This window comes from Grimontia indica (assembly GCF_000333895.2).
Classification (GTDB): Bacteria; Pseudomonadota; Gammaproteobacteria; order Enterobacterales; family Vibrionaceae; genus Enterovibrio; species Enterovibrio indicus.
This window is the reverse complement of record NZ_ANFM02000006.1, coordinates 171,979-229,649: the sequence shown is the minus strand read 5'-3', so window position 1 is coordinate 229,649 and position 57,671 is coordinate 171,979. Positions and strand designations below refer to the sequence as shown.

The window sequence follows — 57,671 nt, the reverse complement described above, 5'->3', positions numbered from 1 at the left end:
GGCTGAAATAGAGAAGGAGTTTTCCTCGCTCCGCACTGAAAGCAAAAGGCCCGAGCCTCACCGCATTGTCCCCGTCGACAGAGATACGCAATATCCACTGACGCTTTATGCCTCTCAGGGCGAGTCGCCCGCTTTAGTGGTCAGTTTCAAAGATGGTGAGGATCAATATCCCGAGACGCTAGCAGATCAGAGAGCTCTTTGGTTGCATTGGATGATGCTTGATGCGGTACAACTGCGTCTTGAAGAGCAGTTTGAGCGGGAAAACCTTGCACACAATGGCTTGTATTTCAACTTTGGCTTTCTACCAGGCTGGACAGTGTATGAACTGAGTGTGGAGTACAACGATGTTGATCGTCCCTATGTACTCGAATCAGTAGCCAAAAACCTCGCGTCGCTCCGTGACTATGGCGTTACAGAAGATGAATTTTCGTCCTTGGTAGAGCAATACGAAGCCAGTATTGTGTTCTATGAGAATCAGTTGCCTATCGAAGTGGCGGAGAACGTGTACAACGATCTCTATTACAACCGCTTACCTCAAAGCCGAGTCGAGCAAAACGACAACTTCAGCCAGTTTCTTAGAAACATCGAATTAAAAGATCTAAACAGAGAGCTGGCACGCTTACTGAAAGCATCAAATCAATCTCTGACGTTGGTTTACGGAAAAGGGGAGTCTATTGCTAATGCTGAGCTGCAACGAAATCAATATATAGAAACGTTGGCAAAGCCAGGCGAAGCGGTGAAGGTCTCCTACGCGGATGTGGAAATTCCTCAACCAGATTCCTTTGTCACGGTTACCGAAGATGCGGTTGAAATGGCGGAGAATGTTTTCCGGTGGAAACTCCCTAATGATTTGCCGGTTCTCTACTACAAAATGGATGACAGTTACTACGAAACACAGGTTGTGATTCAGGCCAAAGGTGGCGTCGCATCAATGACAACGAAAGAAAGAGCAGCGTTAGATTTGATGTTTGAAACGTATCGTAACGGCAGTGTCGGTGATGTTTCAGCCAACGATTTCTCGCACTACCTTGAGTCCTTGGGTGTGAACATCGAGCCACAGGTTTATGGCAATAGCCATAACTTTTCGATGTATGTGCCAACAGAAGTACTGTTGGAAGGCCTGAATGCATTGCGTTATCTGATCGAAAACGTGAAGCCAAGCGAAGTGGCATTTGAGCGCGAAAAAGCTCGGCTGATTGAACGCATGCATTTGGCGCAAACTTCACCGTATGACCTGTTTGGACGGGCGTCATTAGCGTTGATTTACCCTAGACCTTCCTATGAGTCGCCTTTAGGTGCCGAAGACTATCAGGGGTTAACGTTTGAAGATGTCACATCGCTGTATGAAAAGTTATTTGGCGATATGGGGCATTTCAGTGTCTATGTCGTGTCCGATGAACCTGTGCTGGCTGTTCAAGGTGTGGTTACGGCGTTGCTTGGAAACCTGCAAACGAAAAGGGAAAGAACAAATACCAGCCCACTCCACTACAACAAGAATGGGGGCAAGGTAGTCAGACACCTCTCTCCGGAAAACCGTACTTATGTGGAGCAGGTGTATATTCGCGCTTCAACGCCACGCACGGTTGATTCGGTGTTTGCAGAGGACCTGCTTAACCGCATTCTACAAGCGCGCTATAACCAGCTAGTGAGAGAAAAGTACTCGCTGTCCTACGATCCGTTTTTCTCTTCCTGGACGTGGGATGGAGAATCAGTCGTTACGACGACCATGACAGCGTTGGTCTCCCCAGATAAGGAGCAGGCATTAGTAGCATTATGGCCAACAATAAAACAGACGCTGACACAGCCCGTCACCAAGACCGAGCGGGAGAATGCGGCGCGTCAATTGTTGAAAGACCTTTATGATTCCCAAACCGATCCGCAATTTATCGTTGGAACCCTTGCGCGCTACGATCTCTGGGGATATGCGCTGGAAGGACTCATTTTCCCAGAACAGGTTGTCGACAGAATCGATACACAGCGACTTTCTCGTATGGCGTCTGTGCTGTTTGATGATGCCGCTTTCTTCGAAAGTATTTTGCGGCCCACTAAATAAGAAAAACGCGCCTCGAGGGGCGCGTTTTAACCTTCATTCGACAGATAATTAATGGCTCTTTTGCCCACCGAAGTATTTTTCAAGAATCTCTGGCGTCAGCTCGCCTTTTTCTTCCAGTGCTTTTAGCTCTGCTGCGATACGCTTCTGCTCATCCATCGAAGGCAATGGAATGTCCGGTTCACGTTCTGGCGCATCTTTAATCAGGTTTTCTAAATCGATCATGTGGTTATTACCCAAATTACATTTGCCGATATTTTAATGAAAAAGTGACCTAGCTATCAAGGCTACAGGCTCTCTATCGCGGCTTCCCTTAATATCAATCAATTTCTTGTGTTTTACGGCATTTTGTAACACTGTAACAAAGATACCCAAGCAAATTGATTTCCCCATGGCCTTAATTTCTTCAACAGAGAGAATGGGATAACGAAACTTGGTGTAGATGCTGAACATTTTGGCGTGTTCAGGCTGAATTGACTCGACATCATTCGATGGAAAGCCAACTGACAATAATAAGAACTAAGGAAAGGTAACTATGTCAGATATTCTTGAAGTCTATGTAACCAACGCATTTGTGGCAGAAAACCAAGGCGGTAACCCAGCAGGGGTTGTAGTGAATGCTGAAGGGTTAACTGTTGCACAAATGCAATCTATCGCGGCAGAGCTAGGTTATTCTGAAACAGCGTTTATTTCGCCTTCCAAAAAAGCGGACTACCGTGTTCGTTTCTTTACCCCCACTGAAGAAGTCAATTTCTGTGGGCACGCAACGGTAGGCACGTTTTCAACGCTCTTCAAAACCGGAAAAATAGAAGCTGGAGACTACAAGCAGGAAACCGGGGCTGGGATATTGGGTGTGACGGTGACCGAAGACGGACGCATTAACATGCAACAAGTGTTACCTGAGTTTGGTGACACCTTTAGCGAGGCAGATATCGCGCCATTGCTTGGTCTTTCAACGGAAGACATCCTCGCCACCGGGCTACCCATCAAAGCCGTATCGACAGGCCTTTGGGACATCATTGTTCCTGTCGATGATGAAGCTAAGCTCTTGGCGATCGAAGCGGATCACAAAGCAATTTCGACGTTCAACCGCAAAACGAACACAGGTGCAATTCACGCCTTCGCACTGACGCCGACAGAATCTGATATCTCAGCGAAATGCAGAAACTTCGCCCCTGCGTTGGGTATTGATGAAGAGTCGGCAACGGGTAGTGCAGCCGGTGCTTTGGCCTCTTACCTTCATATCTATCAGGGAGGCAAATACCGTTACTTGTTTGAGCAGGGTGAGGTGTTGAATAAGCGCTCTTTGCTTTGGGCGAGTGTAGAGTCTGAAGACGACAAGATTAGCGCGGTATTTGTTGGCGGCGTCAGTGATAAGCCAGTGCGGATTCCTTACAGATTAAAAGTTGAAGCGGTATAATTTTCAGAAGGGAGCAGAAATGCTCCTTTTTTCATGTGGTTGCTCATCGGTTTGCATGTTCAAGGATGTGACTTATTTAGCGGAAAAAGAAGGAAAAATTCGGCAATTGGTCTAATTTTTAAAGAGGAATCTTAACTATGGGACTTACTCTGCGTGGCCGAAGTATTTTTCTCATGTCAGCCAGTTTTCGATAAAGACCTTCAACACTGGGGGAGTGAGCTCTTGTTCCGCGAAGGACTGGAGAACAAATTCCCTTCTATCGACGAAGACACAGCGACGTCTCGCATTCTTAGTGCAAACTTTTTAGCGTGTGGCGGTAAGCCGGATAAAACGCGATATATCGTTAGCTTTGGCCAGTCATCCCTGATGGATGAAATTCCACTTTCGATGCCGCCCCAGCACCTGATTATCTCCGTCACTGACGACTGTGCACCCACACAGGAAGTAGTCAGTAAACTCCGCACCTATCGTACAGAAGGCTACCGTATCCTGATGGACGGGAAAGCCATGACCAATGAGTGGCGTAATCATTTAGAGCTGGTAGATATTTTCAGCATCAGCATGGAGCGCTCCAAGCCTTCTGATTGGGAGAATGTTATTTCCCAATATTCGCAGCAGGTTTTTCTGGCTAGAAAGGTAGAAAAACAAGATGAACTTGCCGCCGCACAAAGCTGCGGTTTCGCACTTTTTCAGGGCTACTTCTTCGAGAAACCACAGATCAAACGTTCAGAAGATATAGCGCCTTCTGTTATGTCGTTGCTGGATGTTTGCATCATCATCAACCGTAATCCAGATGACATTGACACGCTCACCAAAATCATCTCGAAAGATGTATCACTGCTGTACAAAGTGGTGGCGAGTGCCAACATTCTCGCTAAAACCAAAACCAATAAGATTTCCAACCCGCGCCAAGCAGTGGTTTATCTTGGCGTGCAGGCACTTAGACGTTTGGTGTCATTGTTGATCATGACGAACCTGAACCATCAACATGCCCATCAATTACAGAGTGCGTCTTTGATACGTGCGACTTTTCTATCTTCAATGGAAAATAACATACGCGGTTTTGACAAAGATGAGGCATTTATTGTTGGTGCATTTTCTATGCTTGACGTGATGCTAAGCAAGCCCATGGAAGACATCGTCGGTGAGTTGGATCTCTCCAATGACGTAAAACGTGCATTGATTGCTAAAGAAGGGGTTTACGGACAGTTCCTGTCGCTATGCCATGACATTGAAAGGGCAAATTGGAATGGTGTGCTACACACCTGTAACCAGCTCAAACTCAATGACAAGGCGGTGTTGAAAGAATTCGAACAGGCTCGCAGCAGTACCGCGGACATGACTTCCAGCATGCAGGTATGACCCTATGCTGATGATGCGAACAAAACTCGCGGTAATTTTGGTGGTTAGCGGCACACTGATTCTCAGTGTGTTTGGCGTGTTTAACTACTACAAAACCCACGATCGCCTTTATGGTGAGATGGACTTCGAACTCGAGTCTATTATTGCCCGGCTTTCCTACCGGCTTCCCGCCCAAATGTGGAACTATGATTTTGAGTCTGTCGTTAAAGATCTGGAAAGTGAAACTCTTTCCCGTTTCGTCTATCGCATTGAAGTTGTCTCTAAAGACGATAACTTCCGTCATATCACCAAGCCCAAAAGCGGAGAGTTCAGTAACGAGTTTCGTCTACGCAGTATTCCCTTGATTTATGACGAGCTGAATGAACAAACCAAAGTCGGGGACTTGATTATTTACGAAGACCCGAGACCGATTGAGAGTACCCTCACGTCAGAAATCGTTTCCGGTATCGCGCAGGTTTTCCTGCTGGATCTGATGATCATGTTCCTGATTTGGAAGTACGCCCGAGCGATCAAGGAAATTGAATCAAGCAAAAACTACCTCAACACTATCATCCACAGCTACAAAGACGGACTTTTGGTGTTGGGGGAAGACCACGAAATCACAACGCTCAATGAAGCTGCGAGGCGGATGTTTGAGCTGGAAGATGTGCCGATTGAGAAGGTGACCTTATCGAAAGTCATCGCCAAAGTTGTTCCTGATTCCCGCGCGTATTTCTCACAAGCCCTTTATGGCTTCAATACCAAAAGCTTGAATTATGAGCTTATCAGAACCGATGAACGTCAGATCGTGCAGGTTCGCTCCAATAAAATCGAGGTAAATGAAAAACCGCTTCAGGTAGCGATTATCCGCGACATTACGGAACAGCATCTGGACAAAATAAAAGTGTCAAAAGGTGCGGAGCTCTTCTCTGCCGTGAAAACCTTGCAGGACAAATTCCTGATAAGCGATGACTACCACAACAGCTTTCGCGAAGTGTTAAAGATCCTGTTAAAGATTGGTGAGAGTAATCACGGCATTATTGTGGAGTTGGATTACGAAGCCCAGAATAATTACCGCATTCTGGCGCAAACACGGCTGATTGCGAATGGCTATGTGTCAGAAGAATTCGTTCGTAACGTTGTCACGCGTGTCATTGACACCCAGAAAGGGGACAGAAGCCTGCAATTGGCGGGGCAATCGTCAAACAATGGGAAACTGATTATCAACTCCCTCAGCATGCCTCTGTTTCTCTCGAACCAATTAGTGGGCGTGGTTTGTCTCTTTGATGAATCTACCAATTATGATGAAGACTTGGTGTCTTGGCTTGAGCCGGTATTGTCGAGTCTCAGTGCCATGGTTAACTTCGTCCGCCAGAAGAAATTGAATGATTTAATCACCGAGCAAATGGTACATGCCAAAGAGGAAGCCGAGAAAGCCAACGAAGCCAAGACCAACTTCCTCGCGATGATGAGCCATGAAATCCGTACACCGATGAATGGTATTGTGGGTATGTCTAATCTGCTCAAAGAAACCGACCTCAATCAACAACAATCGTATTTTGTCGATACGCTGGTTCACTCTTCGAATGCATTGCTGAATATCATCAATGACGTGCTCGATTTAACCAAAATCGAGGCGGGTAAAATGCGTCTATTGGATCAGGAATGTGAGCTGCCGGACCTCGTTCATGATGCGCTGGTGGTTTTCCATGCCAAAGCTGTCGAAAAAAGCTTGAGACTGCATTGTCTTATCGAACCAGACTTGCCGCGTTGGTTAATGCTGGATCCTGTTCGCTATACGCAAATTATTCTGAACCTGGTGGGGAATGCTCTCAAGTTCACCAAGCATGGGTCTGTGATGGTCCATGTAAGCAAAGCCATGCTGGACGATGTGGAGCATATCAGGCTTGAAGTGAAGGACACGGGAATTGGTATTCCCGAAGAAAAGTTAGGAACCATCTTCGAAAACTTTACTCAAGTCGATAACTCCTATTCTCGCTCATATCAAGGCACAGGGCTTGGTCTGCCAGTTTGTCTGAAACTCACGGAACTGATGGGCGGTGCAATTGAGGTTGTCAGCAAGGAAGACGTGGGAACGACCTTCACTGTGGATGTTCCTCTCACGTTGGTACCAGAGAACACCAACTGTTTGCTGGAGAACCTGACACTGAAGCCGGAGGTTGAAGGTAAAGCGGCCATCATCGCTACTCAGGACTCCCAACTTTATGCCGTATTAAATGCATACCTTTCAAACGTTGGCTTAAACGTTGAGCAATGGTCTAAGAGCACGCCGCCAGAAGAGGAAATCTGTGAATCGGCGCTGCTATTTGTTGATGACAATATGATCAGTGAAATGCGTCCTGCAATGAACCCTGCTAATCACACCTTGTTGATCAGTCATAGTGGTGTGGTAGACGAGTTTGGTATGCCGTGTCTCATTAACCCAATCAACCCTGATGCGCTTATTAATGCGCTTTCTGCTGACTCGCCTATTGATGTAGAAGTGCCGGAAGTAAAAGCCGACGCGGTGCGTTTTGATGGATTGAATGTTCTGATCGCTGAAGACCACTTAGTGAATCAGGATCTGATGGTATTGGTACTTAACAGTTTAGGTTGCCAGTCAACGTTGGCGGATAACGGGTTAGAAGCGTTGGAGAAACACCGGGCCAATCCGTTTGATTTGATCCTGATGGATTGTCAGATGCCGGAAATGGATGGCTTTGAGGCAACGCGAAACATCCGTGATTTTGATGAAAATGTCCCGATTATCGCAGTGACAGCGAATGCGTTATCTGGTGATGCGCAGCGTTGTTTAGATTCGGGAATGAATGCTCACCTTGCTAAACCGTTTACTAAAGAACAATTAGTGAATTTGATGCTGTTGTATGTGCCAGGAGAAAAAGCATTTCCGGTTTCCAAAGGGTGGGAGCCTGAAGAGATAAAGCAAGAGGGAGATGACGTATCAGAGCAAGCTCCACCAAAAGTCACGCTGGAAGAATGCACCACGTTTGATGTCAATCAACTCAAAGATCAAGTAGGGGATAGTGAAGAGTTGATGCTTCATATTCTGACCAAATATCTCACTACTCAGGAGGCTGATATGGAAGCGCTGCAAAGCGCAATGTCATCTTCCGACCTGGTTGGAGTGAGAAAAATCGCGCACCGAATGAAAGGTGCGGCGTCGATGATCGGGGCAAGAGAACTGGCAGAACTGTGTCTTTCCATTGAAAAAGATCACGACAAAGGCCTAGAGCTCATACAAAACCGTTTTGACGAGTTGAATGCCCGCACTGCGGAAATCAAGCAAGAGCTAGAAAGCCTTTCCAGTGCCTGATATACCCAAACAACCTGAATATGCTCGCATTGAGGCCCTCCCTTCGGGCGAGTTGACTGACGCCGTGCTCTTTGTTGTCCCTTTTTGATGGAGATAACTACACCTACAAAGGGACGCCGCGATCACAACGCCAGTCAAACTCGCTGAATCCTGCATCTTCAGGTTGTTTGGGTATATAAGCAAACTGGCAGAAATCCGGTTTATAGAGTTGCTTGGACACAAAAACAGACGTGCAAGATCAGTAATAGTTCAGGTCACGCTATGAAAGTCGAGTTGTGACCTTGTTGCAGACTTCACTTCTGCTACCTATCTCAATCCTCAGAATTTAAACAAAATTTCATCACTTTCGACTTCAGACCTAGGTTCAGTTGTTATAGAAATGGCTACTATTTCAAAAGTGCATGAAATGCTAGTCATCCCATTAATACCGTCAATATATCCATTCGTTGGCGGCACAAAGCAAGGAGCGCGACCATGAAGAAAACGCTATCAATGGCGTTGGTCTCCCTTTACTTAACCGGCTGTAGTGAAGAACCCCCAATCCCTGAACCTGAAGCCCGCCCCGCGAAGCTCATGACAGTCGCCATTGGTGATAGTGATGTTGTTCGTGAGTTTCCGGGTACTGTAGAAGCCGATGATGAAGCTGTACTCGCTTTCCGCGTTGCAGGGGAAATTGTCGATATTCCTGTCGTAGCGGGACAGGATGTGGTGACAGGTAATGCGCTTGCAGAGCTGGATAGAGACGAATACAGCCTTCTACTGCAAAAAGCCAAAGCGAGTTACCAACTCGCCAAGGTGCAATATGATCGCGCAGTCAAACTAAAGAAAACTAACGTCATCTCCGCGCAGGATTTTGATAAAGCAAAATCCAGCTTAAATGAAGCTCAAGCTGGATTAGATTTGGCGCAATCAAACTTTAATTACACCACCCTTAAAGCGCCTTATACCGGCACGATTTCTCTGCGTATGAAGGAGAAGAACGAGTTTGCCAACGCCATGGAGCCTGTTATGCATATCCAAACTAAGGATGTGATTAACGTGAGCTTCCAGCTGCCAGAAAGATTGATTAGCTTCTTTGACCAAGAAAACGACTCTACGCACTCCAAGCCACGTATTCGGTTTGACGCGTATCCAAATCAAGAGTTTGAGGCTGACTTCAAAGAAGTCGATACCGAAGCAGATGCGACATCTGCTTCTTATCGCATCACCGTCTCTTTGCCTCGGCCTGAGAACGTAAATGTTCTGCCGGGTATGGCAGCACAAGTCTTTACTTCTATTACTGCATCCAGTCACAACAAATTGCCAGAAACGGCTGTGGAAGCCAGTGATGCAGGTACCTATGTCTGGCGTGTTGCCGACAGTGGTGCGGTTTCACGTGTTCAGGTTGAGCTGGGTGAAGATAACAAACTCGAAGCTGGGCTAAACAATGGTGATGTTATTGTGGTGAACGGTCTATCCAGTCTTGAAGAGGGCATGGTGGTGTTCCCGTGGGTTAAGGAGCGAGGACTGTAATATGAAAAATCCAATCGGCCTTACCGTGGCAATGACAGCATTGGCGTTGTCCCTTTCGGGGTGTGACAAAGCGCCTCAGTCCAAAGAAAAAGCACTTCTGAATGTTGATGTCGTGGAAATTGGCGACGACTCACTGGGTAGTGAGTTGCATTTCCCAGCCATTGCCGCAGCGGCAGACAGAGCTGAACTTTCGTTTCTTGTCGCTGGCGAGATCAATAAGATCAACGTAAAAGCAGGGGATATCGTTAAGAAGGATACCGTGCTGGCGACCTTGGATCCGACAGACTACAAACTGCAGGTCGACAATGCGAAAGCAAGATTCGATGTGGTGGATAGCCAATATCGACGCTCCAAACCGTTGGTAGACAAAGGCTTACTGGCAAAATCCCAATTTGATGAAATCGGTGCGCAGCGAGCAATTGCTAAAGCTGAACTTGAATTGGCAAGGCTCAAGCTTTCTTACACCGAGCTCAAAGCGCCGGTTGACGGCGTTATCAGCCGTGTTCCAGTTCAGCAATTCGAAAACGTGGGTATAGGGCAGAGTATTTTGAACATTCATGATGCTACCCAGGTTGATATCCGCATTCAGGTGCCGGATGTACTGTTCTCCAAACATGGTGGTAAAACCCGTGAAGAGAACAACGCAACCATTCGTCCCCATGTCAGAACAGAAGATGGCAAAGAGTACCGTGCATCAGTGAAAGAGTTTACGGCACAGCCGGATCCTGAAACAGGCTCTTTCATGGTGACACTGACCATGCCAATGCCGGAAGACAAGTTCATTTTGGATGGTATGACGGTTGAAGTAGTGGTTGAAGAGCTTGGGCTGTACAACGATAGAGCAAGCCAGGTTGAAATCCCGATGGAAACGGTCTTCAACGAAGATGGTGATGCGCTCGATCCTTCCAACAAATTTGTATGGGTCGTTGGCGCTGACAACACAGTTGAGAAACGCAAGGTGAAAGTGGGTGAACTCACGCCGACAGGCGTCTTGGTCACCAGTGGCTTAGAGCGGGGAGACAAAGTGGTCTCTGAAGGTGTGAACCGCCTTCGTGCCGGGCAGTCAGTCAATATCGTTGCGAATAAGGAAATCAACTGATGAAACAGACCGTAGCCAGCTACTTTATCAATAACAAGATCATCAGTTGGATGCTGACGCTGATATTTCTGATCGGCGGTACCACTTCATTCTTTGGTCTTGGACGATTGGAAGATCCCGCTTTCACACTGAAAGATGCTTTGGTCATTACTAGCTACCCGGGAGCGACGCCTCAACAAGTAGAAGAGGAAGTGACCTACCCACTTGAAAAAGCCGTTCAACAATTAGTGTATGTCGACGAAGTAAGGTCGATTTCGAGCCGTGGTTTATCACAGATCACCGTAACAATGAAAAACAACTACGGCCCAGACGACTTACCACAGATATGGGATGAACTGCGTCGTAAGGTCAATGACGTTAGAAGTAGCCTACCTCCTGGCGTTGGTGACCCTCAGGTCATTGACGATTTCGGTGATGTATTCGGCGTATTACTCGCCATTACGGGGGAGGGGTATTCCTATAAGGAACTGTCTGACTATGTCGACTTTCTTCGCCGGGATTTGGAACTGGTTGATGGCGTCGGCAAGGTTCAGGTAACAGGTACCCAGCAAGAGCAAGTGTTCATTGAAATGTCGATGAGAAGGCTTTCAAATCTGGGTATTTCACCGGATACCCTTGATAGTTTGCTGGCGACGCAGAACATCGTATCCAGTGCTGGTGCATTGCGTCACGGGGACGAATACCTTCGCATTCACCCCACGGGTGAGTTCGAAAGTGTTGAAGAACTCGGTAACCTTATCCTCAATGAGGCGGGTTCACAGGAACTTATCTACCTGAAAGACGTGGCGGACATTAAGCGCGGTTATCAGGAAGTACCCACCAATGTCTTAATGTACAACGGTCAACAGGCACTGCACCTTGGCGTGTCGTTTGCCGACGGCGTTAACGTTGTGGAAGTGGGCGAACGTTTGGAACGACGATTGGCCGAATTAAAAGAGAACCAGCCAATTGGCATAGATATAGGGGTGGTTTACGCGCAGCCAGTGGAAGTCGATACCTCAGTTAAGGGCTTTGTGGTGTCGTTGGGTCAGGCTGTGGCGATTGTTATCATCGTCCTTCTCTTCTTCATGGGTTTGCGTTCAGGTCTGCTGATTGGTTTGATTCTTCTGCTTACCGTGCTCGGTACGTTCATCTTCATGAAGTACTTCGCTATCGACCTTCAACGTATTTCCCTAGGTGCTTTGGTTATCGCTCTCGGTATGCTGGTGGACAACGCCATAGTGGTGGTGGAAGGGATACTTATAGGGTTAAAGAAAGGGCGAACGCGGATAGAAGCGGCATCCGATATCGTCACGCAAACAAAATGGCCGTTACTGGGCGCAACAGTGATTGCCGTGACTGCATTTGCGCCAATTGGTTTGTCAGATGACTCTACTGGTGAGTACTGTGGCACCTTATTCTCAGTGCTGTTGATCTCTTTGATGCTGAGCTGGTTTACCGCAATTACATTGACGCCATTTTTTGCCAGTTTGTTCTTTAAAGAAGAGAACATGGAAGACGGCAAAGCCATGGAAGACCCCTACAACGGTATGTTGTTTGTGGTTTACAAAAAGTTCTTGGATATCTGCATGAAGCGCGCTTACTTAACCATGATCATTTTGGTGGGCGCATTGGTGGCAGCGCTATATGGCTTCACTCTGTTGAAGCAGTCTTTCTTCCCATCTTCTACCACGCCAATGTTTATGGTCGATGTTTGGATGCCAGAAGGAACCGATATCCGCGCCACAGAAGAAACGCTGATTGAGTTGGAGTCCTGGATTCTTGAACAACCTAATGTCGAGTATGTAAACACCAGTTCTGGTAAGGGTGTTCAGCGCTTTATGTTGACCTATGCGCCGGAGAAAAGTTACTCGGCTTATGGTGAAGTGATTATTCGTGTCAAAGATTACGAATCAGTGGTGCCAACTATGGCGTCGATTCGTGAGCATATTGATGCCGATTTCCCGAATATCCAATACAAGCTGAAGCGCATTGAATTAGGGCCTTCTTCCGGGTCGAAAATTGAAGCGCGTATCTTAGGTGCTGACCCAACCATTCTGCGTACGATAGCCGCTCAAGTAACTGACATCCTGAATGCAGACCCGGATGCAGTAAACGTGCGACATGACTGGCGTGAACGGACCAAGATTCTCGAGCCACAATTCAACGAAAGTCAGGCGCGTCGTTACGGTATTACCAAAAGAGACGTTGATGAACTGCTTATGATGACCTTCTCGGGTCTGAATGTTGGTGTTTATCGTGATGGCACGACATTGATGCCGATCGTGACACGTTTACCAGAGCAAGAGCGCGTTGATGTGAAGACCATTGAAGGAATGAAGATCTGGAGCCCTGTGCTGAAAGATTACATTCCATTGCAGCAGGTGATTTTGGGTTATGACCTGATTTGGGAAGATCCACTCATCATGCGTGAAAACCGTAAACGCACTCTAACAGTATTGGCCGACCCTGATCCGCTTCAGGATGAAGTGACAGCGGCGACGCTACAAAAACGTATTCAACCTTTGGTGGAAGAGATTGAGCTGCCTAAAGGCTATTACATAGAGTGGGGTGGTGAGTATGAATCATCTGGTGAAGCGCAGGAAAGCCTGTTTACTACCATGCCAATGGGCTACCTGTTCATGTTCCTGGTCACTGTTGTGCTGTTCAACTCAGTGAAAGATTCGCTGATTGTCTGGTTGACAGTGCCATTGGCGGTCATTGGTGTAACGACAGGTTTGTTATTACTGGATACCCCATTCGGCTTTATGGCTTTATTGGGCTTCTTAAGCCTTTCAGGGATGTTGATCAAAAACGGTATCGTCTTGATTGACCAAATCAATATTGAAATGGAGAGCGGGAAAGACCATTACAATGCGATTGTTGACGCTGCTGTGAGCCGGGTTCGTCCAGTATGCATGGCGGCAATTACTACCGTGCTTGGTATGGTGCCTCTGCTGCCTGATGTTTTCTTCAAGCCGATGGCGGTGACCATCATGTTCGGTTTGGGATTTGCAACGGTGTTGACCTTGATTGTGGTGCCGGTACTTTACCGGATCTTCTACAAGATAAAATATCATCCTGCCTAAGCACGATTTCACCCATAAAAATGCCTGCATAATGCAGGCATTTTTCATTTGAAAATAGTGCTAAAAATCACACAGAAAAAATTTATTTCATTTGTCTGTAATTACTTGTCATATAAATAATTAAATGAAAACAATGCATTACGCTTATGTTTCGCTTGTGGATAACGGAATTTTTATCCACAAAAACAGTTGATAAGTCGGTAGATTTCTCTTCCTAAACCTTACTAAAAGCGGCCTCTGTGAAAGTCAATACCTCATCTGTTTCAATGACGAAATGGATAATTCTGGGTTGCAGAATTTTAACCTTTTACTAAACGCATCTCATGATTTTGTAGAACAGAAAAAGCCCGCCAAATGATCTTCTGACGGGCTTTAACTGATTGATATATCAGTAATGTGTCAGAGCTAAGTCTGCTCTGCTTCTGAGGAGTGACGAGGAATCCGCTCGAAGGTTTGCTTGAGCGCCAAGTAGCCCAATACAGAGGCCAGAAACGAGCCGATAAATATGGCAATACGCGACAAATCAACCAGCGCATGATTGTCTGTCCCCGGGAACGCCAGAGTAGTTATGAATATGGACATCGTAAAACCGATACCGCAAAGAATCGACGCTGCCATGATGTGGGCAAAATGAAGCCCTTTGGGCAGGCTGGCAATACCCATCCTAATCGAGATAAAGCAGGCCAATGAGATACCGATGGGTTTGCCGAGCAATAAGCCGAGGGTAATACCCAGCGGTAAGGGTTCTAGCAAAAGACCAAGGCTAAAGTTATCCAGCGGCACACCCGAATTAGCAAAAGCGAAGGCTGGTAGTATCAAATAACTACTCCAAGGGTGTATACCGTGTTCAAGATAACGGAGAGGGCTGCGGACGCGATGATGCTTAATACGAAGCGGAATAGCAAAGCCCAGTATGACACCGGCAACTGTTGCATGAACGCCTGATTTCAACACCGCTACCCATAACACTGCACCGACCAGCAAATATCCTGTTAGGCGGGCGACACCTTTTGCATTCATGTAAAAGAGCGTTGCACTGGCAAGCACAGCGATAGACAGGGCAATAACAGACAAATCGCTACTAAAGAAAAGGGCGATAATAATAACCGCCCCCAAGTCATCGATGACTGCCAGTGCCAATAGAAAAACCTTTAAGCTGACTGGCGATTGTTTTCCAAATAATGCCAACACACCGAGCGTGAAGGCGATGTCCGTTGCGGCTGGAATTGCCCAGCCTTGCATGGCTTTCGAATCATCGTAGTTAAAGACGGCAAAGAACAAAATCGGAACAACCATACCGCCAATGGCTGCAACCACGGGAAACATAGCTCGGGAGCGGGTTCTGAGGGCGCCTTGAATCAGCTCTCGTTTCACTTCCAAACCGATTAAAAGGAAAAAGATGGCCATCAGGCCATCGTTAATCCAAAGCAGAAGATTCTTTTCGATATCCAACGATCCCACTTTGAAATGTATCGGTGTATCGAGAAGTGCGAGATAGAAATGAGCGAGGGGCGAGTTTGCGATTATTAAAGCCAAAAATGCAGAGGCAATCAGGATGATACCGGGCGCTGTATCGAGCTGAAAAAAATCGACTAGCTTTTTGTTCAAAATGCTTCTCCCGATATCTTTTAATACTACTTAAGTCTAATGAGTAAAAAGAGAAAAGGGCAAAGTCTGCCCCATGGATATGAGAGAAATTTGTGATAGAAGCTAGACAGATCGACCTTTAGTGCAACTAATTGATCATCCCACAGCTTTGACAGACAAGGTTAGGTCAAACACAGCCATTGGTTCGTCGCCATGTAAGGAAGGACATGTGGCAGTGATTCGGACGGGTTGATTAACGCGTTCCCCGGTTGCCATGGTTTGATCCAGCATGTCGTCGATTAACTGGCCGTCATTGCAGGTGAAAATAACATCTGCTTCCGGGCGTTTCAGAAATTCCCCCGTGACAGCCTTAAAAGCCAGCGAAATTTTCTTTCCACGGGATTCTGCTTTACTCATTGCCATAAAGCCACCGGCAACGTCAGCGCCAACTGCTAGTGTTCCAAAATACATGCTATTGAGATGGTTCTTGGTTTTGCGCTTGAGCGGAATACGGATTTGAACTTGTTCTTCGTTCAACACCAAGATCTTGGGGCGGCAGTACCAAATCAGAGGAACTTTGAAGAAGCCAAACAGCTTAAGCATGCGGTTGGCGTGGGCGAGAGTCTGTTTCATGCTTCGTCCTTGAAGAGGAAAGATGAAATCACCCTAATTTTCAACTGGTCGGATGTCAATGTTAAGCCACTGTTAATGAGTGCTCTATGTGATCAGTCCCAGTAATTGTGCACGGCAAAACGCAACGATGGTTTTGCTGTCCTGAATTTCATTTTCTGCAATCAGTCGTTTGACTTCATCGACGGTAAAATGCACCACTTCAATGACTTCATCGTCATCCATCTCTGCCGCGCAGGGGGATAGCTGTTTAGCAACAAACAGGTACTGGGTTTCATTGCAAAAGCCCGGTGCGGGAAGAGACTCACCAATAGCGTGCCATTCATCGGCCTGTAATTGAGCTTCTTCTGCCAATTCTCGCTGTGCGCAAACATTGGGTGATTCCGATGATTCGAGGGTTCCTGCCGGAAATTCATAAATCCATCTGCGAATAGAAGGGCGGTATTGGCGGATCATCACTAATTTCCCATCGTTTGCGATCGGAAGAATAAGAACAGCGCCGGGATGCTCCAGAGTGATGTGATTGGTCACAAGACCATTTGGCAGCGTGTGTTCGCTCTCTTCAAGAGAGAATCGTTTCCAGGCAAAGAGTTGTTTAGGTTGGTTCATAGATGAAAATTCCATTGAAGTGCTGTCGACTACGCTATCTGCAATACCGTGAAAGGCAGAAGATTGGTTGATTAGGCAACGCAAAAATGTGATCCACCACAATAAAAACTGCGGCAATTTACAGAAGTATGGTAGAATCCGCGCCAATTTTGTGGGAGTTGGAACGCCAAGTGGGCTCAGTAACTCTCTGTATAGATGATAATTCTGGAGTATTACCTTGCAATTTGAAGACCTGGGTTTAGATAAACGCCTTCTTAAAACGATGGAACTTTGGGGCTTTAGTACCCCGACTGATGTGCAGGCTTCTGCCATTCCTGTCGTTTGTGCAGGCAAAGATCTGCTGGCGTCGTCTAAAACCGGATCAGGTAAAACCCTGGCTTTCCTCCTGCCTGCATTGCAGCGCGTGATGCGCGGTAAAGCATTCAGCCGTTCTGGTCCACGTGTTGTAGTTCTTGCACCAACCCGTGAGTTGGCAAAACAGGTTTATGGTGAACTGCGTAAACTGCTGGCTGGCACCCAATACAAAGGCATGCTGATCCTTGGTGGTGAAAACTTTAACGACCAAGCAAAAGAATTCCGTAAAGATCCTGCGTTTATCGTTGCAACCCCAGGCCGTTTGGCGGACCACCTGGAACACCGTCACTTGACGCTGGAAGGTTTGGAATTGCTCATCCTAGATGAAGCAGACCGTATGTTAGACCTGGGTTTTGCTCCGCAACTCGAAGCGATCAATAACGCGGCCAACCATCGTCGCCGTCAAACGCTGATGTTCTCTGCAACTCTGGATCACCAGCAAGTTAACGAGATTGCTGCTGACATGCTCAAAGAGCCAAAGCGTGTTGCAATTGGCTTTGTGAATGAAGAGCACAAAGACATCGAACAACGTCTTTTCCTTTGTGACCATCTTGACCACAAACAAGCCTTGCTCGATCGAGTCATGGAAGAAGAGCAGTACCAGCAAATGATGATCTTCACCGCGACCCGCGCGGATACAGATCGTTTGGCTAAAGTGTTCGCTGACCGTGGTATTAAAGCCGTTGCTCTGAGCGGTGATCTGAGCCAAAGCGCGCGTAACCGCATCATGAACGAATTTGAACGTGGCCTCCATAAAGTGATGGTAACGACAGATGTCGCCTCACGTGGTTTGGATATCTCAAACGTATCTCACGTGGTGAACTTCGACATGCCAAAACATGCTGAAGAATATGTTCACCGTATCGGCCGTACTGGTCGAGCAGGTAACAAAGGCATCGCGATTTCTTTCGTAGGCCCTAAAGACTGGAACAGCTTCAAGAGCATTGAAGGTTTCCTCGATAAGCGCATGAGCTTCGTGACTTTCGAAGGCCTTGAAGGCAAGTTCAAAGGCCTGGCTCCGAAGAAAAAGAAAACCTTTAGCAAGAAGCCACAGCACAAGAAGAAAACTGGCAAGCCTTCAGAGAAGAAAGCAGCAGCACCTAAGAAGCGTAACAAGAGCTTCTACCAAGGTGTGGCTGTTGGTGAACAAGTGTTTGCTGTTAAGAAGAAAAAGCCTGCGGAAGAATAATCAGATTCTGCTTCAAAAAAGCGCCTCCCATTGGCGCTTTTTTTCTATATTGTCGGTCTATATCAATCCATATAAACAGAAGTATAACTACAGGGAAACTCAATGAATTCAATTCAGATAAACGGCAAAAATATGTCGTACTTGGATGTTGGTAAAGGTCCAGTCGTACTGTTAGGTCACAGCTACTTGTGGGACAGTGAAATGTGGCGTCCACAGATCGATTCGCTAAGCCAAAACTATCGCTGCATCGTCCCGGACCTTTGGGCTCATGGTCAGTCAGAAGCGGCTCCGGAAAACACCACCTCACTGATTCACTATGCTGATGACATTCTGTCTTTGATGGATCAACTTGATATCGACAAGTTTGCGTTGGTTGGCCTATCGGTTGGGGGAATGTGGGGCGCTGAGTTAGCGCTAAAAGCACCAACACGTGTAAGTGCCTTGGTGTTGATGGATACATTCATTGGCTTTGAACCTGAAGTCGCGAAAGCGAAATACTTCGGCATGTTCGACACTATCGAGCAGATGGGCTTCATTCCGCCACCAATGATTGATGCAATCACACCTTTATTCTTCGCTAATAACGCTGAAACGGACAACCGGGAACTGGTTTCTGCATTCAGAGAAAAGCTGGCGAATCTGAAAGGTGAAGAAGCAAAAAACGTTGTTAGGGTAGGCCGCATGGTTTTTGACCGCCGCGACACCTTTGACGACGTAGAAAAACTTACGCTACCTACGCTCATCATGGCTGGTTCGGAAGACAAACCTCGTCCACCTCTTGAATCCATGCTGATGCATGATGCGATTGATGGCAGTCAATATATTGTGATTCCAAACGCTGGCCATATTAGTAACCTTGAACAGGCAGATTTTGTTACCGATGCACTGAGCACGTTCCTTGAAAATCATCGATAGCCCTGTATAAAGCAATGATAAAGCCGCAGTTTGCGGCTTTTTTTATGATGTTTTTCTTTCAAAACTCATCGGATCTGTTCTGGTAATGAGACAAATCGAACGATCGTTTGATTCAAAGGCAAACCCAGATTGTTAAGAAAATGTAGATCCTTATACTGCACCAAAAGAAAGCGCTTTCTTTTGTCGTTATAGTGCACACCATAAGGAGTTTGGGTTTGAAGAAGTATTGCCGTTTGCTGTTTTTAACGTTAGCAACCCTTGTTCTTTCTGCTTGTGGTGGCGGAGGTGGAGGAGACAGTGATTCTGGCTCAGACACGCAGCTTTTTACACTCACTGTTAGTGTGACAGACAACGCCCGCGCGCCATTAAGTGACGCGACGGTGAGCGTTGATAACAAGATTGCCCGAACGAATAATTCAGGCGTCGCTGAACTCTCTTTGAACAGCGGCACCTATGACGTAACTGTTGAAAAAGATGGTTATGAAACATCCAAGATCACAACGACATTAGGCAGTGTTGCTCAAACTCTCGATGTCAGCATGGCATCAAATCCAACAGTAACAGAGGGTGGAGAAAGTAGCGGCGGTGACTCTGGTTCTGAAGGTGGTTCCGCGGAACAGGGCGGATCAGGCGGTAGTGGTGCTGGCTCCGAAGAAGACTCGGGTGAAGGCAGCGGTACAGATTCTGGCAACACTGATGGTGGTTCCGGAGAGCAAAGTGGCTCAGGCGATAACGGTGCTGGCTCCGAAGAAGGCTCCGGCGAAGGCAGCGGTACAGGTTCTGGCGGCACTGATAGTGGCTCAGAAGAGCAAGGTGGTTCAGGCGACAGCGGTGCTGGTTCCGAAGAAGGCTCGGGCGAAGGTGGCGATACAGATTCTGGCGGTACTGATGGCGGTTCCGGGGAAGATGGCTCAGAAGGAACTGAAGAAGGTGGAAGCGAGGAGACTGGCAACACTAGCGAACTGACCGTAAAAGTGGTCAATGCCGATACAAACGAAACGCTCAGCGTTGCCACCATTGAAATCGATGGAACAACACTTCAGACCGACTCTGAAGGTGAAGCTGTATTTAGCCTGGCTTATGGCGCACATCAGATCTCGGTATCTCATACAGAATATGAATCTAAACAACAGATCGCCTATCTCTCAACAAGTGAACAGTCGGTAACTGTCGCGCTTTCTGCTAAAGAAGTGGAACCGCCGCCAGTAGAACCACCGAGTTCTAATGAAATAGCCTATGTGTATCATTCATCACATGCTTCTTCTTTCGAATTTGAACATCAGGGTGATGCCTGGAACTCAGGCTCTACAGCAGTATGGAATCCATCCGGTAGCCAATTTGCTAAAAGTATTCAGGTAACAAGTGGTAGCAGTTGGGGAGCTCCATTTGCTGTTGCTGCGTGGGGTAATGAGTCTGCAAACGCTATTGATACGACAGGGTTTGATCTTCTTCGTTTCAAATACAAATCAGACTTCGCAACACAAGTTGAAGTGTCTATCCAAGGTGTAAACAGCTCAGAATCAAAAGTGGTTTACTCGCTTGGCACTGCTGTTGCTTTGGGTAACGACTGGTATGAAATGGAAGTGCCATTCCCTGGGTTTGACGACCTGACTTGGATTGGTTTGATGTTCGCGGGTGACGGCACTATCGAGCTTGCTGATATTTACATAGAAAATGTGCCAGTTGATGCCTTCGTCACGCAATATGGCGCGGGTAACGTGGCAAACACATTCAACCCTCAAGGATACGGATGTACGGTCGATCATGGCTTTTGGGTCTCGAATGCTGGTGTTGTTGAGCCGGGTGTACCTTCTTGTGACAACATAGGCACGCCAAAACAGCTTTACCCACAAATCGTTCCTGAATTGGAAGACCAACCCATTGCCACGCACAAATGGTGGGGATCTGTCTCTTTCTACGGTGAAATGACGCTCGGTGACCCGAACGATGCTGGCTATATTACGCCTGATCCAGTGACCGCCCGCATTTCAGAGCGTGGCGCAAGAATCATGGGTATTCCCAATGCACTGCAAGGGCAGGGTAACTTGTTCCAGTATGTGGTGCCGGATCCATTCAACGAAGTATTTGATGGGATTGCGGTTGCCAACAGCAAGCATTCCAATATGGAAGGCTATCTGAAAGACCATAGCGATGGTGCCATGACAGTCGAATGGTGGTCAGGTGCAACACCAGTGATGGAAGCCACTTTTGTACATGGTTCACCTTATGTCTATTTCAAGTCTTACGACGGTGATTTCCAGATTAAAACGACCAGCTCTGATGGAGCCCAGAAAGGCACTTTCTATCAAAACAGCCAATCTTTGGGTGTATGGACGGATATTGCAGGCAACAGAAACAGCTTTCTAATTGTTGGTGAGGGTAATACCACTTTCAGTAACGTCTCGGGCAATCTCATTACGGTCAGTAACTCAGCAAAAGAAATGACAGTCGCTTTGTTGCCATCAACGGGAACACCAAGCAGTGCTGAATCAGAATATTTCGAAAGTCTTGCTCGCCAAGTAGTTCGTGATGTCGAGATAGCTTATTCGGTTAATCATGCAAACAATGAAGTGACGGTGTCACATGTGTATCTTGACGGAAGCGGTAATCCAATCGAAACCCTTGCAGGTATGCAGCCTCTGCATTGGAAAAACAGTAATGCAACGCCGACACAATACAGCGTGCGCAGTACTCGCGGCATCACCAAGTTCGCTCAAACTAACGGCTTCAGTTACACACTGCCATTTGTGGGTGTGTTGCCATTCCTACCGAATGTTGCAGACCTCGATCTGAACACTTTACGTGCTCTGGTTACCGAATACATGAACGGTGGAGAGCATTTCTGGAACCCTTACACGGACACTTACTGGTCTGGTAAGAGCTATGGTAAAGCTGCCGAAATTATCGCTATTGCGCGTGATATCGGTATGACATCAGAAGCGAACACCTTAACCGCTTGGTTGAAGGGTGAGCTTGAAGATTGGTTTACCGCTGATACTTCTGGAGATCTCGATACCGTTAAGTACTTTGTGTATGACGAGTTATGGACGACCTTATTAGGTGTTGAAGAATCGTTTGGCGCGCATCAACAGCTTAATGACCACCACTTCCACTATGGCTACTTTGTCCGTGCTGCAGCGGAAGTTTGTCGCACAGATAAATCATGGTGTGGTGAAGATCAGTATGGGCCAATGGTTGATTTGCTTATCCGCGATTATGCAGCGAGTAAAGGCGATGACATGTTCCCTTACTTGCGCAACTTCGACCCGGCCAATGGTTTCTCTTGGGCGTCCGGCCACGCGAACTTTGCGTTGGGTAACAACAACGAATCAACGTCTGAAGCGGCAAACTCTTACGGTGCCATCATCCTTTATGGGTTAATTAAAGGTGACCAAGAGTTGGTAGACAAAGGTATCTATCTACACGCCTCGTCTGCCGCGACGTATTGGGAATATTGGAATAACCTTGATGGTTACCGAAATGCCTCGCCGTCTTACCCAGATTTGGGCGACAGCTATGACAACTTCCCGGATAACTATAACCAGATCACGACCTCGATAATCTGGGGACAGGGCGCTTCATTCTCGACCTGGTTCAGCCCTGCCTTTGCGCACATTCTTGGAATTCAGGGATTACCGCTGAACCCATTGGTATTCCATGTTGGTTTACATGCCGACTACATGAAAGATTATGTCGAGCTGGGTTTGACAGAATCTTCAAACCGTAAACCTTCTGGTTTGCTGGATGGCCACTGGCGAGATATCTGGTGGAACCTTTGGGCAATGACAGATGCCGATGCATCTATCGCAGATTATGAAACCGTAGGCTCCAACTACATTCCGGAAGAGGGGGAATCAAAAGCCCATACCTACCATTGGATTTACAACTGGCAGGCGCTGGGACAACTTGAAACCGGAACGGGCGAATTGACAGCAGATTACCCAGCTGCTGTTGCTTTTAAGAACGGTAATACAATGACATACCTTGTCTACAACTATGATGATGTAGCCAAGACCGTGCGATTCAGTGATGGAACAACATTGAACGTACAAGCAAACAGTTTTGGCACCTTGGTGAAGTAAAGACGCGATTAAGTAGTTAGCAGAATTATCATACTCAAGCACCTTCGGGATGTTTGGGTATTTACCAATGTGTCGTTGACCACTGCCACTGGTTATATTAGCGATACGATTGATACGCGCTCAACGGGGGAGACCTCGTTGAGTTTTTTTATTTGTGGCAGGGCCGACAAAACAGGAAGCCGATTGTAATTTTTAAGCGAGTTTTCATATCTGTGTACGAACGGAGAACTTAGAACAGAAACAGAGAAAGGAAAACGACAATGAAAAAATACGTGGTGGCTTTGGTGGCTTTGGTGGCTTCAATGATGGTGGCATTTTCAGTGCATGCCGATAACGGATTGATCAAAATACAAAGTGCGCATTCTGTTGCTCAAACGGCGGATAATATTGAAGGGTTCTTGAAGGAAAAAGGACTCACCCAGTTTGCACGCATTAATCATGCTGCCAACGCTGAGAAGGCGGGTTTGGAACTACGTCCTACAGAAGTGATTATCTTTGGTAATCCAAAGGTTGGTACGCCCCTGATGCAATGTGCGCAAAGCGTGGCTATCGATTTGCCACAAAAAATGCTGATTAGCCAAGACGAGGAAAACAATGTTTGGCTAACCTACAACGACCCAATGTATCTGAAAGAGCGCCATAACATTAAAGGTTGTGAAAAGGTGCTGGAGAAAGTGTCTAAAGTACTTGGTGCAATCAGCAAAACTGCGACGAAATAACCTAAGACTCACACAGTCGGGTTGCCTGCATCCCGACTGTGTTTAACCTATATCTTTAACCTCGCATTGGTTTTAACTTCCCTCACAACGAAGAAATTCCTTGCCTGCCTGACGCCAGGTAGTGCAATGAGATTCTTGGCAAGTAAATGGTGATAGTCTTCCATATCCTTCGCGCGGATCCTTAGCAAATAATCGAAATCACCGGCATCCAAGTCGCAGTCTAATATCGCTTCTATGCCTTCCACTGCGTGTTCAAATTCAGCAATAGCCTCTGGCGTAGAGCGGTCAAGTACTATCCCAAAATCACTAATGTTCCAAAGCCCAAACGTTTTGGGTCCACCATTGCTCTCACATCTTTGATATAGCCTTCATCAAACAGTCGCTGCGTGCGGCGATGGCAGGTGGCAGCGCTAACATTGACCTGTTGGACGATTTCAGCGTTGGTAAAGAGTCCGTTTTCCTGCTGCAATATCTTGGTTAAAAAAGCACAAAACCTCGTGCATACCAAAGACGTAGGATAAAGCATGTTGCTCGTAGCATTTTCTTTCATTCGATTTGATTCTACTTATTCAGCACTTCAATATGCACTCTGTCTTATATGTGTATTGGCGTAATTTAAGTAGCTAGGTTGTAAAAATAAATAAGGATAATTAATGCTTAGTAGTCATCTTTTTCATTTCGCGATGGTCCATGAGAAGTTCGCCCAATCCGGTGATATTGTTACAGGGTTATTGCCTTTGTTTTCTCCAATTCTAGAAGGTAAGGAAGGACTTGAATTTGACCCAGTGTCTTTTTGTGATGACGTGAGAAATATGTATGGCATTAAAATGCATCCATATGTAGCTGAAGACTTGTCTGAGAAGCTCGTTGAAAATGGAGTTCTTGCTATAGAGAAATCGCGCGGGAAGTCGGAAAAGATAGTCATTGCTACAGTTCCGGTTGTGCAGGATAAAAACTTGAAGAGTAATGTCCAAAGCATACTCGAAACATATGAGAACTTTTCGAAACCGATTCTGGAAAAACGTAGGTTAATGAGCTCATCGATAAACTTTCCCAACGCTTTTACTAGTCGTTTAGCCAGAGTTGATAGTTTTGCCGAAGTAGTCTCGTCTAGTGAAAACTCAGTTGATTGTGCTCTAGACTATACATTTGTGCGTTTTGTTGAGCATATAAATAGAAAAGGTGGGAAGCTAAAGACGTCGTTAGACAAGCTGTATTCTGGCTCACTACTTTCTGAAGTCGTGCTAAGCATACAAGATCCTGCTATAGATGAGCAATCAATCGCGGGCAAGTTGTTTTATATCGATATGCCTGTGCTCCTGAATGTCCTAGGCCTCAATGACGAGTACTCTGTAGAGTGCTCCAGAAAACTAATATCCCTAATTTCAGATCAGGGAGGTGTTGTCACCACAACTAGGCAATACATTGAAGAGGCAGAAACAGCGATCTCGCTCTCGCTAGAAAACTATAAGCAACGAGGAAGGCGAACTACGTCTCTAGATAGGTATTTATTCAAACACTCTGATCATGTTCTACAAGCTCGGTTAGCACGAAACAAGGTTAAGGGACTATTGTCTGATAGCCATCAATTTGTCTTAGATGACTTGAGAACAAATATTTCTGGGCATTTACAGAGCGTCAGGGCAGTTGAATTGAGAGATTACATAGCGAGTGCATTACACTGGTACAAGAAAGATGTTGCTCGAACTAATGATGCTGAGGCGGTTGCTTATGTTGTTGCGCGCCATAATTACAATTCAATAAGAAATGTAGCAGAGTCAACCACTTTTTTAATTACGCCAAATGAGCAATTGGTATCAGCAGCTAATAGAGTGCTGTATAGCTTAGAAACCTTTGAAAAACATGAAATGACACCACTGTTGACTGAGAAAAAGTTAGCAATGATGCTTTGGGTGACAAGCGGCGGAAAAGGAGAGGATGTATCTAGCCTCACTCTAATTAGCTCATGTACAAGAGCAATGGAGATGCATAGAGACATTTCAGAAAATATGCAAAGGTTTATCAAGAACCTTCCTGAAGAAAAAGTCAAACAGTATGAAGATGTTATATGTAATGACCGAGCTCTGTATTGCCTGCTGGATGAAGTTGGTTTTGATGATAGTGAAGTTCCTCTAGATGAGGCTGAACAGTACCTACAACAAGCACGAGACCGATATCATCAAGAACAAAAAGACTTTAAAGCAAGCCATAAGGCTGTAATCGAGGAGGCAACTTTTGCTGCTGCTAATGCAATTGAACATCGAAACAAAGCAATATCAGCGGTTAAAGAAAAAGCCAATGAAAGCTTAGTTAAAGATAAGAAAAACGCAGAGTTACAGAGCAAGGTTCAATCTCTGACCGAACAATTTGAAAAGAAAGATCAACTTCAAAAGCACTTAGCTTCAGCTAATGAAAGTCTAGAGAATAGGGTAGATGCTCTTGAGAGTGCCCAAATAACAGCAAGCAAGGCTAATAATGAGAAAATTAGCCAGCTTGAAAAAGAAAGTGTGAAGCAGGTGAAGGAAGGAAAAAATGAAGTAAAAAACCAAGTTTATTCTTCAATTAAAAAGGTCATGGAACTTTTTATTGTCGGATTATTGATGATTGCATTCTATCACTTGAGTACTTTAGCTCTAAAGGAGCCGATAACCAATGAGTATTTCACGTTAACACCCAAGTTGATATCTTTTCTGACGGCCGCGTTACCTCTTATTTGTACATGGAAGTTTCCAGATTTTTTGTTCGGTTGGTTTGTAAAAGGAGCCTGTACAAGGCTTGTCAGGTTACTTCTCAGAGATAGAGAGTTTTTGCCTACAGAAGGTTAACTGGTCTAGAGTATAGGTGCTAGGTGGTGCTAGGTGCTAGGTGCTAGGTGCTAGGTGCTAGGGCGGCTCCTCAGATGCTGATTCAGTATATCCCCTGACATTATTCTTGCAGCCATTGACGTTTTGGTTCAACAAAGAGTACCGGAAGTAAGCGTTCAAGAAGTGGCGATACAGGCGTTTGAATTTGATAAAGACAAGTCCGCGCCTTGGCTTGAATGACAGTCTGAAATCTCCCACAACATAATCCATCTCAGCATTTGCCCACAATTCAATCGGTGAGTGCTGGGGTGTGAGCCACATCTCCTGCAATAACCTGAATAGTCAGTAAAACCTCCGTATTCTTATCCGCAATACGTCATTCTGTAAGACGTCCTTTGATGGATTGATAAGCAGTGATTTTGGACTCGCGTTAACAAACCGCACAATCCTGACTTTTTTAGAAAGAGGTGCCTGAAAATTCATCACAATACTGGTTTCATTCGAAGTGAACTGGAGATGAAATGATGAGCCAACACGGAATTTCGATCGGTCTGGAAAGGGTCGAAAGCGATGTGTATCTCTCGATCAAAGCGATGGGAAAATTGACGCATGAAGATTATCAGCAATTGGTACCGATGCTGAATGCAGCTCTAGAGCAAGTTGAACACCCGACGGTGAATGTTTTCTTTGATGCAACAGAATTTAAAGGTTGGGAACTTCGCGTAGCATGGGACGACTTTAAGCTTGGGCTTCGCCATGGTTCGAGCTTTGCCAAAGTCGCGCTTTATGGAACGTATGAATGGCAAGAGTGGGCTGCAAAAGTAGGAAGCTGGTTTATCAGCGGAGAAGTGAAAACTTTCACAGAATATGATGAGGCAATGGCATGGTTGCTGGACTAATAACAAACAGATGAGAGATGCATGGAACTAGTGGTACCCGCGCTTGAGTTTGAAAAAGCGTTTAATACGTTTTACGACGATTTCGCCAACAGTGACGTGGAGAATTCGGCGTATTATCAGGAAGGTAAAACGCAATTCAAGCGCTATGTTCAGAGACTGCTTGATGAATCCGAGGGTCTCAACCTTCAGGATGGTTATGTTCCTTGTAGCCATTTTTGGCTAATGGATAGCGAGCAAAATATCCTTGGTGCTATCCGCGTTCGACATCACATAGACAATGATTTCCTTGCGTTGGAATGTGGCCACATTGGCTATGATATCGCGCCGTCACATCGCCGGAAGGGCCATGACACCACTATGTTAAAGCTTGCCTTGCCACGGGCAAAATCACTCGGCATATCCAAAGTCCTGATTACGGCGGATGAAGACAATCTCGCTTCTCAAAAGATCATAAAAGCCAATGGTGGTCAGTATGAGAATACAATTGTTGGGAAAGTGAACAACTGGCCAATTGCGCGCTATTGGGTGGAATGCAAATGACAGTCTCTCTCAAACCTATTGATATCCGAGAACGTCATGTTCTGGAAAATTTGTTCTCTTACTATGTGTATGAGTTTTCCCGTCCCTTAGGGCTAAGCCTTGATAGTGATGGTAAATACGCCTTCAAATCCGAAACCCTAAATCCGTATTGGCTTCGTGATGATCACCATCCGTATTTCATTCTGTCTGATGGTGAATTAGCTGGCTTTGTGCTGGTTCGTCGTTATCCGCCCAATATTGCTGTGTGGGACATTGACCAGTTCTTTGTCTTACGCAAGTTTACAGGCAAAGGGATAGGTAGAAAGGCGCTATCAGCAGTGTTGGATAAACGACACGGTGATTGGCAAATCCGCATTCTAAAGGAAAACATTGCGGTACTTGGCTTCTGGCAGTCTGCGGTCGAAGCGCTGGTGGAAGGTGACTACTCTTTGGGCTTGGAAGTGGACACCGATTTAGAAATGTATTTTATTCATTTTCACTATCCAAGCACCTCAAAGATATCAGAGTGACAACGTGTCAAACACGCCTAGCCAGCAGTAACACTCCTCAATCTCCCGTTACCAATTTCTCTTTATCTAATGAAACAGTTTGCACTAATATGCTAGGGTCTGTTGACCTTTGGTGATGATTTTTGCAGCAGTTTGTGGGGGCTTTATACAAGGCAGAGGCTTCGATGTGTATCTGGCCTACATGAGAAGCCGATAACGCAGAAGAAAGTCTCCACAAACGCTGCCCGAAGGGTTCTGCCCTAAGCGTTTTATGCTTTGTTTAGGTGTATTTGCTTAGAATGACTAGGCGGCACACACCTCGCCGCGCCTAAAACGCTTATGGCTAGAACAAAATTTAACCACCAAAGGCCAACAGACCCTATAACTCTATGCAGACTATCCCAACGTGGGCGGATTATGATGAAAAAGATGATTGTTTCAGCGGCTATTGTTTTCGCGCTGGCAGGTTGTGAAGAGGCCAACGAGGCGATTGATAAAGCGCAAGAAGCGGCAAATAGCGCAGTAGATAGCATTCAAGATAAAGTCGATGCCGTTGATTTGAGCGAGCTGAATTTGGATTCCCTGGAGAACGCGACAGCGTATGCCAAAGAGTTTACTGAGTCGATGGAAGAAGCACTCACCGCTGATTTGACGAATGCAGATGTCGTTGCGGACGTTCAGGAAAAAGTGGCGAACTCTTACGCGTGTTTGGTTGATGCCACTTCTGAAAGTACAGCAGAAAAGCTGCTGAACAAGTTTATGTCAGCGATTGGCAGCGAAGATACCCAATCTTTGATTGAGAAAGGTGTAGAGAAAGCCAAAGCGGCAAAAGAGTGTATGATGTAACCAAAGACGCTACACACTGAACTATTAAAAAGTGCCGAGTTCAAGCTCGGCACTTTTTATTTTGGGGCTAGTTGACTCGTTTGATCCTGACTTTTATGCCGGGATTATCAAAACGATGATGTCCAAACAGGGCAGACGTTGTTAATCCGTCATCTTGAGAGATAACACCTGCATGAATAGTGACGCGGTTATCATCATTTCTCGTTGGATTAAAACCTTCTCCGCCACCGGCCGGCCCAGGAATACTGGCTGCCAACTCATCATTGCCCTCTGTACCTGCATCCCAGACTTCTGCGCCAAATGTGCGCGTGATGCCTTCATCGACGCTTGAAAGATCAAACTGAGTAAAACCAGCAAATGCATCATTTGTGTTGACCAGCATGGTGCCGAGAGAGAGGTATTTTGCTTTTGAAAGGTCAATGTCAAAAGAAAGGGTTTCGGCACTTCCAGGCGGCACAATTCCGTTGCCGCTTGCCGTTATATGAACACTTTCCAGTGAAGACATATCGATTAACCCTGTATTGTCTCCAGACTCTGCCATGATCTCCAGCGCGTCTGACGAGGCTTCACCCGTCTTAAACAACGTATAGTTGTTATCGTGAGCCAACAAAGCAATCGGTGATAGCGGTTGTGCTGAGGTTGCGTTGGTCACCGTGACTTCATACGTGGTCATTTGAGTGGTTTCAGCCTCAGGTAGTGAAGGTTGTGACGGGTTAGTTGCATTGTCATCTGAGTCGAATGGGCAACCTGCCAGAGCAAGCGCTGAGCCAGCAATAATTAATAAACGAGAGTTCATGCTGCCTCCTTAGTTGACGACAACGGTCATTACAGCAACAGGATTCAGCCAGCGGTGAACAGAGAAGTCGACGTCGCTTCGACCGCCATTTGCATCACCATCTCCAATGTTACCTGGGTGAACATGAACGGTGTTATTGCTAACAGTGGTTTCCACGCCAGTACCATTTGCACCAAAGGTGAGGAAAGGAGGGTTAGGGATGCTTGTGCTCAACTCATCGTTTGCTTCTGTGCCAGCATCATAACCATTCAACTTGATATGGTAAGTGCCGGGCTCTGAAGGAATTGGCCAGCTGTCCAACCCAACGAATCCATCGTTTGTTGGCAGCAGCATGGCAGTTAATGAGAGGTACCCCATTTCTCCGGTATCGATAGAAAAGTTAGTGCCTGTCGCCGGTGCCAGAGGGCCAGAGGCAGGGTTCTCAACAACAATTCCTCCAGCATTTGTGACAGCAGAAGATAAACCTGAGATATCACCCCCTTCAGCCATTGATTCTAATTCCGCTGACGCACTGGTTCCTGCTCTAAATAGAAATGTAGAACCATCGTGAGCCGCGACTAGCAGAGGGGTAAAGTGAATGCCTTTCGTTGCGTTGGTTAAACTGATATCGAGTTGAGCTGCGAGGCCAGACGCAGAAGCCATTGAACAGGTCAGGGCGATTGCTGTTAGATTTAGTTTGGTGGACTTTCTCATTTTGCTCTTCCTTAACGAGTGAGTTTTTAAGTAGTGTGAAGAGCAAACTTCTCAACCCGATCTAAAGAGTTTCGTTAAAACCTCACAAATTTATTGCAATGAAAATGGGTTTATTGGGGTCTATATGAATGTGGTTATTGCAGTTTGATACCAATAGCATGCTCAAAGACAGTTTTCTAAAAGAAGACTTATTTGGTGAGCCGGATATGAGCACCTACATAAGCAAGGCTAAGGAGTGAGTCGTTGTGACTAAGCCAATCAAAGTAACGCTTTATCGCTGGGGTGGCAGCTGGGGACCTTTCAGTGTGAAAATCCCATGTGGGGAATGCACACTTACCAAAGACATCCTGAAAGACACTTTTGAAAAAGAGCTCGGAGATGTACCTATCGAACTGGAAGTGAAAGATTGGCTTTCCCATTGGTGGGAACCTCTGAAAGTGGGAGCATGGCATGCGCCAATCCTGATGGTAGAAGGCAAGCTCGTTAGCCAGGGTGAAGCGCTTAATCGCGGTGTATTGGTTCAATCTGTTATCAAAGAGTGGGCGAAGCGCGACACACTGCAAGGCAACATTGTTTATGGCAAAGCAACGTGTCCGTATTGCGTGAAAGCCAAAGAGATGCTGGCGGAATCTGGGATTGAATATAACTACCACGATGTGGTGGTTGAAAGTGCTGCTTTATATCGCATGATCCCGGAAGTGAAAGCCATCATTGGTGAGAAAACGCCGGTTACTGTTCCTCAAATCTGGATGGACGGAAAATATATCGGCGGGGCAGATAACCTAGAGCAATGGCTGGCTTCGAAGGCTAACGCGTAAATCGGTAAAGTATTTGAAAGCATCCGCCTGAGTGAATCAGCGGATGCTTTTTCATTTTTAGTCAGTGACTTTCAACAGTGTTTTAGTCTCGTTATCGAAGGTGAAAGCGCGCGATCGGAAGGCCATGGTAGACATGAAATACGGAATAATATCGACGGTTTCGCGGTACTCATAAACGTAAACAGTGGTATCAGCGGCTTCAATGATCTCATCAGGTTCACCATGATAAGAAACGACGCTGTCCATTGTGGTGACATTGGTTTGAGCGTTGAATGCATTGAACTTCGCACTTTCATCAAAAGGCGTGGAACAGCCAGTCAGAGCGACTGATAGTGCGATAGCGCATACGAGTTTTTTCATGTTATTTCCCTACTTGCAAAAAAAGGCGAATCAAAACCGCCCAGTAAAAATGGGTGCCAAATCCAGCATGACCTGTTTTAACGATTCACAAAGAAGTGTTTGTTCAGGTATTCAACCATTGGAATGAAAGCGGGGTTTTCCCAGCTTCTAAGCACTTCATGCGGCAAGAGAGTTGGATCATCGGTGCCAACAATCCCCTTGTTGATGAACTTGCTGCCGTCATTAATTTCAAGCTCTCCAAGCGGTGAGGTTTTTGAACCCTCAACCATATACTCGTAAACTGTGCCGGCAACTGCCCCAGGGTTCATGTCTACACCAGCAGCTTCATGAATTGGGTCAGGATCATTGGTACATGATGGGATTTGACCATTGGAGTAAGGGCAATAGTCGTAAGATGAGATGTGCGGTAGCACTACAGATTGAGCATTTGCCTGTGCCGCAACAAACGGGATAGCGATATTGAAGGCTACATAGGCTGTATCCAGCTCATCACCTGCCAGCGTTTGATCGTCAATGTAGTAATCAAAAAGCTGCATCATTTTCTGGTAAGCCGTTGGGCCGTTGGTCTCGTTGATACCGCCATCTTGGGTGAACAGTAACTCAACGCCATTGACCACACTTTTACCGTTCAAGGCGAGGTTAACAACAAACTCTCCTGCTGGTGTTGGTGATGAGGGATCCACATCGTTCTGAGAGGGAATGACGCCCAATACCAGTGTTTTGGCGTTAAAAGCATTTTGAACATCACGGCTTGCCCAAGTCATCATATTGGTGACCCGTGTTACAACAGCTTGATGTTCGGAAGCAGAAATATTTAAAGGGTCAAAGTTAAGAACGTAAACCCCTTTGTTGAAAGGACAGTTATTCACGTCCTGTGCTGAAGTGAATTCACAATTATCAATGGACTGATAGATATTCACTGTTGTTGCTGTGTTACCTGAATTTGACTTGTCCTCGCCACAACCTGTGATGGCTAACCCCAAAGCTAGTGCAAGGCTGATACTTCCTGCTCGCATCTTTTTAATCCTAAATATACGAAAACACCAAAACATCCCAGTAAGGCGCTTTGTTAATCCTTATAGAGCATCCAAGCTCAATGCATTTGTTTTGCGAATCTTCGTCCGGGCAATCAATTCGGCGGCATTATATGAACGGTGTTTTTAATTCTCAAGATGAAATCACATGTAAAAGTTATGGTTTTATATTTGTGTTATCTGATGAAGTGCGTGCTAAATATTCTGTCTGGTAAAGCATTCGTAACATTGCGATAACCTGGAGTGTGACAACGGAAAGAGCAAACGTTTGCTTTGTGTGCGTTTAAATGAATATTAAGTGAGGGGGGAAGGGGCTTTTCAGTTTGACCCTTGAAGAGGCAGTGCTTCAAACATGTATAGGAGATGGCAGTTTTATGACGCCGATATTGATCTTGGTGATAACATTAGCGCAAAGTTCAAGTGGTCAATAAGTAGCCTCTCAATGCAAGAAAAAGCACTTGGTGGGCTAGTCACCAAGTGCTTTGGGTATGTGTTTCATCCAACGAAAAATGAAAACGCATGCCCTTTGTCCATGCTAATCGAAAAACAAATGCTTTATGAATGCTGCTTTGCACGTACTTTAATCGTCCCTAAGAATGATTGTGATGAGAAAGGGAGAAGCAATGAAGCAATCTATTATCCACATTGCCTTGATCGTGAATGACTATGATGAAGCGATTGATTTTTACGTCAACAAGCTGAAGTTTGAATTGATTGAAGATACTTATCAGCCAGAGCAGGATAAACGTTGGGTTGTAGTGTCCCCACCAGGTTCAAATGGCGTGACCTTGTTGTTGGCAAAGGCGTCGAAACCTGAACAACGCAATTTCATCGGCAACCAAGCTGGTGGCAGGGTATTCCTGTTTTTGAATACTGATGATTTTTGGCGTGATTATCATCGAATGGTGACGCTGGGAATCAAGTTCGTCCGTGAACCAAAAGAGGCAGATTACGGCACGGTCGCTGTGTTTGAAGATTTGTATGGCAATCTGTGGGATCTACTACAAATGAACGATGACCATCCAATGGCTCTTCGTGCTGCTCTGTGTTCAAGATGAAGTAGATGGTGAAGAGAAAGAAGGCCTCTTGCTGCATGCTGGCAGAGCGCTGCTGACAGAGGCCTTTTATTATCAGATTGTTTGTTCAACGGTTGTAAACAGATTGGCCATAGGAATAGGTGTCACATACAGTTCTGTCATCACCCAAGGTCATTAGCACAAAGAGTTTGTCTTCCAATGACTGGGCGTGCTCCATCCTGAACTTCATTAACTGGGTCGCATGCAAATCCAGTACAACAAAATCAGCTTCTTTTCCTGATTCGAAATTACCAATCAGATGATCCAAAGAGAGCGCTTTGGCACCACCTAATGTGGCCTGATACAGCGATTTCAAAGGGTGTAGCCTTTTACCTTGGAGCTGCATGACTTTATAAGCTTCGCTCATGGTTTGAAGTAGTGAAAAGCTGGTGCCAGCGCCGACATCTGTTCCCATTCCTACTTTAATTCCTTTGGCTTCCATTTCGGAAAGCGGGAACAAGCCGGAGCCTAAAAACAGATTCGAGGTAGGGCAAAAGGCTATCGCCGAATCGCTTTCTGAGAGCCTCTTACACTCGCCATCACACAAGTGAATACCATGGGCAAAAACCGAGCGGCTGGAAAGCAATCCGTGTTGGTCGTAGACATCCAGGTAGTTTTTACTTTCCGGGAAAAGCTCCTGCACCCACTCAATTTCTTTCTGGTTTTCAGAGAGGTGAGTGTGCATATATACATCGGGATACTCTTCAAGCAGTTTGCCTGCTAAACGCAATTGCTCAGAAGTGCTGGTGGGCGCAAAACGAGGCGTCACGGCGTAATGCAAGCGGCCCTTGTTGTGCCACTTCTCAATGAGCGCTTTGCTGTCTTCATAGCTAGACTCAGGGGTGTCGGTCAGATCTTCAGGCGCATTTCTGTCCATCAGTACCTTACCGGCAATCATACGAAGGTTTCGCTTCTCCGATTCCTGGAAAAAGACATCGACGGATTCTTTATGTACAGTGCCAAATACCAACGCTGTCGTCGTGCCATTGCGGGCGAGTTCATCAAGAAACTGTACGGCGACTTCACGGGCGTAATTCACATCAGCAAAGCGCTTTTCTTCTGGGAAGGTGTAGTTATTCAACCAGTCTAGAAGCTGTTCACCGTAGGCGGCGATCATCCCAGTTTGAGGGTAGTGGATATGGGTATCAATAAAGCCCGGTGTAATCAGTTTGTTCTCGAGTACGACCACTTCAACGCTGGGGTCGAGTGAAGGAAGGATGTCGTCAGCATGACCAACTTTCACAACGTGACCATCTGCGACCAGCAGCACGCCTTCATCGAAATACTGATAAGAGTCTTCCAAACCCACGTCCGTTGGGTTGGCAAGGCTGTGTAATATAGCAGCGCGAAAGGCTTTCACCGGATGAGCTTTTGGGTCTGTCATTCCTTTATGCCCTTATTTTCTCGTTATTTTTATTATCGTTATCTTCAGGCTCTCGTTTAAGAATAGAGAGTTTCTCAGCCTGTTTCTGTGATGATGAATGGGAAGAGGGCTCGCGTTTGTTGGCAATCTGCTCACCCTGATAGCAAGCGATAAGCTCACCTGTTACAGATACCGCAATCTCCGCTGGGTGTTTTCCTTTTACTGCGTCGATGCCGATGGGGCAAATCATGGTGTTAATGGTTTCATCATCAAAGCCGCGTTCTTTTAAGCGATAGTCGAAGCGCTTACGTTTTGACAAGGAACCGATCAGGCCAAAGTATTTGGCGTCTCCACGCTTTAAGATGGCACGCGAAAGGTCGAAATCAAGCTGATGGTTGTGTGTGAGCACCAGATACATACTGTTAGTTGGAAGCGTGGACACTTCACTAACAGGATCGTCCGTTAAGCGCATTTCCACGTTGTCAGGGATAACATCAGGAAATTGATCTTTGCGCTCATCAATCCAAATAACCTTGAACGGTAAAGTAGCCAGAATATGAACCATGGCTTTGGCGACGTGTCCTGCACCGAACAGTGCAAGAAAATGACGTTGTTGGCCAATAGGCTCAAAGCTTAGTGTGACCATGCCTCCACAACATTGGCCAAGACGAGCGCCCAGATTATAGCGTTCGATTTTCATGTCACTTTCACCATGCGCCAGCATTTCTTGCGCGGCTTTCATTGCGACATGTTCAAGGTGACCACCACCGATAGTGGCGATAACCTCATTTTCAGTCACCAGCATTTTTGTGCCAGCGCCGCGCGGCACCGAACCTTTGTCTTCGAGTACTGTGACCATCACACAAGGCGTGCCTTTGGCTTCGAACTCAGCCAGAGCCTGGATCCAATTGTCTTTAAACATCACTGACCTCCATTTCCCGGCGTTTACAGCGTGAATGACACAGGCGATTTGCCTTTTCGCGCTTGTTTGATGGCGTTGTAAACCTGCTCAGGCGTCGCTGGTGCAGGCAGGTGAGGGATTTCGCTTTCATCTGCCACGCTCACGACAGCATCACGAATAGCGCTCCACACCGAAATGGCCAACATAAACGGTGGCTCGCCGACGGCTTTCGAATGGAAGACTGTGTCTTCTGGGTTGGCGCGATTTTCTACCAATCGTGTGTTGAATATTTCCGGTGTATCAGCTACAACAGGGATCTTGTAGCTGGCAGGGCCTGAGGTCATCAACTGGCCTTTGTCATTCCAAACCAGCTCTTCTGTTGTCAGCCAGCCCATGCCCTGAATAAAACCGCCTTCGACCTGGCCAACATCAATCGCAGGGTTAAGCGATGCGCCTACATCATGAAGGATGTCAGTGCGCAGCACTTTGTATTCTCCGGTGAGGGTATCGACGATCACTTCTGAACATGAGACGCCGTAAGCGAAGTAATAGAAAGGGCGACCGCGTCCTTTTTCGTGATCGTAGAAGATCTTTGGTGTGCGATAGAAACCGGATGCCGCCAACGAAATTTGGTTAAACCAACACAGTTCGGTGAAGTCAGCAAAGGTCATGGTTTGCTTGTCGCCAATCGACACAATGCCGTTGCTGAATGCCACATCTTCCGGAGAAACATCAAAGTGCGAGGATGCGAAGTTTACCATTCGCTCTTTGATGGTGAGCGCGGCATTTTGCGCGGCTTTACCATTCAGGTCAGTACCGGATGATGCTGCAGTCGGCGATGTGTTCGGTACTTTTTCTGTGTTGGTTGCGGTCACTTGAATCGTACCGACATCCACACTAAAGGTTTCAGCAACAATCTGCGCGACTTTGGTGTTCAAGCCCTGACCCATTTCCGTGCCACCATGGTTCAGCGAGATGCTGCCATCGGTATAAACCGTGACTAACGCGCCGGCTTGATTAAGAAACGTGGCGGTAAAAGAGATACCGAATTTCACAGGTGTGATAGAAATGCCTTTCTTCAGGATAGGGCTGTTGGCGTTGAACTCCGCAATGGCTTTTCGGCGCTCTTCATACTCGCAGGACATTTCCAAATCGGCTGTCATTTCGTGAATGAAATTGTCCTCTACCTTCTGGTAGTAATGCGTTTCGTCACGACCTTCGCCCGCGTAGTAATTCGCTTTGCGAACTTCAAGAGGATCTTTCTTGAGGTGACAGGCGATGGTGTCCATCACATGTTCAATAGTCATCATGCCCTGCGGGCCACCAAACCCGCGGTATGCAGTATTCGACGCCGTATTGGTTTTCACACAGTGCCCGGTTACTGTGGCATTGCCAAGGTAATATGCGTTGTCAGAGTGGAACATGGCACGGTCGACAATGGAGCGAGACAAATCTGGTGAGTGGCCAGCATTACCTGACACCACGATTTCAATCCCTTGAATCACTCCATTGTCATCAAAGCCCACTTTGTATTGATTAAAGAAGGGGTGGCGTTTACCCGTCATCATCATGTCTTCACGACGTGGCAAACGGAATTTCACCGGTTGGCCTGTTTGGTTTGCAATCACGGCTGCGATACAGGCGGGTGCAGCGGCTTGTGTTTCTTTACCACCAAAGCCACCACCCATACGGCGCATGTCGATCAGAACCTTGTGCATAGAAACACCCAATACGGACGCAACCAGTTTTTGCACTTCTGTCGGGTTTTGGGTGGAGCAGTAAACAATCACGCCACCATCTTCAGTGGGGACAACACTTGAAACTTGGGTTTCAAGATAGAAATGCTCCTGACCGCCGACATGAAGCGAGCCTTCCAATAAATGTTCTGCATTGGCGATGGCTGCCGCTGAATCTCCCCGTTTTTGGGTATGACTATCGGTAACAAACAGCTCTTGCGCCAAGGCTTCTTCTACATCAAGTGCTGCAGGCAATAATTCGTATTCAACGATGGCGGCTTCTGCACCTTTTCGGGCATTGTCGAGGCTGTCAGCGGCAACCGCAATCACAGGCTGACCGACATAAACGACCTTGCCGTCAGCGAGCATTGGATCGCCGGGAAGGATAGGGCCAATGTCGAGTTCACCCGGCACATCTTCAGCGGTGATCACAGTGCGAACACCGGGTACTTTGTAGCAAGGTGATACATCCAACTTGGTAATATTCGCGTGAGCATGTGGGCTCATCAGTGCGTATACGTGAAGCTGATTAGGGAATTCGCCGCGATCATCAATGTAGAGCGCTTCGCCTGACACCTGTTTTTCGGCACTTTCATGTTTTACCGATTTGCCGACGCCAGTCGCTAATCCAGCTTTCGCTTGCGCGGTCATTTCTTCCATGGTCATGGCTGGGGTCGTTTTACGAGACATAATGAATCACCCTCGTTTCAATTTTCTTTCCATCAGCCGTATAGCTGAGCTCTGTGAACAGACGGTAAAGCAGGTTCGCTGCGGTTTCAGCGCGATATTCCTTTGTCGCTCTGAAGTCGGAAATGGGCGAGAAGTCATTCTCCAATGCTGACATTGCGGCTTGAATAGTGGCGGCACTCAGCGGCTTTCCAACAAGTTCCTGTTCACAATGGGTAGCGCGCGCTGGAATGGCCGCCATGCCACCGAAAGCAATACGGGCTTCAGTGACAGTGTCACCTTCGAATGTCAGTCTGAATGCCCCGCAGACTGCTGAGATATCATCGTCAAAACGCTTCGAAATTTTGTAGGCTTTGAATGCCTGATTAGGTTGTGGTTTCGGCACACGAATGGTTTGTACAAACTCAGAAGGTTGTAGCGCCGTCACTTTGTAATCTTTAAAGAAGTCTTCAAGCAGGATTTCCCGTGCTGTTTCACCGCGGCGAAGAATCACTGTTGAACCCAAGGCGATCAGCAGAGGTGGCCCGTCACCAATGGGAGAAGCGTTCGCAATATTGCCACCAATCGTCCCTTGGTTACGGATCTGTAGGGATGCAAAGCGTTGTAACAGCGCGCCGAAATCTGGGTAGTGTGGTTCCAAGGCGCGATATACATCAGTGAAAGGCACATTGGCACCGATTTCGATGTGGGTATCTGTCTCATTAACGGTTTTGATATCGTCAACGCGGCCAAGATAGATCAGTTTGTCGACATCGCGATGAAACTGAGTCACTTCCAGTGCAAGGTCAGTGCCGCCTGCCAGCAGTTTAGCAGTGGGGTGCGCCATCAGCGTTTTTGCCAGTTCATCGCTGTTAGTTGGTGTGAATGCCGTTTTGCCGTCTGCGTGATATTCCAGTTCAGGCTTACCAATCGCATTCAGCTTTTCAATCGTTTCACGCTCGTATTCAGCAAACTGGTCGCGAATCGGCGTTTCCTGACTCAGCGACAATGCAGCTTCCACAATAGGGCGATAGCCTGTGCAACGACACAAGTTACCTGCTAGGGCTTCATAAGTGTCTTCTTTGTCTGCATTGGGATGATTCTTGGAGAGTGCAAACATCGACATGATAAAGCCCGGTGTACAGTAGCCGCATTGGCTGCCATGAAAATCAACCATGGCCTGTTGAACGGGGTGTAGCGAATCTTTTGTTCGCAAGTCTTCTACTGTGATGAGTTGTTTGCCATGAAGGGCGGAAACAAAGGTCAAACAAGAGTTAACACTTCTGTATTCCAGCCTGCCATTAACTACTTCACCCAAAACAACGGTACAAGCTCCACAATCACCTGAGCCACAACCTTCCTTGGTTCCAGTTTTGCGTATATGTTCACGCAGGTAATTCAACACAGTCAGGTTAGGAGAAATGTCTTTCTCTTCCTGCAAAGTCTGATTTAAAAGGAAACGGATCACACGGCCTCCATGACGTTTTCGTATCCATTGATTACAAGCTAGTCATTTCTGACCGTTCGGTCAACTTTCTGTTAACAAGTGATTATTATGAAATTAACAATCAAATATTGAATAAAAACAGTAGGTAATGAGTATTTCTAAGGTTCAGCATCAGAAATTGAAAGTGAAGATTGTATACAATCTGTGAGGTCGATCGTTCGTGATTCTCGGTTTTGATAACTGAGAGGACGATGACAGAAAGAAAAAACGGCCTGAATGCTTCAACATTCAGGCCGTTTTTAAACTGATTGAGGTATCAGGCTTTCTTCTTCAATACATTCGAAAACACAGCATGAAGATCCTGAGTGCCAGAATCATCATGCAGGTTCAGTTTGGAATTGATATGGTCAAGATGAGTCTTCATTAGCGCGATAGCCGCTTGTTTATCTCCCGCCTCTATCACATCTAGTAGCTGGGTGTGCTCGTCACAGGAGCAGTGCGTTTTCTTCGATGATTCATACAGAGCAATGATCAGTGAACATTGGGACACCAAGCTACGTTGGAAGCTCATCAAAGGCAGATTATTTGCCATCGCTGCCAGCTCTATGTGGAATTCGCCCGAAAGACGTATGCTGCGTCCAGTATCATGCTTCGCAATCGCTTCATTTTCCTCCGCCACCATGGCACGGCATTTGGCGATCTGTTCCGGTGTCGCGTTCTCTGCTGCCAGTTCGACAATGGCCAGCTCCATCACTTCACGCGCTTTGAGGATTTGCATCGCTTCCTCAACGGTTGGTGACGCCACAATAGAGCCGCGATTTGGGCGTGTACTGACAACCTGCTCTACAGAGAGTCGTAATAGGGCACGGCGAATGATGGTGCGGCTGACGCCGAAGATTTCGCCCAATGCTTCTTCGCTGAGTTTGGTGCCAGGTGGCAGGCGTTGTTCCAGGATCGCATCAAAGATATGACCATATACGATGTCATCCTGTGTCATTTTAGGGTTTGTCTGTTTGGTTTTTTTATTCGTTGCTTTGAGAAGCCCTGTCATACAGTAGTTCCTTTCCCGACTCGCCGTCTCTAGCGAGTCCGCTGCAAAATAACGTTCTAAAAGAGAACGTAAAGGTTATGTGTGTTGTTTTGTATAAGAATAGCTAACTCGATTGTACAACATTGGTGCAATTATTGTATTGGTACTGTTATCGGTTTGCGGGGCGGGTACTGTTCCAAGGTAGAGAATTGAGAATAGAGATTTAACGGCCGGAGAAGCCCGGCCGTTTGCAGGTGAAATCAGCTTGCCAGAACGGCATCAGTTTTTAGACTGGAAGCGACAATACCGGCAATCGCGACGGCTTCATCGGTATCAGAGATATCGCCGGAAACGCCGACTGCACCGAGTAATTCCGATGACGCGTCTCGGATGAGCACACCACCGGGAACGGGAACAAGGTTTCCCTGTGCAAGCGTAGCGACTGACGAGATAAAGCAAGGGCGTGTTTGGGCATCATCCGCAATCTTTCTGGAGGAGCACCCCAGAGCTAATGCCCCCCAGGCTTTTGCAATCGCAATTTCCGGCCGCATCATGCTTGAGCCATCTTGCCTCTGCAGCGAAATGAGTGCGCCACCTTTGTCCAAAATGGCCACCGTTAGTGGTTGGGTTTTCCGTTCTTGCGCCGCATGGAACACCTTAGTGGTGATTTCCAGTGCTTTTATCATCGTCAGATTTTCCATTGAAAGTCTCCTAGATTTTAAGGGCGGCTTAAAGCAGCCGCCAATGCTCGTTATTCGAGTTTTGCGTAGCAAGGAATGGTGAGAAAATCCGCAAAGTGAATATCGGTTGAGAGGGTGAAAAACAACGCCGATGCTTCATCAAATTTTCTGAATTCGCCATTGCCTGCTGAGGCTTTCATGTCCTTTACTTCCTGATCGAGCCACGCTCTAAATAGCTCAGTGGTAAATGGTCGACCATCATCCAGGGACACCTGATGCTTAAGCCATTGCCAAATGTTGGCGCGAGAAATTTCAGCTGTAGCGGCATCTTCCATCAACCCGTAAATAGGTACGCAACCAATACCACGTAGCCAGGCTTCCATATAAAGCACCGCGATTCGGATATTCTTTCTTACTCCGGGCTCATCTTTTGGTCCTTGGCTTGGTCGAAGAAGGAGTTCGCTATTAAAGCTTCCATCAGGAATAAAGTGGCGTTGGTTTGTCGCGCCATTCAGGTATTCATCAAATATTTCGCGGGCAAGTGATACCAAGTGTGGATGAGCGACCCAGGTGCCATCATGACCATTCGTCGCTTCACGGCGTTTATCTTCAATCACCTTCTGTGTTACGCGAGCCATCTCGTCAGGATCTTTGGATGGAATGAAGGCAGACATTCCGCCAATCGCTAATGCTCCGCGGCGATGGCAGGTCTGGATAAGACGTTTGCTGTACGCCTCTAAGAAAGGTTGATCCATACCGATGGCATGACGATCAGGCAAGATGCGATCGGTGTGGTTCTTCAGCGTTTTGATGTAGCTGAAAATGTAATCCCACCGGCCACAGTTCATACCCACGATGTGCTTACGCATCGCGTAGAGGATTTCTTCCATTTGGAATACAGCAGGAAGGGTTTCAATGAGAACAGTGGCGCGTATCGTACCTGTTTCGGCAGAAAAGTACTCTTCGGTGAAATCAAACACGGATTCCCACCATGCAGCTTCTTCCATGGACTCAAGCTTAGGCAAGTAGAAGTAAACGCCTTGACCATTCGCTTTGCGGGATTGGTAATTGTGGAAAAAGTACAACCCGAAATCCATTAGGCTGGCTGGCATGGGTTTACCATCGAAAAGAATATGGGATTCCTGAAGGTGCAAACCTCTTGGACGATGGATCAATGTCGCGGGGTTATCAGCTAACTGATAATGCTTGCCATTTTTCGGGTCGCTATACGAGATTGTGCCCGCATTGGCATCACGCATGTTTACTTGGCCATTCACCATGTTTTCCCAGGTCGGTGAAGTGGCATCCTCGAAGCAACACATAAATACATTTGCACCAGAGTTGAGCGCATTGATCACCATTTTCCGGTCAATGGGGCCTGTTATCTCAACGCGCCTATCGAGCAATATCTCCGGAATATCAACCACTTTCCAATCTCGATCGTCTCGAACGTCTGCAGTATCGCTCCTGAAATCAGGTAGGGCACCGCTATCGAATTTCTCCTGCTGACGCTTTCTGTCAATCAGTAGCGAAGACAATGATCCCGAGAACTGTTGGCAAAGCGCAGATATAAAGTTCAAAGCATCTGCACTCAGAATGCTTTTAGCATCTTCGCTGAACAAAGGCCCAGTGATCTTAATGCTGGAGCAAGCTGCTGAGCTGGAACGATTTTCTGAAGTACTTTCTAGTTCATACATCGGCAGGGTCCTTAAGGTTAATGTATACAATTAAAGTCTAATAATGTTTCTTTATAGTTGTGGTTATGGAGAACAATAAAAGCACAATGTTAATGCGTTGTGAATAGGGTGGTGCCAAAATTCTTTTTACTCAGTATCTTGTCTGACCTCTTTCCAATGCACTGTCAGCCATGATTTTGCCGCCTTTGTGCTTCGTTCAATTGTTTTCGAACTGTAAAAAATTCCTTGCGATTAAAATATAATCGATCTAAGAATACAATATACACTCAAATTGTATACAAAAGGAGTTTTGTATGGGAAAGATGAGAGCGATTGATGCAGCGGTTGAAGTGCTGAAGAAAGAAGGTGTGGTGAAAGCGTTTGGTGTGCCGGGCGCAGCAATCAATCCCTTTTACTCAGCGTTGAAGAAAGCGGGGGGTATTGACCATATACTTGCACGTCATGTTGAAGGTGCATCTCATATGGCCGAGGGTTACACCCGAGCAAACCCTGGGAACATCGGTGTTTGTATAGGAACGTCAGGCCCCGCAGGTACCGATATGATTACCGGTCTTTATTCTGCACAGGCAGATTCCATCCCTATTCTTTGCATTACCGGGCAGGCTCCGCGCGCGAGATTGCACAAAGAAGACTTCCAGGCCGTCGATATCGAATCCATAGCACGTCCAGTGACTAAGTGGTGTTCAACGGTTTTAGAACCCGCACAGGTGCCACGCGCAATCCAACACGCTTTCCAAGTCATGCGCTCAGGTCGCCCTGGTCCTGTGTTGATCGACCTCCCTTTGGATGTCCAACTGACTGAAATTGAATTTGATATCGACAGTTATGAGCCTCTTGAGCCTTACAAACCTTCGATTTCGCGCCATCAAGCAGAAAAAGCGATGGAGATGCTAAATGCAGCTGAGCGTCCACTGATTGTGTCTGGTGGAGGCGTGATCAATGCAAATGCTTCAGAACTCTTACAGGAGTTTGCTGAGATTGTTGGTGTGCCAGTGATCCCAACCCTAATGGGATGGGGAACGATTGCTGATGACCACGAGTTGATGGCAGGTATGGTTGGGCTTCAGACATCCCACCGCTATGGTAATGCGTCATTGCTGGCGTCTGACGTGGTGTTTGGTATCGGTAACCGTTGGGCAAACCGTCACACAGGTTCAGTAGACGTTTACACCGAAGGTCGTAAGTTCGTTCACATCGACATTGAGCCAACCCAAATCGGGCGCGTGTTCTGTCCGGATCTGGGCATCGTGTCTGATGCCTACCAAGCGCTTACTGTGCTGATCGAAGTAGCAAAAGAATGGAAAGCGCAAGGGAAACTGAACGATCACTCTTCATGGGTTGGAGATTGTCAGCAGCGCAAAGCTACTATGCTGCGAAAAACCCACTATACCGAACAGCCAGTTAAACCAATGCGTGTTTATGAAGAGATGAATCGTGCGTTTGACCGTGAAACCTGTTATGTCAGCACCATAGGTTTGTCTCAAATAGCTGCTGCTCAATTTCTACATGTTTATAAACCTCGTCATTGGATCAACTGTGGTCAGGCCGGGCCTTTAGGATGGACGGTGCCTGCCGCACTAGGTGTTCGTGCTGCGGATCCTGAGCGCCAAATTGTGGCTATTTCAGGTGACTACGACTTCCAGTTCATGATTGAAGAACTCGCTGTTGGTGCCCAATTCAACCTCCCTTACATCCATGTGTTGGTGAACAACTCTTATCTGGGACTTATCCGCCAGGCGCAGCGTCAATTCGATATCGACTACTGCGTACAGTTGGCCTTTGAAAACCAGAATGCACCTGAACTTGCCGATTATGGTGTCGATCATGTGACTGTGGTGGAAGGGTTAGGTTGTAAGGCATTGCGTGTCACTGACCCAGAGCAAATTGCGTCGGCGTTTGAAGAGGCAAAGACCTTGATGGCTAAGCATCGTGTACCAGTTGTTGTAGAAATCATTCTGGAGAAAGTCACCAATATCTCCATGGGTGTAGAGATTGACTCTGTGAATGAATTTGAATCTCTGGCTGACTCTATTGCTGATGCGCCTACTGCATTGGCAGCCAATCGCCAATAACTGTTTGGTTCTTATGGAATAAGGAAATTGAAATGCCAAAGTTAGCTGCCAATTTATCAATGTTATTTACTGAACTGCCTTTCATCGAGCGCTTTAATGCCGCGGCAAACTTCGGTTTTAAGGGAGTGGAGTACCTGTTTCCGTACGCATTTGATGCCTATGAGCTGAAGGCAGAACTGGACCGCAACCATCTGAAGCAAGTGCTGTTTAACCTACCTGCAGGGGATTGGGACGCGGGAGATCGCGGGATTGCAGCGGACCCAGCACGTGTTGATGAGTTCCGGGCAGGCGTTGCACTCGCGATTGAATACGCCAATGTATTGAACTGTGAGCAAGTGAACTGTCTCGCTGGGATTGTTCCTTCGGGTGTTAGTCAGGACCAAGCTGAAAAGACTCTGATTGAAAACCTGAAATTTGCGAATGCTCAGTTGGAAAAGGCAGGTATCCGGTTGGTTGTGGAAGCAATCAATACAAGGGATATCCCGGGCTTTACGCTAACCAATACCAAACAGGCAGTTCGGATTTGCGATGCTGTCGGGAGTGACAACCTTTCACTGCAGTACGACATCTACCATATGCAAATTATGGAAGGGGATATTGCCCAAACCTTAAGCTCGACGTTAGACCGTATTGGGCATGTTCAGCTTGCAGATAATCCTGGTCGTCATGAGCCTGGAACCGGGGAGTTGAACTACCACTTCCTGTTCAGCCACTTAGATTCTATTGGCTATGAGGGTTGGGTTGGGTGCGAATATAAGCCAGCTACCACCACCGAAGAAGGCATGAAATGGCTTCAGACATACGGACAAAATGAGGAGTAATGGAATGACAACTATCGCATTTATCGGCACCGGCATCATGGGTAAGCCAATGGCTGAAAACCTACAAAAAGCCGGGTATCAACTCAATTTGTCAGAAAGCCGTACAAGGGCACCTGCTTCATTAGTCGAAGGTGGTGCAAAAACCTATCCTTCGAATCGTGAAGCGGTTAATGACGCGGATTTCATTATCGTTATGGTGCCAAACACACCAGATGTTGAAGATGTTCTGTTTGGTGAAGATGGTATAGAGCCAGTGCTGGATGCCACAAAGACAGTCATCGACATGAGTTCTATATCTCCCATTGAAACCCAAAGCTTTGCTGCCCGGGTCAACGAAAGTGGTGCGGCTTACCTTGATGCGCCTGTTTCTGGCGGTGAAGTCGGCGCCATCAATGCCACCTTGACCATCATGGTTGGTGGCGAAGAAGCCACGTTCGAAAAAGCATTGCCACTGTTTGGTGCCATGGGGCAAAACATCAATCTGGTCGGTGATAATGGTGCTGGGCAGGTGTGCAAGGTCGCTAATCAAATCATTGTGGCACTCAATATTGAAGCTGTGTCTGAAGCGCTGGTGTTTGCTTCAAAAGCAGGCGCAGATCCAGCAAGGATCCGCAACGCGCTGCTGGGTGGCTTTGCTAATTCAAAAGTGCTGGAAGTTCATGGTGAGCGCATGGTGAAAGGAACCTTTGACCCTGGTTTTAGAATCCGCCTGCATCAGAAAGATTTGAACTTAGCTTTAACAGGGGCTGAAACGCTTGGCGTTTCACTGCCGAATACAAAATCCGCACAAGAGCTATTTAGCTTATGTGCTGAGCAAGGTGGGGAAGATTGGGATCACTCTGCGCTTATTAAAGCCATTGAATCGCTTTCTAACCACAACATCCGCGGCGAATAACGCCGTGAACCATACCAAGCAGTTTGAAGTGTCCAGCTTTTCGCTGCTTGGAGTACCTCCAACTTGAGTTTACGTTTTACAGGTCCTTAGTATTTTGCCCGCTTCTTTCACGACGGGCTTTTTTTTCTATGGAGATAAGCAATGGATCAGCAGGAAGTGTTCAAGGAAGGCGAAGAAACCCTAAGAAAAAATTCTGAATCAGAAAAGTCATCTGTTGGAGCTTTAACGCCCTCGATATTTCTCCGGAAATTGTTCGATGCTGCGGTCGATTCAGCCCTTCCTTATGGAAGTATTAAAAAGTATCTGCCTGAAGACCGCTCAGGAAATTTAGTTGTGATCGGTGCAGGTAAAGCGGCTGCTTCAATGGCTCAAGCGTTGGAAGATGAATGGGAAGGGCCGATAAGTGGCGTTGTCGTCACACGTTATTTGCATGGTGCACCTTGTGAGCACATCGAAGTATTGGAAGCGTCGCACCCGGTTCCTGATGGTGAAGGAGAGAAAGTCGCTAAGCTCATCCTAAATTTGGTCACGAACCTTGATGAAAATGACACGGTGATATGTTTGCTATCCGGCGGAGGCTCAGCCTTATTAAGCTTACCTGCACCTGGCATCGACTTTTCCGAGAAACAGGACATCAACAAAGCCCTGTTGAAATCGGGAGCTGCCATCAATGAAATGAACTGTGTAAGAAAGCATCTTTCCGCTGTAAAAGGAGGGAAGCTGGCACAAGCGGCTTACCCTGCAAGTGTGCTTACGCTTGCGATATCTGATGTGCCGGGAGATGCCGCAGATGTTATCGCATCAGGTCCGACAGTCGCAGACCCGACGACACGTTTTGATGCTATTAACGTATTGAATAAATATGACATCCCAGTAAGTGACAATGTCACTTCATGGCTGGAAAGCGAAGCATCTGAAACCCCAAAAGCCGGTGACGAGAGACTGTCAAAAAGCCGTTTTGAGATTATTTCAACGCCTTTCGAATCTCTGATTGCTGCGCAGACTTTATCGGAATCGCTAGGGATACCCGCTTACATTCTGGGAGATACTCTGGAGGGAGAATCAAGGGATGTCGCACTGGTGCATGCAGCTATGGCAAGCAGTGCAGCTAAACATGATCAGCCTTTCCCTGCACCTTGCGTCATCCTCTCTGGCGGTGAAACCACTGTAACAGTCAAAGGTAATGGTCGTGGAGGGCGCAATTGTGAGTTTCTGTTATCACTCTATCAAGCGCTTGAGAAAGAGCCCGCGATTCGGGGCAGAATTTATGCGTTGGCCTGCGATACAGATGGGATTGATGGTGTGGAAGACAATGCCGGAGCAGAGTTGAAACCGGATTTTTATGTCGCCGCTGCAGAGAAGAAACTGTCACCCGAACCTTACCTGACTAACAACGACAGTTATGGTTTTTTTGAAGCGCTTAGCGGCTTGATTTTTACCGGGCCAACCCGCACCAATGTGAATGACTTCAGAGCAATATTGATATTACCAGAGTGATTGACTGGATGAATTGTCTAGGATTCATTAAAGTTGTGATTACACGCTTTAATGAATCCACGGACGGGTAATGTCACGCATCAGGACGAAAAATCAGGAAAAGATCATCGAAGTTGCCAGCCAACTGTTTGCAGAAAAAGGCTATGCCGCGACAACGACAGCCGAAATTGCCCAACGCGCCGAAATTCCCAAGCCCAACCTCTATTACTATTTCAATACCAAAGACAATCTCTATCGTGCAGTGCTGGAAAGTGTCACTCAGCCATTGCTTGAAGCGTCTTACCCTATCGAGCAGCTCAACGATCCGCGAGAAGCGCTTACCCAATATATCCGTACCAAACTGCGCATATCTAAAGAATACGCCGCCGCTTCAAAGACTTTTGCTGCTGAAGTGATGGCTGGCGCACCCCACCTCCCAAGTGACATTGCAGAATCCTTGATGGATCAATCTCGAATGATTCTGAACAAGTTCGAATACTGGATTGAGCAGGGTTGGATGGAACCTGTACCTCCCAAGCATCTGATGTTTATGCTCTGGTCATCAACCCAAACCTACGCTGACTTTAACTGGCAGATATGTCAGGTCAGCGGCCAGTTTGAATTAGAAGATCAAGACTTCGAAGATGCGGCAGAATTTCTGGTGAATTTGGTGCTGAGAGGGTGCGGCGTAAAGCATGCGGATTGAGTTAGTTTCAAAGCGATAAATACAAGGAAGCTCATGCAACACATTATGTTCGATATCGATGGGACACTGATTCAATCCTATGAGTTCGACGAAAAATGCTTTATGGATGCCGTTCATGAAGTCACAGGAATTGCCATAAAGAATAATTGGGCAACCTACCCGCATGTGACCGACAGAGGTATTCTTCAAACCTTTATTGAAAGACAAGCACCTCAATACTCACTTGAAGAATTGGAAAACAGAGTAAAGCCCGTTTTTATTCAAAATATCGAGCAAACCATCAAAGAAAGCCCAGCGATTGAAGTTAAAGGTGCAAAGCGTTTCCTTCTGCACGTATTGAACAATAACGACTATATCGTTTCGGTTGCGACCGGTGGCTGGGGAGAGACAGCGAGATTAAAGCTTCAATCTGCTGGGTTCGATACTGACAACCTCATCATTGCATCTTCAAATGATCATCATGCACGTATTGAAATTATGGCAATTGCACAAGCGAAAGCTGATCCTTCTAAAGGTTTGCCAATCACCTATTTTGGCGATGCGATGTGGGATGTAAAAGCTTGTAAAACGCTAGGCGTTAACTTGGTTATCGTTGGAGAAAGAGTCCAGCACCATCAACGTATTTCAGATTACTCTTCACTGGAGACTGTATTGGGCCTTCTCAGTTAATGAGAAGATTGACGGCTCATAAAGAACCATTCGAGTTTAAGACTCACCAACTCATAAAAATTAGCAAGGGCTAATGTAAATCTTAGTCTCATTGTCTCGCCAGATCAGACAGCGCTCCGCGAGCATACTGCGATAAAGGACTATATCGCAGTATTTTTAGGCAGGAACTGTCATGAAAAAAGTAGGATTAGGCGTGTTACCGCTTCTCTTGTTTGGCTGTGGAGGTAGTGATGATCCGCAAGATGGGATTGTATTTCCTGATGGTGATGGGACTTCGCTTAGCTCGTGCTACAACCCAACATTAAACGAACTGGGTACAGAAACTATCACCAACATTTCAAAGAAAGCTGGATTGGCTCAACCCGTCAACGTTCAAGAGAGAGAGGTTGTTCAGGCTGTTGTGGATTATGAAGGCCAAAGCGGAGTGTTGGAAGTCAGACTCTATGATGATACGCCCGACAACAGAACATATGTTGTTGTGGATGAATCGAGTCAGGCAGTAACAACGTTAGGTCAATTTTTTGAGGGGGAAATGATAACTTACAAACCAAGTGGGTTGGCATATTTCTATGACCTTGCTTCTGGTGAATCACGCACACAACCTACTATTACGGTTTATACAGATGGTGTTGAGACCGGCACAATGGATGTGAAAATGAAGTATGAGAAAAGAGAAACCGTGACTGTACCAGCCGGCACATTTGAAACGTGCTTGGTCACTCTCGAAATCATGCTAGTTGACGACGGACAAGAGTCCAACGCTCTCTACAAAACAAACTTTGGTATCGGAAATGGCATAGCCATCAGAGACGAGCTTACAGCAAGTAGCAATGGCACGACTTTGACGACGGTTGACGAGCTAATCTCAGGAACAATCAATGGTGAACCCATCCAGTAGGACGTGGTTCAGATTTCACCAACACGAATTCCAATGCTTTTAGATATAGAAATATTGGTTATGTAGATAGGGTTGTTAAGCAGAAATGGCTGCTCTAAGGTCAACAGCCCCTAACCACCAAGGGAAGTTTCTCTCGAATAAATTCCGCCAACGCTTTGGTATGTGGCGGTACGCCTAGCCTTGAAGGCATCAACAAACTTAAACTGGCCGACTGTGAAAGCCAATCGGGCAGAACGCGAACTAGATCTCCCGTTTGTAATGCAGTGCGGCATACGTAGTCAGGCAGTGCAGTCACACCTAACCCTTCAATCGCGGCTTGTCGTATGGTCGACATATCTTCTGAGCACAAAGCGATATTGGATGTTTGGTGAGTACGTAGCCCGTCTCGGTTCATGAGTGGAATAGCGTCTTTGGAACCGCTTCTGCCAACTTTCAGAAACTGACAATCAGCAAGATCGTAGGGCGTGTTTAACTGTTGAAGCGTTTCGAGGTAACGGGGCGAGCAGTAGAACTGCCATTCTACTGTAGTAATAAATCGCTGGATGAGACTGGAGTCAGGCAGCTCTGCGCTATGTCCGCGGATAGCTATATCAATCCCTTCGGCGACAAGATCTTCCATTGCGTTGGTAACACGTTGCTCGATATGCACTTTAGGATGTAGCTTGGCAAACTCGGTCACAATGCTGAGTAAGGCGAATTGAGCGACACCTGTTGAGCAACTAATGACCACTTTCCCTGTGAGTTTCCCACTGCGGTTATCCATGGCAGCTTCTGCAAGTTCTAAGGTATCTACCAACTTTCGGGCATGATGGTAGAAGCTCTTTCCCTCTTCTGTCACCGCAACATTACGGGACGTTCGCTGCAATAACCTGACACCTAAGCGCTCTTCCAGCTGTACAACATGTCGGCTCAGCCGTGACTTTGGCATATTCAACGCTTTAGCGGCGGCAGTGTATCCCTTTTTCTCAACGACATGCACAAAGTAAAAGTAGTCATTCAAGTCGACTTTCATTTTATCGTCCTATTTATGGAACGTAGAGTTCGGATTCTAACGGTTTTTATCTGGAATCCAACTCGTTACATTGTTTTTAAGCCAACAAATAGAACGGAGTAGAGCAATGACGAATTCAGCAGCCCAATTAAACCAGAGTACTGTATTTGATAAGCATGTTACTGGCAGCCCATTGAATATTGGAGAAGGGTTCACGGGTATTGGTTTTCGCCATACGCAATTTGAAGGGGCGATGGACCCAATCATTATGGTTGATCATTACACCATGACAGTACCGACATTCGGTGCGCATCCACACGCGGGTATCTCAGCGGTTTCCGTTCTGTTTGAGGATACAGAAGGCAAATTTAACAACCGTGATTCGCTAGGCAACGACTTTGATATTCATGCGGGCGATCTCTATTGGCTGAACGCTGGTCGTGGCGCGGTTCATGACGAAGCACCAAGACTTGGTGCGAAAATTCATGGTTTGCAGATCTTCGTGAATCTCCCGGCAACGTTGAAACATGAGTCGCCTAGCTCTCTTCATGTGAAGCGAGAGGACATGCCTACGCTGGTGGGAGAAGGGTATCGCGTCAGGCTGGTGCTAGGAGAAAGTAACCGCGCGAAAACACAGGTTTCCTCGGTATGGCCGTTTACCATTCTTGATGGTTTTGCCGATGAGCGTTCAGGTTTTGAACACCAAATTCCAGATGGCTTCAATGCTTGGCTATATGCCGTGGAAGGAAAAATCGAGTATCAAATAGACGATGAATGGCATGTTCTAGATCAAGGGGATTCAGTCTCAATCGTCCCTAAAGATGTTTCTGTATTAAAAGTTCGTGGTGATAACAAGAAGCATAGCCATTTTGCTCTGTTGTCTGGGGAAACCATTAACGAGAGCTTTGTCCAGCAAGGACCGTTTGCAATGAGCTCACAACAAGAAATCAATGAGGTTGTTGCCCGCTATCAAGCCGGAGAGTTGGGCCAGCTTTAAGACCAGACTGATATTGATTATCCCAAGTATCATTATTGAACGAGATTAAACGATGAAAATACTCGCTTTTGCTGCAACTAACAGCCGTAAATCAATTAACAAGCAACTCGTCCAATATGCGGCGGGAAAGATAAAGAACGCTGATGTCGACTATGTAGAAATCAATGACTTTGATTTACCTATCTACAATAGCGATTTGGAAGAGGATTATGGCATTCCGAGATGTGCCTACGCTTTCCAGAAGCGGATAGAAAATGCCGACGCTATTGTAGTGTCATTTGCTGAGCACAATGGCAATTTTACGGTGGCATTTAAGAACCTGTTTGATTGGCTAAGTCGTATCGATCGAAACGTCTATCAAGGAAAGTCGATTATCTTGCTCGCGACATCCCCTGGCCCAGGTGGCGCAAAAACAGTACTGAAGCTGGCTAAAGAGGGGGCTCCGCATTTTGGTGGTAATGTCGTCGGAACATTTAGTTTACCGAGTTTCTATGACAACTTTGACTTGGAAAACAAAGCCATAACAGATACAAGCCTTACCGCAGAATTAGATGAAATATTGCGTCAATTTGAGGGCGCTGTTTCTCCAGTCTAGCAAGTTAACTCTCCTATTTACTCCGATAAAACCCGCAGCCTAATGCGGGTTTTTGTTTGCGAAAACACATAGCCTAAGACGGTGGCCTAGTCGAATATACCGATATGGATTAATGCTTATTTCCAGAATTATTAGTTCACTTAATGCCGGATTATGTTGCTAATGACGGTGCTGTAGATTGGTTTCTGTACAACAAACAGTACGACTATGGATAAGGAGTTCGCATGACAATCAATAAAGTCACCTTAGCAACAGCGCTTGTTACTTCAATGGCACTTGCTCCAGCGGTGATGGCGAAAGAAGGAAGCCCAAAAGGCGCTGACACTGTGAAATCTCACAAACAGTCTTATCAAGGTAAGCGCTTCAGCAACTCTGATGTGGATTTCTCGAACTGCCGGGAAATTGCGGGAGGTATAGCTGTCCAGAAGGATGCGCTAACTTCGCTGGTTCCGTCAGGCATTACAGTAAACAGCCTTTCAGATATGGGGTTTGTGTTCGAAGGTTCAGACAACCTCGGCATGCTGATTATTCGTTCTTTGCAGTGCGAAGTCATCCAAGTGACAGATGCCAAGGGTGAAGTTTTCACTGATGAGAATGTCGCTTTTGCTCATGTGGGCACACCAATCAATACTTCCAATCTACCAGCGACGACGTTCAATAACGACGGTTCGAACGGTGCAGATTTCAATATATATGCATTGAGCTACCAAACCTCTTCTCCTGCTTACTATGGTGCGATGAAAAGAATGGGGATGGAAACCGCGATGTTTAATGAGCACATGATTAACGCGCAGGTTGATACCACTCCGGGTACCTGTGATGTTGCACAACTCAGTGTGAGTGTGCCGGGTAGCCATGACTATTCATTTAGCATTTTCGGTGAAGTGGTAGAAGCTACCGCAGAATGTCACCCTGGCGGGGCAAATTTTGTGGCGAACTGGTGGAGTGTTGACCGCAAAAAACGCGTTTCAGCACTCAGCAATTTAGTGACGGATCAGACGTTCACTGAAACAGCGGGCCCGAACGTATTTGTTGTCGCGAAGCAGGGTACGACCATGAGTGAGCTTATTGGTGAAGCGCCGTCAGCATTCACGGGATTCTCCGGTAGCGGTTATTTGCCCTCTGGTGGTATTGGCAATGTAGATATGGTGGCTGAAGCTTTAGGTAAATTAGCGCGTTAAACTTCCACTGCAAATAGCGCTATTAAGTCAAACGCCCCTAATAGAATAGGGGCGTTTGTTTATGTGCTCATTCCGCGAGTTGGTCTGCCAAAAACCGAGCCAACAAGAGCGTCAGATTCTCTCTTCGTGCTTTATCCGGCCAAACCGCGTATCGCCCAAGCTTACGCAGAGACTAATCCGGAAGAAGCTGCACCAGCGCGCCAGATTTTAGCCCTGGCTCGGCGATATGTTGCGGTAAAATCGCGATCCCTGCATTTTGATGCGCGAGATGACAAAGCGCTTCAATGGTGTCGACTTGCAATTGAAAGTTGTTAAAAACGACGAGCACTTTGTCATCGCCAGACATGAACTCCATTCTGTCCTTACGATGTTTGAAGCTTAACCACTCAAGATCAACAAGATCGTCTGGATGCTGTGGTGGTGGGTGAGAAGCGGCATATTCGGCGCCAGCGACCAAAACGCGCTGATATTCACCCAGCTTTCTCGAAAGCATGGAACTGTCGTCTAGCCAACCAATCCGTACGTTCAAATCATACCCATCGTCAATCAGGCTGACGGGCATGTCTGTGTAAGAAATTGACAGGGAAACGCGAGGGTATAAGCGCGTAAACGCAGCTAGCGCAGTGGATACGTCAGAGGAAGCAAGAAATGCCGGAAGCGAGATCCGCAATTCTCCGACGGGTTCCACCGAGATAGCATTGAGCTCGTTTAACCCCAATTCTGCCTGCTTGAGCATTTCTACCACTCGAGGGTAAAACATGCGCCCCTCATTGGTCAGGGAAAGCTTTCTTGTAGTGCGGTAGAGCAGCGTCTTCCCTAGGTAATCTTCAAGGTCTGAAATGGTTTGGCTCACTCGGGAAGGAGCAAGATTTAGCTGTTTGGCGGCAGCTCGGAATGATCCACCGTCGACAACACGGACAAATATAGCCATATGTTTGAGGTATTCAATCATTGTTCTTCCTGAGCGAATTATGAAGTCCGTTTGTACACGATATTACTGGCAATCATCCTGATGTACATTGTTTGCGTGCGACAAGCTGAGTTGGTTCAACAAAGGGATATGAAGATGGATAGACTGAAAAGTATGCTTTGGCTTTGTGGATGGATATTTACGGTGGCCTTTAAAGCCAATGCCGGTGTACCCGAAAACCTTCCTCTAAGAACTACGGCTATTCCAGATACGACGGAGAGCGTTCCTCATGTGCAGTTGAATGTGAAAACAGATGCTGACCTGATTGCTGAACTCAGAAACAAGGTAGCAAAGATCCCTGATGTATCTTTGCAAGGCTCAATGCTTTCTCTTCCAGGTGCGGAAGGTTTTTGGATTCGCGACGGTGTTCCGCTTGCGAACCCTCAGGCCATCGTCGGTGGCAGAGAATTCGCTCATTTACACCCCGACGGCAGTCTCCATGCTTCACTACCGCCAGAATTAGCCAAAGAAGCGGTAAAAAACAACTGGGCAACCTTTCATCCTTGGTCATCTAAACGTTTGGGTTGGGAGGGCTTTGTCATGATCTACACACCTTCTACTCAAACTGAAGTCGATGTTGTTTACGTGCTGGTGGTTTCGTCGTTCAACTATGTCACCGGCAAAGAGATCAACGCGCAAAGCTTGAGCGGCAAGAAATCGGTTAAGCGCGCTGATAATTAGTATGGCAAAGACAAAAAAACTAAGGCGCTTTTTAGCGCCTTAGTTTTTGAGCTTTATCAGCCAGCCTTCTTGCAGCTGCACGGTGTCTTACCATCAACTCTTGCTTATCAACATCGACCAATTCGCCATCAACTACGCGCCAATCACCATTAACCATGACACGGTCTGCACGATGGTGTCCACAAAGTACTAGCGCAGCGAGAGGATCGTGGCTGCCAGAGAACTGAATTTCATCCAGCTTGAACATAGCAATATCTGCCAACATACCTTTGTCCAGCTTGCCGATGTCTTTTCGGCCGATATTTCTCGCTGAGCCCTGTGTCGCCCAGCGAAAAGCATCAAAGTGACTGACTTCGGCAGAACCGTATCTCAGCCGTTGAATGTAAGTCGCCATTCGTAGTTCATTTACCAGATTGGAACCATCATTTGATGCTGAGCCATCCACGCCAAGCCCGACAGAAGCGCCGGCTTCTTCTAGCTCTAGATTTCGGCAAATACCTGAGGCGAGCATCATGTTAGAACTTGGGCAATGACAAATTCCAATACCAGATTGTCCAAGCCTGCGGATCTCTTCGTCGTTGAAATGTATGCCGTGTGCCAACCAGGTTCTGTCATGCAGCCAGCCTACCTCTTCCAGGTAGTCAACAGGACGATAACCGAAACGCTCCAGACAGAAATTCTCTTCGTCTATGGTCTCGCAAAGGTGGGTATGAAGCATCACATCATGTTGTTTGGCAACATGAGCCGTTTCTTTCATGAGCTCTGTGGTGACAGAAAAAGGAGAGCAGGGGGCGAGGGCAATTTGAGTCATGCCGCCAAATTCAGGTTGATGATATTCGCGGATTAGGCGAACGCTATCATCAATGATGGTTTGTTCAGTTTGAATGGTGTGCCTTGGGGGCAGCCCGCCCTGATCTTCACCAAGACTCATTGATC

At 46.7% G+C, this 57,671-nt stretch carries 49 protein-coding genes (2 of these 49 only partly in view); 29 read left to right on the top strand and 20 right to left on the bottom strand.

What is annotated here, in order from left to right:
* On the top strand, positions 1–2,053 hold the 3' portion of the coding sequence (locus D515_RS03415; protein WP_002536008.1) for a M16 family metallopeptidase. Its footprint begins 695 nt before the window's first position; the window shows 2,053 of its 2,748 coding nt (coding positions 696–2,748); its start codon lies off the left edge, out of view; it ends in the stop codon at positions 2,051–2,053.
* Positions 2,054–2,101: 48 nt separating this feature from the next.
* Here D515_RS03415 and D515_RS03410 read toward each other — a convergent pair whose 3' ends face one another.
* Entirely contained in the window at positions 2,102–2,275 is a 174-nt protein-coding gene (locus tag D515_RS03410) for a hypothetical protein (RefSeq protein WP_002536006.1), read from the bottom strand.
* A gap of 310 nt (positions 2,276–2,585) precedes the next feature.
* On the opposite strand from D515_RS03410, the gene D515_RS03400 reads away from it, so the two are divergent.
* The 6 genes from D515_RS03400 to D515_RS03375 all read left to right on the top strand — a co-directional run bounded on the left by D515_RS03400 (position 2,586) and on the right by D515_RS03375 (position 13,824).
* Positions 2,586–3,470 carry a PhzF family phenazine biosynthesis protein gene (locus D515_RS03400; RefSeq protein WP_002536004.1) on the top strand — a complete coding sequence of 295 codons (885 nt, stop codon included), beginning with the start codon at positions 2,586–2,588 and terminating at the stop codon, positions 3,468–3,470.
* Positions 3,471–3,623: 153 nt separating this feature from the next.
* Positions 3,624–4,832: an EAL and HDOD domain-containing protein gene (locus D515_RS03395; protein WP_002536002.1), complete on the top strand. Its 1,209-nt coding sequence runs from the start codon at positions 3,624–3,626 to the stop codon at positions 4,830–4,832.
* A gap of 4 nt (positions 4,833–4,836) precedes the next feature.
* The gene (locus D515_RS03390) at positions 4,837–8,145 is read left to right on the top strand and encodes an ATP-binding protein (protein ID WP_002536000.1); all 3,309 of its coding nucleotides are present in this window, start codon (positions 4,837–4,839) and stop codon (positions 8,143–8,145) included.
* Between the two features lie 474 nt (positions 8,146–8,619).
* Positions 8,620–9,657, top strand: coding sequence for an efflux RND transporter periplasmic adaptor subunit (locus tag D515_RS03385; protein WP_002535998.1), 1,038 nt, complete (start codon positions 8,620–8,622; stop codon positions 9,655–9,657).
* A 1-nt stretch (position 9,658) separates the two neighbouring features.
* A complete protein-coding gene (locus D515_RS03380) occupies positions 9,659–10,756 on the top strand; it encodes an efflux RND transporter periplasmic adaptor subunit (RefSeq protein WP_002535997.1) in 1,098 nt (365 codons plus the stop codon).
* Positions 10,756–13,824, top strand: a complete 3,069-nt coding sequence (locus D515_RS03375) for an efflux RND transporter permease subunit (protein ID WP_002535996.1) — start codon at positions 10,756–10,758, stop codon at positions 13,822–13,824. Before D515_RS03380 ends, D515_RS03375 begins: the two co-directional genes overlap by 1 nt.
* A 405-nt stretch (positions 13,825–14,229) precedes the next feature.
* Here the strand turns inward: D515_RS03375 and nhaA are convergent, their stop codons facing one another.
* The 3 genes from nhaA to D515_RS03360 all read right to left on the bottom strand — a co-directional run bounded on the left by nhaA (position 14,230) and on the right by D515_RS03360 (position 16,650).
* Positions 14,230–15,432, bottom strand: a complete 1,203-nt coding sequence (nhaA, locus tag D515_RS03370; protein ID WP_002535994.1) for a Na+/H+ antiporter NhaA — start codon at positions 15,430–15,432, stop codon at positions 14,230–14,232.
* 135 nt (positions 15,433–15,567) lie between these two features.
* On the bottom strand, positions 15,568–16,044 hold the full coding sequence (locus D515_RS03365) for a PaaI family thioesterase (protein ID WP_002535990.1): 477 nt from the start codon (positions 16,042–16,044) through the stop codon (positions 15,568–15,570).
* Positions 16,045–16,128: 84 nt separating this feature from the next.
* Entirely contained in the window at positions 16,129–16,650 is a 522-nt protein-coding gene (locus D515_RS03360; protein WP_002535988.1) for an NUDIX hydrolase, read from the bottom strand.
* Positions 16,651–16,867: 217 nt separating this feature from the next.
* Here D515_RS03360 and D515_RS03355 point away from each other — a divergent pair, with 217 nt between their 5' ends.
* The 4 genes from D515_RS03355 (at position 16,868) to D515_RS03340 (ending at position 23,909) form a co-directional block, all read left to right on the top strand.
* Entirely contained in the window at positions 16,868–18,193 is a 1,326-nt protein-coding gene (locus D515_RS03355; protein WP_039849552.1) for a DEAD/DEAH box helicase, read from the top strand.
* A gap of 102 nt (positions 18,194–18,295) precedes the next feature.
* Positions 18,296–19,108 carry an alpha/beta fold hydrolase gene (locus D515_RS03350; RefSeq protein WP_039849551.1) on the top strand — a complete coding sequence of 271 codons (813 nt, stop codon included), beginning with the start codon at positions 18,296–18,298 and terminating at the stop codon, positions 19,106–19,108.
* A gap of 215 nt (positions 19,109–19,323) precedes the next feature.
* Positions 19,324–23,190, top strand: coding sequence for a glycosyl hydrolase (locus D515_RS03345; RefSeq protein WP_002535985.1), 3,867 nt, complete (start codon positions 19,324–19,326; stop codon positions 23,188–23,190).
* Positions 23,191–23,450: 260 nt separating this feature from the next.
* Positions 23,451–23,909 carry a DUF302 domain-containing protein gene (locus tag D515_RS03340; protein WP_002535984.1) on the top strand — a complete coding sequence of 153 codons (459 nt, stop codon included), beginning with the start codon at positions 23,451–23,453 and terminating at the stop codon, positions 23,907–23,909.
* Positions 23,910–23,956: 47 nt separating this feature from the next.
* On the opposite strand, the gene D515_RS26150 is transcribed toward D515_RS03340, so the two are convergent.
* Together D515_RS26150 and D515_RS26145 are read right to left on the bottom strand one after the other, a co-directional pair.
* A complete protein-coding gene (locus tag D515_RS26150) occupies positions 23,957–24,154 on the bottom strand; it encodes an Lrp/AsnC ligand binding domain-containing protein (protein ID WP_239643929.1) in 198 nt (65 codons plus the stop codon).
* Between the two features lie 47 nt (positions 24,155–24,201).
* Complete coding sequence (locus tag D515_RS26145; RefSeq protein ID WP_239643928.1) at positions 24,202–24,459, bottom strand: Lrp/AsnC family transcriptional regulator; 258 nt, start codon at positions 24,457–24,459, stop codon at positions 24,202–24,204.
* A 103-nt stretch (positions 24,460–24,562) separates the two neighbouring features.
* Between D515_RS26145 and D515_RS03330 the strand changes: the two genes are divergently transcribed.
* From D515_RS03330 to D515_RS03305, 5 genes are all read left to right on the top strand, one after another.
* Positions 24,563–26,734 (top strand): hypothetical protein, encoded by a 2,172-nt coding sequence (locus D515_RS03330; RefSeq protein ID WP_002535980.1) that lies wholly within the window; start codon positions 24,563–24,565, stop codon positions 26,732–26,734.
* 503 nt (positions 26,735–27,237) lie between these two features.
* The gene (locus tag D515_RS03320) at positions 27,238–27,612 is read left to right on the top strand and encodes a SpoIIAA family protein (RefSeq protein WP_039849590.1); all 375 of its coding nucleotides are present in this window, start codon (positions 27,238–27,240) and stop codon (positions 27,610–27,612) included.
* Between the two features lie 21 nt (positions 27,613–27,633).
* Positions 27,634–28,152 carry a GNAT family N-acetyltransferase gene (locus tag D515_RS03315; RefSeq protein WP_002535978.1) on the top strand — a complete coding sequence of 173 codons (519 nt, stop codon included), beginning with the start codon at positions 27,634–27,636 and terminating at the stop codon, positions 28,150–28,152.
* Positions 28,149–28,661, top strand: coding sequence for a GNAT family N-acetyltransferase (locus D515_RS03310; protein WP_002535976.1), 513 nt, complete (start codon positions 28,149–28,151; stop codon positions 28,659–28,661). Before D515_RS03315 ends, D515_RS03310 begins: the two co-directional genes overlap by 4 nt.
* Positions 28,662–29,060: 399 nt before the next feature.
* Positions 29,061–29,486: a hypothetical protein gene (locus D515_RS03305; protein WP_002535975.1), complete on the top strand. Its 426-nt coding sequence runs from the start codon at positions 29,061–29,063 to the stop codon at positions 29,484–29,486.
* Positions 29,487–29,553: 67 nt separating this feature from the next.
* On the opposite strand, the gene D515_RS03300 is transcribed toward D515_RS03305, so the two are convergent.
* Positions 29,554–30,282 carry a spondin domain-containing protein gene (locus tag D515_RS03300; protein ID WP_002535973.1) on the bottom strand — a complete coding sequence of 243 codons (729 nt, stop codon included), beginning with the start codon at positions 30,280–30,282 and terminating at the stop codon, positions 29,554–29,556.
* A 9-nt stretch (positions 30,283–30,291) separates the two neighbouring features.
* Positions 30,292–30,975 (bottom strand): spondin domain-containing protein, encoded by a 684-nt coding sequence (locus D515_RS03295; RefSeq protein ID WP_002535971.1) that lies wholly within the window; start codon positions 30,973–30,975, stop codon positions 30,292–30,294.
* A gap of 245 nt (positions 30,976–31,220) precedes the next feature.
* Here D515_RS03295 and D515_RS03290 point away from each other — a divergent pair, with 245 nt between their 5' ends.
* Positions 31,221–31,793, top strand: coding sequence for a glutaredoxin family protein (locus D515_RS03290; protein ID WP_002535969.1), 573 nt, complete (start codon positions 31,221–31,223; stop codon positions 31,791–31,793).
* Between the two features lie 57 nt (positions 31,794–31,850).
* Here the strand turns inward: D515_RS03290 and D515_RS03285 are convergent, their stop codons facing one another.
* Together D515_RS03285 and D515_RS03280 are read right to left on the bottom strand one after the other, a co-directional pair.
* Positions 31,851–32,153 carry a hypothetical protein gene (locus D515_RS03285; protein ID WP_002535968.1) on the bottom strand — a complete coding sequence of 101 codons (303 nt, stop codon included), beginning with the start codon at positions 32,151–32,153 and terminating at the stop codon, positions 31,851–31,853.
* 77 nt (positions 32,154–32,230) lie between these two features.
* Positions 32,231–33,169 (bottom strand): hypothetical protein, encoded by a 939-nt coding sequence (locus D515_RS03280; protein WP_002535966.1) that lies wholly within the window; start codon positions 33,167–33,169, stop codon positions 32,231–32,233.
* A 641-nt stretch (positions 33,170–33,810) separates the two neighbouring features.
* Between D515_RS03280 and D515_RS03275 the strand changes: the two genes are divergently transcribed.
* A complete protein-coding gene (locus D515_RS03275; protein WP_002535965.1) occupies positions 33,811–34,245 on the top strand; it encodes a VOC family protein in 435 nt (144 codons plus the stop codon).
* Positions 34,246–34,330: 85 nt separating this feature from the next.
* Here D515_RS03275 and guaD read toward each other — a convergent pair whose 3' ends face one another.
* The 7 genes from guaD to aceB form a co-directional block, all read right to left on the bottom strand.
* Positions 34,331–35,647, bottom strand: coding sequence for a guanine deaminase (gene guaD, locus D515_RS03270; protein WP_002535964.1), 1,317 nt, complete (start codon positions 35,645–35,647; stop codon positions 34,331–34,333).
* Positions 35,648–35,651: 4 nt separating this feature from the next.
* A complete protein-coding gene (xdhC, locus tag D515_RS03265) occupies positions 35,652–36,548 on the bottom strand; it encodes a xanthine dehydrogenase accessory protein XdhC (protein ID WP_002535963.1) in 897 nt (298 codons plus the stop codon).
* Positions 36,549–36,571: 23 nt separating this feature from the next.
* On the bottom strand, positions 36,572–38,953 hold the full coding sequence (gene xdhB / locus D515_RS03260) for a xanthine dehydrogenase molybdopterin binding subunit (protein WP_002535962.1): 2,382 nt from the start codon (positions 38,951–38,953) through the stop codon (positions 36,572–36,574).
* On the bottom strand, positions 38,943–40,397 hold the full coding sequence (xdhA, locus tag D515_RS03255; protein WP_002535961.1) for a xanthine dehydrogenase small subunit: 1,455 nt from the start codon (positions 40,395–40,397) through the stop codon (positions 38,943–38,945). Before xdhA ends, xdhB begins: the two co-directional genes overlap by 11 nt.
* 295 nt (positions 40,398–40,692) lie before the next feature.
* Positions 40,693–41,427, bottom strand: a complete 735-nt coding sequence (locus tag D515_RS03250; protein WP_002535960.1) for a GntR family transcriptional regulator — start codon at positions 41,425–41,427, stop codon at positions 40,693–40,695.
* Positions 41,428–41,666: 239 nt separating this feature from the next.
* Positions 41,667–42,107, bottom strand: coding sequence for a GlcG/HbpS family heme-binding protein (locus D515_RS03245; RefSeq protein ID WP_002535959.1), 441 nt, complete (start codon positions 42,105–42,107; stop codon positions 41,667–41,669).
* A gap of 50 nt (positions 42,108–42,157) precedes the next feature.
* Positions 42,158–43,783 (bottom strand): malate synthase A, encoded by a 1,626-nt coding sequence (gene aceB, locus D515_RS03240; RefSeq protein WP_002535958.1) that lies wholly within the window; start codon positions 43,781–43,783, stop codon positions 42,158–42,160.
* A 293-nt stretch (positions 43,784–44,076) separates the two neighbouring features.
* Here aceB and gcl point away from each other — a divergent pair, with 293 nt between their 5' ends.
* From gcl to D515_RS03205, 7 genes are all read left to right on the top strand, one after another.
* A complete protein-coding gene (gene gcl / locus D515_RS03235) occupies positions 44,077–45,855 on the top strand; it encodes a glyoxylate carboligase (protein WP_002535957.1) in 1,779 nt (592 codons plus the stop codon).
* A 32-nt stretch (positions 45,856–45,887) separates the two neighbouring features.
* A complete protein-coding gene (gene hyi, locus D515_RS03230; protein ID WP_002535956.1) occupies positions 45,888–46,676 on the top strand; it encodes a hydroxypyruvate isomerase in 789 nt (262 codons plus the stop codon).
* Between the two features lie 4 nt (positions 46,677–46,680).
* Complete coding sequence (locus D515_RS03225; protein WP_002535954.1) at positions 46,681–47,571, top strand: 2-hydroxy-3-oxopropionate reductase; 891 nt, start codon at positions 46,681–46,683, stop codon at positions 47,569–47,571.
* Positions 47,572–47,712: 141 nt separating this feature from the next.
* The gene (locus D515_RS03220) at positions 47,713–49,068 is read left to right on the top strand and encodes a glycerate kinase type-2 family protein (RefSeq protein WP_002535952.1); all 1,356 of its coding nucleotides are present in this window, start codon (positions 47,713–47,715) and stop codon (positions 49,066–49,068) included.
* A 70-nt stretch (positions 49,069–49,138) separates the two neighbouring features.
* Positions 49,139–49,753, top strand: a complete 615-nt coding sequence (locus tag D515_RS03215; RefSeq protein WP_002535951.1) for a TetR/AcrR family transcriptional regulator — start codon at positions 49,139–49,141, stop codon at positions 49,751–49,753.
* A gap of 45 nt (positions 49,754–49,798) precedes the next feature.
* Positions 49,799–50,422, top strand: coding sequence for an HAD family hydrolase (locus D515_RS03210; RefSeq protein ID WP_239643927.1), 624 nt, complete (start codon positions 49,799–49,801; stop codon positions 50,420–50,422).
* A 172-nt stretch (positions 50,423–50,594) separates the two neighbouring features.
* Positions 50,595–51,320: a DUF3108 domain-containing protein gene (locus tag D515_RS03205; RefSeq protein ID WP_002535949.1), complete on the top strand. Its 726-nt coding sequence runs from the start codon at positions 50,595–50,597 to the stop codon at positions 51,318–51,320.
* Between the two features lie 100 nt (positions 51,321–51,420).
* Here the strand turns inward: D515_RS03205 and D515_RS03200 are convergent, their stop codons facing one another.
* Positions 51,421–52,332, bottom strand: coding sequence for a LysR substrate-binding domain-containing protein (locus tag D515_RS03200; protein ID WP_002535948.1), 912 nt, complete (start codon positions 52,330–52,332; stop codon positions 51,421–51,423).
* 106 nt (positions 52,333–52,438) lie between these two features.
* Between D515_RS03200 and D515_RS03195 the strand changes: the two genes are divergently transcribed.
* The 3 genes from D515_RS03195 to D515_RS03185 all read left to right on the top strand — a co-directional run bounded on the left by D515_RS03195 (position 52,439) and on the right by D515_RS03185 (position 55,084).
* The gene (locus D515_RS03195; RefSeq protein WP_002535947.1) at positions 52,439–53,308 is read left to right on the top strand and encodes a pirin family protein; all 870 of its coding nucleotides are present in this window, start codon (positions 52,439–52,441) and stop codon (positions 53,306–53,308) included.
* A gap of 52 nt (positions 53,309–53,360) precedes the next feature.
* Positions 53,361–53,903 (top strand): NADPH-dependent FMN reductase, encoded by a 543-nt coding sequence (locus tag D515_RS03190; RefSeq protein WP_002535945.1) that lies wholly within the window; start codon positions 53,361–53,363, stop codon positions 53,901–53,903.
* A gap of 224 nt (positions 53,904–54,127) precedes the next feature.
* Positions 54,128–55,084: a hypothetical protein gene (locus tag D515_RS03185; RefSeq protein WP_002535944.1), complete on the top strand. Its 957-nt coding sequence runs from the start codon at positions 54,128–54,130 to the stop codon at positions 55,082–55,084.
* A gap of 172 nt (positions 55,085–55,256) precedes the next feature.
* Here D515_RS03185 and D515_RS03180 read toward each other — a convergent pair whose 3' ends face one another.
* Positions 55,257–56,036: a LysR family transcriptional regulator gene (locus tag D515_RS03180; protein ID WP_002535942.1), complete on the bottom strand. Its 780-nt coding sequence runs from the start codon at positions 56,034–56,036 to the stop codon at positions 55,257–55,259.
* Positions 56,037–56,150: 114 nt separating this feature from the next.
* Between D515_RS03180 and D515_RS03175 the strand changes: the two genes are divergently transcribed.
* Positions 56,151–56,735 (top strand): luciferase domain-containing protein, encoded by a 585-nt coding sequence (locus tag D515_RS03175; RefSeq protein ID WP_002535941.1) that lies wholly within the window; start codon positions 56,151–56,153, stop codon positions 56,733–56,735.
* Between the two features lie 31 nt (positions 56,736–56,766).
* Here D515_RS03175 and D515_RS03170 read toward each other — a convergent pair whose 3' ends face one another.
* Positions 56,767–57,671 carry the 3' portion of an 8-oxoguanine deaminase gene (locus tag D515_RS03170; RefSeq protein ID WP_002535940.1) on the bottom strand. It continues 463 nt past the right edge of the window, so the window shows 905 of its 1,368 coding nt (coding positions 464–1,368); its start codon lies off the right edge, out of view; the stop codon is at positions 56,767–56,769.

What these genes read in the sequence shown, in the direction of transcription:
- D515_RS03315 (WP_002535978.1), top strand. Translation starts at nt 27,634, where the DNA reads ATGGAACTAGTGGTACCCGCGCTTGAGTTTGAAAAAGCGTTTAATACG.
- D515_RS03220 (WP_002535952.1), top strand. Translation starts at nt 47,713, where the DNA reads ATGGATCAGCAGGAAGTGTTCAAGGAAGGCGAAGAAACCCTAAGAAAA.
- D515_RS03320 (WP_039849590.1), top strand. Translation starts at nt 27,238, where the DNA reads ATGAGCCAACACGGAATTTCGATCGGTCTGGAAAGGGTCGAAAGCGAT.
- D515_RS03190 (WP_002535945.1), top strand. Translation starts at nt 53,361, where the DNA reads ATGAAAATACTCGCTTTTGCTGCAACTAACAGCCGTAAATCAATTAAC.
- D515_RS03210 (WP_239643927.1), top strand. Translation starts at nt 49,799, where the DNA reads ATGTTCGATATCGATGGGACACTGATTCAATCCTATGAGTTCGACGAA.
- D515_RS03360 (WP_002535988.1), bottom strand. Translation starts at nt 16,650, where the DNA reads ATGAACCAACCTAAACAACTCTTTGCCTGGAAACGATTCTCTCTTGAA.
- aceB (WP_002535958.1), bottom strand. Translation starts at nt 43,783, where the DNA reads ATGTATGAACTAGAAAGTACTTCAGAAAATCGTTCCAGCTCAGCAGCT.
- D515_RS03300 (WP_002535973.1), bottom strand. Translation starts at nt 30,282, where the DNA reads ATGAACTCTCGTTTATTAATTATTGCTGGCTCAGCGCTTGCTCTGGCA.
- D515_RS03245 (WP_002535959.1), bottom strand. Translation starts at nt 42,107, where the DNA reads ATGGAAAATCTGACGATGATAAAAGCACTGGAAATCACCACTAAGGTG.
- D515_RS03390 (WP_002536000.1), top strand. Translation starts at nt 4,837, where the DNA reads ATGCTGATGATGCGAACAAAACTCGCGGTAATTTTGGTGGTTAGCGGC.
- D515_RS03375 (WP_002535996.1), top strand. Translation starts at nt 10,756, where the DNA reads ATGAAACAGACCGTAGCCAGCTACTTTATCAATAACAAGATCATCAGT.
- D515_RS03200 (WP_002535948.1), bottom strand. Translation starts at nt 52,332, where the DNA reads ATGAAAGTCGACTTGAATGACTACTTTTACTTTGTGCATGTCGTTGAG.
- D515_RS03205 (WP_002535949.1), top strand. Translation starts at nt 50,595, where the DNA reads ATGAAAAAAGTAGGATTAGGCGTGTTACCGCTTCTCTTGTTTGGCTGT.
- D515_RS03225 (WP_002535954.1), top strand. Translation starts at nt 46,681, where the DNA reads ATGACAACTATCGCATTTATCGGCACCGGCATCATGGGTAAGCCAATG.
- D515_RS03275 (WP_002535965.1), top strand. Translation starts at nt 33,811, where the DNA reads ATGAAGCAATCTATTATCCACATTGCCTTGATCGTGAATGACTATGAT.
- xdhB (WP_002535962.1), bottom strand. Translation starts at nt 38,953, where the DNA reads ATGTCTCGTAAAACGACCCCAGCCATGACCATGGAAGAAATGACCGCG.
- D515_RS03385 (WP_002535998.1), top strand. Translation starts at nt 8,620, where the DNA reads ATGAAGAAAACGCTATCAATGGCGTTGGTCTCCCTTTACTTAACCGGC.
- D515_RS03280 (WP_002535966.1), bottom strand. Translation starts at nt 33,169, where the DNA reads ATGCGAGCAGGAAGTATCAGCCTTGCACTAGCTTTGGGGTTAGCCATC.
- D515_RS03340 (WP_002535984.1), top strand. Translation starts at nt 23,451, where the DNA reads ATGAAAAAATACGTGGTGGCTTTGGTGGCTTTGGTGGCTTCAATGATG.
- D515_RS03175 (WP_002535941.1), top strand. Translation starts at nt 56,151, where the DNA reads ATGGATAGACTGAAAAGTATGCTTTGGCTTTGTGGATGGATATTTACG.
- D515_RS03380 (WP_002535997.1), top strand. Translation starts at nt 9,659, where the DNA reads ATGAAAAATCCAATCGGCCTTACCGTGGCAATGACAGCATTGGCGTTG.
- D515_RS03195 (WP_002535947.1), top strand. Translation starts at nt 52,439, where the DNA reads ATGACGAATTCAGCAGCCCAATTAAACCAGAGTACTGTATTTGATAAG.
- D515_RS03185 (WP_002535944.1), top strand. Translation starts at nt 54,128, where the DNA reads ATGACAATCAATAAAGTCACCTTAGCAACAGCGCTTGTTACTTCAATG.
- D515_RS03250 (WP_002535960.1), bottom strand. Translation starts at nt 41,427, where the DNA reads ATGACAGGGCTTCTCAAAGCAACGAATAAAAAAACCAAACAGACAAAC.
- guaD (WP_002535964.1), bottom strand. Translation starts at nt 35,647, where the DNA reads ATGACAGACCCAAAAGCTCATCCGGTGAAAGCCTTTCGCGCTGCTATA.
- D515_RS03285 (WP_002535968.1), bottom strand. Translation starts at nt 32,153, where the DNA reads ATGAAAAAACTCGTATGCGCTATCGCACTATCAGTCGCTCTGACTGGC.
- xdhC (WP_002535963.1), bottom strand. Translation starts at nt 36,548, where the DNA reads ATGTTTAAAGACAATTGGATCCAGGCTCTGGCTGAGTTCGAAGCCAAA.
- D515_RS03330 (WP_002535980.1), top strand. Translation starts at nt 24,563, where the DNA reads ATGCTTAGTAGTCATCTTTTTCATTTCGCGATGGTCCATGAGAAGTTC.
- gcl (WP_002535957.1), top strand. Translation starts at nt 44,077, where the DNA reads ATGGGAAAGATGAGAGCGATTGATGCAGCGGTTGAAGTGCTGAAGAAA.
- D515_RS03295 (WP_002535971.1), bottom strand. Translation starts at nt 30,975, where the DNA reads ATGAGAAAGTCCACCAAACTAAATCTAACAGCAATCGCCCTGACCTGT.
- D515_RS03350 (WP_039849551.1), top strand. Translation starts at nt 18,296, where the DNA reads ATGAATTCAATTCAGATAAACGGCAAAAATATGTCGTACTTGGATGTT.
- D515_RS03310 (WP_002535976.1), top strand. Translation starts at nt 28,149, where the DNA reads ATGACAGTCTCTCTCAAACCTATTGATATCCGAGAACGTCATGTTCTG.
- D515_RS03180 (WP_002535942.1), bottom strand. Translation starts at nt 56,036, where the DNA reads ATGATTGAATACCTCAAACATATGGCTATATTTGTCCGTGTTGTCGAC.
- D515_RS03305 (WP_002535975.1), top strand. Translation starts at nt 29,061, where the DNA reads ATGAAAAAGATGATTGTTTCAGCGGCTATTGTTTTCGCGCTGGCAGGT.
- D515_RS03410 (WP_002536006.1), bottom strand. Translation starts at nt 2,275, where the DNA reads ATGATCGATTTAGAAAACCTGATTAAAGATGCGCCAGAACGTGAACCG.
- D515_RS03215 (WP_002535951.1), top strand. Translation starts at nt 49,139, where the DNA reads ATGTCACGCATCAGGACGAAAAATCAGGAAAAGATCATCGAAGTTGCC.
- D515_RS03400 (WP_002536004.1), top strand. Translation starts at nt 2,586, where the DNA reads ATGTCAGATATTCTTGAAGTCTATGTAACCAACGCATTTGTGGCAGAA.
- hyi (WP_002535956.1), top strand. Translation starts at nt 45,888, where the DNA reads ATGCCAAAGTTAGCTGCCAATTTATCAATGTTATTTACTGAACTGCCT.
- D515_RS26145 (WP_239643928.1), bottom strand. Translation starts at nt 24,459, where the DNA reads ATGAAAGAAAATGCTACGAGCAACATGCTTTATCCTACGTCTTTGGTA.
- D515_RS03365 (WP_002535990.1), bottom strand. Translation starts at nt 16,044, where the DNA reads ATGAAACAGACTCTCGCCCACGCCAACCGCATGCTTAAGCTGTTTGGC.